This is a genomic window from Actinocrinis puniceicyclus (assembly GCF_018283645.1).
GTDB lineage: Bacteria > Actinomycetota > Actinomycetes > Streptomycetales > Catenulisporaceae > Actinocrinis > Actinocrinis puniceicyclus.
On sequence record NZ_JAGSXH010000022.1, the window covers coordinates 1 to 57671 of the forward strand.

The window sequence follows — 57671 nt, forward strand, 5'->3', positions numbered from 1 at the left end:
CCGCCGCACCCGTCCCCCAGCCCCAGCCCGTGTCGCCGCCGGGGCCGCCGCCGTAGGGGGCCACCGCGGCGCCCGAGCCGTAGAGGTCGGGAAGCTGATAGGCGGGGGGCTGATACGGATCGCCGGTGGTGGCTACGAGACTTTCGTAGATCGGCGACCCGGCGATGTTCAGATCGGACGTGCTAGTCATCGATGTGCCCTCGCCCTGTCGTGATCCTTCGCTGTTCGAAGGCTGTCCTTGAGGCGAATGCACGTACGGGTGTGCGGATCGGTTCACGGCGGCGGTGCGGGATTTGCGCGGCGGGTCCGGACGGTCAGGCGATCCCGGGGCACTCGTTGCGGCAGGGCAGCAGGGCCCAGACGGTGCGGCCCTCGCCCTGCTCCGTGTTCACGCCCCACAGCTCGGTCAGCGCGCTGACAAGGATCAGGCCGCGCCCGCTCTCGACGTCCGGTTCGCGCACCCTCGGGCCGCTGGGTCCGCACCCCTGGTCGGTTATCGCGAGGCAGACGGTGTGCGCGGTGGTCTGCAGCCGGCAGGTGATCTCGCTGCTGTCGGTGTGCACCAGCGCGTTGGTGAACAGTTCGCTGATGATCAGCACCGCGTCCTCGTATACGGACTCGTCCACGCCCCACGAGTGCAACTGCTCGGCGACCCGGCTGCGCGCGGTCGAGACGCTGGCGCCGTGCGCCGGCAGGCAGAAGACGTCGCGGTGCAGGAAGGCCGTCTTCTCGTCGAACGGATCGCCGGCGAGGGTGGCGGTGGCCATGGCGGCGGCCATGGCGGCGGCGTCGTCCTGGCTCGGCACCGCTTCGACCGCGGCCGCCGGGGCACCCGGGGCCGGGTGGGAACGGTTCACGGGGTTCTCGCCTTCCGCGCGGAGGTGATCGAGCCTTCCGCGGCGCGCCCGGGGCGAGGGCTGCGGGAGCTGAATCACATGAATCACTATGCTGTCCGTCAGCAACGGATGGCAAGAGTCAACCTGGAAATTGCAGAAGTGGATGAGCAGACTGTTCGCTGCGTTACCGACATGGCACACTGAGCCGCATGGCGGCCGGTGCGGAGGCAGAACGTGAGCGGTGACGGAAGATCGTCGGGTGGCGCCCCGACGGTGATGCGGATGGTCCTGGGTCGGCGCCTACAGGACCTGCGCGAGCAGGCCGGACTAGGGTACGAGGAGGCGGCGGCGGCATTGGACGTCACGCACTCCACGATCCGCCGCATGGAGAAGGCGGAGGTCAGCCTCAAGATTCTCTATGTGGACCGGCTGCTGCGCACCTACGGCGTGACGGAGCCCAGCGAGATCGAGGCGTTCCTGAACCTGGTACGCGAGGCCAACCAGCCCGGCTGGTGGCACCGCTATCGGGACGTGCTGCCCGACTGGTTCAGCGCGCACGTGAGCCTTGAGGTCGAGGCGGCTCTCATCCGCGCGTACGAACCGCACTACGTGCACGGTCTGCTACAGACTCCTGACTACGCACGTACGGTGCTGCGCGCCGGACTGCCGCACGCGCCCGAGGCGGAGATCGAGCGGCTCGTGCAGTTGCGCGTCGAGCGGCAGGCGCTGCTCGCGCGCAAGGACGCGCCGCGCTTCTGGGGCGTGATGGACGAGACGGTCTTCCGCCGGGCCACCGACCGCACGGTGCTGCGGGCCCAGGTGGACCGGCTCATCGAAGCCTGTTCCCTGCCCAACGTGACTCTCCAGGTGATGCCGTTCGCCGCAGGCCCGCACCCCGCGATGTACGGGCCGTTCTGTATCTTCCGGTTCCGCTTCCAGGAACTGCCGGACATCGTCTACAGCGAATCGCTGACCGGGGCCGTCTATATAGACGACCGCGACGACGTGTCCGTCTACCTGGAGGCTCTGGACCGGATGTGCGCACAAGCCGCACCCGCACCATCCACTGAGGCGTATCTCAGTGGCATTCGCAAGGAGATCTAGAAGATGACCGAAACCGCTATATACAACGGAATGCCGGCCACCCACCTGGGCGAGCACGGCTGGATGAAGCCCTGGAGCGGAGGCAACGGCGGAAACTGCGTCGAGGTCCTCAAGCTGCAGGACGGCAGGATCGCGGTCCGCCAGTCCACCGACCCCGAGGGGCCGGCGCTGGTGTACACCGTCTCCGAACTGTCCGCCTTCATCGAGGCGGCCAAGACCGGCGGCGCGGACTTCCTGCTCGCGTGACCCGCATCACCGCTGTACCGCAGTAACGCACGACCGCAGTAACGCACGACCGCAGTAACGCACGACCGCACCATCGCAGTACACAACATCGCAGTACACAGCACCAAGGTAAGTGGCATCAAAGTACGAACACCGCACCACCCACGTGACGGTGCACGGGACGTGTCCGGGCGCTGACCACGAATCCTGGTACAGTCCCGGTTCCGCCGTACGAGCAGCGCCCCGCCCCCACGGGCCTCACCCCCACAGGTCCTGCGGGTCCCTGCCACGAGGCGGAACCGGGCGTCGGGTGCCCCGCGCCCGACAGCCGATGAGTTCGCGCGGATTCGCCGCGCGCGGCGTCCGCGATCTGCGCGGCGACCGGCGGGACGGCCGGTCTGAGCCGGCATCGTCGGGCCCGGCCCCTATCTTGGGCACATGACCATTCAACGCATGGACAACGTCGGCATCGTCGTCGGCGACCTCGACGCCGCCATCGCCTTCTTCACCGCACTCGGCATGGAGCTGGAAGGCAGGATGCCGATCGAGGGAAGGTGGGCGGAAAAGGTCGTCGGGCTCGACGACATGCGAAGTGAGATCGCCATGATGCGGATCCCGAACGCCCAGGGCCGGCTCGAACTGGCGACATATCACACCCCGAAGGCGATCACCCCCGAGCCGGAGGTCACCCCGGCCAACACGCTCGGCCTGCACCGCGTCATGTTCGCCGTCGACGACATCGAGGACACCCTCGCCCGCCTGCGCCCACACGGCGCCGAACTCGTCGGCGAAGTGACGCGGTACGAGGACAGCTATCTGCTCTGCTATCTGCGCGGGCCGAGTGGAATCATCCTCGCGCTGGCCGAGCAACTGAACTGAGCTGAACCGAGCTGAACCGAATCGGGCACCGGCGCGCACGAGGCGGCCGCCCGCAAGCCCGTACCGCGCGAACCGCGCGAACCGCGCGAACCGCCGAGTCCAGAACCCGGATCTGCACCGAAGAATCCGAGGCGTTCTCACGTCTTGGTCGAGTCTTGGCAGTACACTGACTGACTTTTGACCCTACCCGCGAGTAGGTTGACGCGACGCAAGGCACTCCTCACTCAGTGTTCTCTGCCCCGGAGCGTCAGCCATGCGCCGTTCCCGAACCCACGCCCACCCGCGTACCCACATCCTCGCGGTCGCCGCAGCCGCGGGGGCACTCGTGCTCTCCGCGCTCGCCGGCCAGGCCCACGCCGCCGCGCCAGCCGGCCCCACCGACTACTGCGCCGGTCAGTGCTCCGACATCCTCCCGCCGGGGGAGAACGGAGCCGAAACCCTCGCCGACATCGTGCTGTTCAAGCTCTTCGGCATCCGTCCCGCGCACAACAACGACCAGCTGGGCAAATACGACAACCTGGTCACCGCGTACACGGGGTTGACGACCTCCCAGATCGACAACTTCTACAACGACTCCTCCTACGGCGTCCCCCCGGCGAACGTCGAACGCACCGAGACCCCGCAGGCCGGGGTCACCATCGTGCGCGACAGCGTCGGCATTCCGCACATCTACGGTCAGACGCGCGCCGAGACCGAGTTCGGGGCCGGATACGCCGGCGCCGAGGACCGGCTGTGGGTCATGGACCTGTTCCGGCACATCGGCCGGGCCGAGCTGACCTCGTTCGCCGGCGGCGCGCCGGCCAACCGCGCCCTGGAGCAGAACCTGTGGCGCTCCGCCCCCTACACCGAGGTCGACCTGCAGTCCCAGGTCGCCGCGCTGGCCGCGGAAGGCACCCGCGGCGCGCAGCTCAAGTCGGACATCGACGACTACCTCGCCGGCGTCAACGACTACATCGCGCTCGTGCGCGCCGGCAACGACTTCCCCGGCGAGTACGACCTGACCGGACAGCCGATGTCTGACTTCACCGAGACCGACGTGATCGCCATCGCCGCGGTGATCGGCGGCCTGTTCGGTAACGGCGGCGGCGGGGAGGTGCAGTCCGCGCTGGTCAAGCAGGCGGCCGAGGCCGCTTACGGGGTGAGCGAGGGCGACGCGATCTGGGCCGCGCTGCGCGAGCAGAACGACCCGGAGACCACGCTGACCCTGCACGCGGGGCAGAGCTTCCCCTACGGCGAGACCTCGGGAGCGGTCCGCGGCGTGGCGATGCCGGACAGCGGCAGCGTGTCAGGCGTCAACATCGTGCAGAACGCCACCGGTTCGGCGAGCGGCGCGGCCGCGAAGACCACGGCCTCCGCCAGGTCGGCCACCAGTGCCGCCGCCACCGCGGAGGCCGTGCGGAACGCGGACGCGAAACTCGCGGCCAGGCTGCCGGCCGCGCTGCGCGCGAAGGCGGCCGGCAAGCTCGGCTCGCTCAACGGCATTCACGACGACGGCGCGCTGCCCGGCCTGAACCTGCCGGCGCCCGGTCAGCAGCACCCCGGCATGTCCAACGCGCTGGTGATCTCCGCCGCCGACAGCGCCTCGGGCCATCCGATCGCCGTCTTCGGCCCGCAGACCGGGTACTTCGCCCCGCAACTGCTGATGCTGGAGGAGATCGAGGGACCTGGTTTGAGCGCACGAGGGGCCTCCTTCGCCGGGCTGAACCTGTATGTGGAGCTTGGCCGTGGCCCTAGCTACTCCTGGAGCGCCACCTCCAGTGAACAGGACACCACCGACACGTACGCCGTCACCCTGTGCAACCCGGACGGTTCGACGCCGAGCACGAGTTCGACCTCGTACCTGTTCCACGGCGTGTGCACCCCGATGGACAGACTGGTCCGGCACGACTCGTGGAGCCCCACCGTCGCCGACACCACCGCGGCCGGTTCCTACGACCTGACGATGTACCGGACCAAGTACGGGCTCGTCGAAGACACCGCGACGATCAGCGGTGTCCCGGTCGCGTACACGTCGCTGCGTTCGACCTACATGCACGAGGCCGATTCCGCGATCGGCTTCCAGATGTTCAACGACCCCGGCGTCATGTCCACCCCGCAGGGCTTCGAGAGCGCTGCCTCGAACATCGGCTACGACTTCAACTGGTTCTACGTCGACTCCGCTCATGCCGCGTACTTCAACTCGGGGCTGAACCCGGTGCGCGCCTCCGGGACCGACCCGAACCTGCCGATGTGGGGCACCGCCGCGGACGAATGGCAGGGCTGGAATCCGGCGGACAACACGGCCGACTACACCCCGCCCTCGGCGCACCCGAACTCGGTCGACCAGGACTACTACGTCAGCTGGAACAACAAGCAGGCCGTGGACTACAGCGCCGCCGACGGCAACTTCAGCTGGGGGCCGGTGCAGCGCTCCGACCTGCTCGACCAGGGCGTGAAGGCGTACCTGGCCACCGGGGCCAGGTTCACCCGCCCCGCGCTGGTGCAGGTGATGGAGCGGGCCGCGGTGACGGACCTGCGCGGCAGGCAGGTGCTGCCGCTGCTGCTCCAAGTGATCAACAGCCAGCCGGTCACCGACCCGGGCCAGCAGGCCCTGGTCAACGAGCTGACGGCCTGGCTCGACGCCGGCGCGACCCTCACGCCGACCGCGTCCGGGTCGAAGACCTATCAGAACGCCGCCGCGATCCAGGTCTTCGACGCCTGGTGGCCGCTGCTGGTCCAGGCCGAGTTCCAGTCCGGCATGGGCACAGGCCTCTTCAACGCCCTGCTCGGCGCCATGCAGGCCAACGAGTCCCCGTCGGGTGGCCAGCAGCTGTCCGCGGGCGCGTCGGGGTCCTCGAACCAGGCGCAGCCCCATAAGGGCTCTTCGTTCCAGTTCGGCTGGTGGGGCTACGTGAGCAAGGACCTGCGCGGCGTGCTCGGGCGGAGCGTCTCCGATCCGCTGCCGGTGAAGTACTGCGGCGGCGGCAGCCTGTCCGCGTGCCGCGGCGCGCTGCTCAGTTCCCTGACCCAGGCGGCGGCCGAGTCGGCATCGACCGTGTACTCGGGCGACTCGACGTGCTCGGCCGGCGACCAGTGGTGCGCCGACAGCATCATCCAGGACCCGCTCGGCGGCATCACCGACGGCCCGACGAACTGGCAGAACCGGCCCACCTTCCAGCAGGTCGTGGAGTACCCCTCCGGACCGTGAGCGCGGCGCAGACCAGCGCGATGACACCCGGCCCGGGCCTCGACGTAGGCCCGGGCCGGGTGTCGTTTCGCCCTTCGCCCTTCGCCCTTCGCCCTTCGCCGACGCTGGCGGCAGCGGCAGCGGCAGGCGGAGCACGATTTCACCGACAACTATTTTTGTCTTGACAGAAAGAGTCGTCGGTGTGACCCTGGGGCCATGTTCGAGGTGACGGTGATCGAGGACCCGGCCGCGGCCGAGGCGGCCCTGGACCCCACGCGGGCCCGGCTGCTGGCCGAACTGGCCGAACCCGGCTCGGCGACCACGCTGGCCGCACGGGTCGCGCTGCCCAGGCAGAAGGTGAACTACCACCTGCGCGAGCTGGAACGGCACGGCTTGGTGGAACTGGTCGAGGAGCGGCGCAAAGGCAACGTCACCGAGCGGGTGCTGCGCGCCACCGCCGCGTCCTACGTGATCTCTCCGGTCGCGCTGGCCGCGGTGCAGCCGGACCCGGGACGCGCGCCCGACCGGCTCTCCGCCCACTGGCTGCTCGCGCTCGCCGCCAAGCTGGTGCGCGACGTGGGCGAACTGCTGATCGGCGCGTCGCGCGAAAGCAGGCCGGTGGCCACCTTCGCCCTGGACGGCGAGGTGCGCTTCGCCTCGGCGGCCGACCGCGCCGCCTTCGCGACGGAACTGGCCGCCGCGGTGGCGGGCCTGGTGAGCAAGTACCACGACGAATCGGCCCCGCGCGGCCGGCCGCACCGGGTGGTCGTGGCCGTGCACCCCGCGATCAAACCGGGCGGGCGGAACCCGGACGCGGCCGGGGCGACGGGTGACGAAGAAGTCTCTCCGACTGCGCATGACACGCGAGAAGCGCAAGGCGGACAAGAAGTGCGGACGATCGAGGAGCCCCTGAGATGACACACGAATTCGAACTGAGCGAGCAGATCGGGTTGGCGGCCACCCCCGAACAGGTCTGGGACGCGATCGCCACCGGACCCGGCATCGACTCCTGGTTCATGGGCCGCAGCGAGATCGAGGCCCGCGAGGGCGGGCGCGGCCGGACGGACATGGGCGGATTCGTCGTCGAGTCCACGGTCACCGCCTGCGACCCGCGCAAGCGTTTCGCCTACCGCGGCGACCCCGCGCCGGACGGCGCCTTCCACGCCTTCGAGTATCTGATCGAGGCGCGCGAAGGCGGCAGTACCGTGCTGCGGTTCGTGCACAGCGGCTTCCTCGGCGACGACTGGGAAGCAGAGTACGACGCCCTGCGCAAGGGCGACCCGATGTACCTGCACAAACTCGCCCAGTACGTCCGGTACTTCCCCGGCCGCTACGGCGCGCCGATCTCCGGCTTCGCCGGTCAACGGTCCGACAAGGAGCGGGTGTGGGAGCTGTACCGCGCCGGTCTCGGCCTCACCGACCCGGTCGCCGTCGGCGACCGGGTGCACCTGACCCCGGGCGGTCTCACTGCGCTCGACGGCGAGGTGACCTACGTCAGCGAGGACTTCCTCGGGGTGCGCGCGGCGGACGGCTTCTACAGCTTCATCCACGGCTACCAGGGCGCGCTGGTCATCGGCCACCACGTCTACGGCGAACCCGGTCAGCCCGCACCGGACGTCAAGGCCCTCCAGGGCGCCTGGCAGACCTGGCTCGCCGCGACTTTCGCATAACGCGGACCGCGCGCCGGGCGACCACCAGGCCCGAGATCGCCGGCCGGCATCGCCGGCCACAGTGCCGCCCGGATCGCCGCGCGCGACCCGGGCGGCCGCAGATCGCGTCGCGTCCGCCGTCCCGCAAACCGCGGGAAAACGCCCTGCCGCGTGCGTAACGGCGCTGATCGCGGGCAACGAGAGAGGTGGCCGTCGCACGATGGCCTGACCGCCGGGTTGCTGAGATTCTGGCAATGAGAACGGAAAGGCTCGGGCACGGTGGTCCACGGCGGGCGGGTGACCTTGTTAGCCTGGCGAACGTGCCCAAGCTGCATGCTCCGAACGGCCGTATAGTCCTGCTAGGTCCAGGCACCGGCGACGAGGTGACGCAGATCGACCCGAGCAACGTCTCAGTGCGGGGTACGGCGCCGGAACAGGACGCGGCCTCCGGCGACGCCGGCCCGGGCGACGACGCGCCCGCGGGGCGACACCACCCGCACCGACTGCTGCACGGCGGGCACCACCAGCACAATCCGGACTTCCCGGACGAGATCGCCGGGATCGAGAAGCACGGCGCCCTGATCGACCGCGCCGGCAAGCCCACCGCCGGGCCCGGCACGCGCGCCGGGGCCGCGGATGCGCCGCCCGCGGGCGCCGGCCGGCCGCAGAGCGCAACCGAACCGCCGCCCGCGATCGTCGCAGAGTCCGTGATCGCGGCGGAGGCAGTCATGGGCGGCGGCGGGCCGGCGGCGCCGGGGACGTGGCATCCCGGCGAGCAGGCACCGCAGCAGCCCCGGGCGGGCGCGCTGCGGCGGACCTACCGCCTGGTGCGCGAACTGGTCACCGAGACCTATCGCCGCGGCGTCGAGATCGAACTGATGCACCGCGCCTTCGGCTTCGCCGCCCTCGGCTTCGTCACGCTCGTCCCGCTGCTGATCGTGGTCGCCGCCGCGGCGCCGCTCAACGGCCGCACCTTCCCGGAGTGGGCGATCGCCGGGCTCGGCCTGTCCGGCCGGGCGGCGAAGGCGGTCAACGGCCTGTTCGGTCCGACGGCGAAGGTGCTGTCCACCACCACCGCGCTGAGCGTCGCGGTGCTGGCGGTCTTCGGTCTCTCCTTCGTCTCGGTGGTGCAGACCGGGATGGCGCGGGTCTGGGAACTGCCCGCGGCGCGGCTGCTCTCGGTGTGGCGGCAGGCGATCTGGCTGGCCATGCTGGTCGGGCTGCTGCTGGTCGGCGCGGACCTGGTCGCGTTCCTGCAAGGCGGCTGGTTCGTCACGACGGTGCGGTGGTGCGCCACGGCCGGCGGTTCGCTGGTGTTCTTCTGGTGGACCCAGCACTTCCTGTTGGAGAGCCGGGTGCCGTGGCGGGCGCTGCTGCCCGGCGCGGTGCTCACCGTCGCCGGGCTGGTGGGCCTGCGGCTGTTCTCGGCGTTGATCTTCGGCCCGATGATCGTGTCCAGCGCCCTGACCTACGGGTCGATCGGCGCGGTTCTGATCGTGGTCTCCTGGCTGATCGGTATCGGGTACGTGATAATCGGCGCGGCTCTGGTGGGCCGGGTGATCTACGACACGTGGGGAGGCGGCCGGGCGTGAGCGACCTATCGCCGCACGAACGTTTCGACCGGCTCGTCGGCGAACTGCTGGAGCGGCCCGGGATCAGCTACGGCGGCGACGAGCCGGGCGCCGCCAACCGCTTCGGCGCGAACGCGCTGAAGACGGGCGGCAAGATCTTCGCGATGCTGGTACGCGGCAGCCTCGTGCTGAAGCTGCCGCGCGGGCGGGTGGACGCCCTGGTCGACGCCGGGGAGGGCACGCGCTTCGATCCGCGCGGCGGGCGGCCCATGACCGAGTGGCTGGTGCTCGATCCCGGCTCCACGCTCGACTGGTCGCCGTTGGCAGACGAGGCGATGCAGTATGTCGGCGCCGTGAACGCGAAGGCCGCCGGCGCGAAGGCCCGCATGAACGCCGCCGGCGCTCGTGCGGCCGCGGCCGCTCCGGTCAGCCGAGGCGCGCGCGCTCCGCGTCGGTGAGCGCGGTCTCCCGGCCGAGGAAGGTGAGCGGGCCCGGATCCGCGACGGTCAGCTCCCGGAAACCGATCCGGTCATAGAAGGCGCGCGCCGAGGTGTTCGCGGTGAGCATCGACAGGTGCACGCGCGGTGCGCCGGCGGCGGCCAGTGCGTCGAACAGCGTGTAGGCCAGCAGGCGGCCGTAGCCGCGGCCCTGATAATCCGGCAGCAGGTCGATGTGCAGGTGCGCCGGATAGTCCGCCAACTCGGGGACGATCATCCGCTCCGGCCAGTGCAACAGCGCCGCCATCTGCTCGTCGCGGGTCGCCGGTTCGCCCGTCGGCGCCGGATGCCGCTCGGCCACCAGCGGCAGCCACCGCTCGCGGAACTGCCTGACGAAGCGCGCCGTGTCCGATGTGCCCAGGATGTAGCCGACCGCGCGGGCGCCGTCGTCGAGCACGAACGCCAGGTGCGGCTCAAGGTGGGCATACGGTGCGGCGAAGATGTCCGGCATGAGTTCCTGGTCGTCATAGAGCTGACGCGCATCGCCTCCCGCTTCCGCCGTGCGCATACAGATATCGAACATCGCCGCGCGGTCGTCCTCGCGATACAGGCGAATGCGGGGCGCGGCAGGCGTCGGAACGTTGTCGTCTCGGTCTTGACTCATGCAGATCATCATCCCAGCACGGTGCTCCCATCCGCGCGGTTACCCGTCGCAGCTCACGCATTCCCGCGGGACGCCGTGTAGGCGAGATGTAGGCGCGGCCTATCAGACTGTGTTCGGAGCGTCGGTGTGGCGTGAGCACGGGGCATGCCACACCGACGCAGTCGGCGTAACATTCCGCCATGGCCGCTGTAGACGGGGTATCCAGCGACGACAAGACGCCAACCGACGACACCACCACCGAAGCCAAGAACGCTGAGACGCACGTGCTCGTGCTCGGACCGGTCGGGCTCGGCCGGCCGTTTCGCGCGCCTTCCTCGAACATCCTGCGCGCGGTGCTCGCCGCGCTCGCCCTGGCCGGTCCGGGCGGCCTTTCGGCGGGAGAGCTGTTCGAGACGGTCTGGGGTTCCCGCGACGCCCGCTCCATGGACTCCACCCTGACCGTGAACATCCACCGGCTGCGCCAATGGCTGCGAACCGCGGCCTACGGCAAGGTATCCGTGACGCGCACGACGACCGGTTACGCGCTCCACCTCGCCGACGGCGAGGTGGACGCCGACCGGTTCCTCAGGCAGGTCGAGGCCGCCGAGACGCTGGAGACCGCCGCGAAAGCGGGCGCGCTCGGCGAGGCGCTGAGCCTCTGGCGCGGCCCGGCGCTCGCGGACGTGCCGGACGGCAGCGCCGACCAGGCCGCGGTCATGCGCCTGGAACTGCGCAGGGTCACCGCCGTGGTCGAGTACGCCCGGGCCCTGCTCGGCATCGGGCAGGCGGAGCAGGCGGTGCACGCGCTCAGCCCGCTGGTCGAGACGTATCCGCTGGACGAGCGCGTGATCGGTGCGTGGATCGAGTCGCTGGCCGCCACCGGACGGCAGGCCGACGCGCTCGACGCCTACGAACGGCTGCGGCTGCGGCTGCGCGACGAGATAGGTGCGGACCCGGGCCGCGCGCTGAGCCAGGCGCTCACACGCGTACTGCGACAGGAGATCGCGCAGCCGGTGGCCGAGGACCTGGACGAGTCCCCGCCGGCCGGGCGCCACACCGTGCTGACTCCGGCGCAACTGCCGGCCGACACCTTCGCGTTCACCGGACGCGGCGCCGCGCTCGCGCGCTTGGAGGCGCTGACGCGAGACGAGGAGACACCCGGGCACCACTTCCGCATCGCCACGGTCACCGGTGCGGGCGGCATCGGCAAGACCGCGCTCGCCATCCACTGGGCACGCCACGCCTCCGCGTTCTTCCCCGACGGTCAGCTTTACGCGAACCTGCACGGCTTCTCCGCGACGCCGCCCGAGCGGCCGATCGACGTGCTCGGCCGGTTCCTGCGCGCGCTCGGCGTCGCCGGCGGCAGCGTGCCCGTGGACGTGGAGGAGGCCGCCGCGCTCTACCGGTCGCTGCTGGTCAATCGCAGCGTACTGATCGTTTTGGACAACGCCGCCGACGCCGCGCAGGTACGCCCGCTGCTGCCCGGTGCCGAGACCTGCCGGGTGCTGATCACCAGCCGGGACCGGCTCGACGGCCTGGTGGCCCTGGACGGCGCGCATCCGGTCGGCCTCGACGTGCTCAGCGAACGCGAGTGCGTCGAACTGCTCACCCGGATCCTGGGGGAGGCGCGCGCCGCCGCCGAACCCGAGACCCTGCTGGAGCTGGTGCGCGCCTGCGCCCGGCTGCCGCTGGCACTGCGGATCGCCGCCGCGCAGCTGGTCATCCGCCCGCAGCGCCCGATCGCGGAACTGGTCGGGCAGCTGGCTGCGGCCAGGCTCGACGCCCTGACGCTGGTCGGCGACGAGTCCAGCCAACTGCGCGCGGTCTTCGACCTCTCCTACGTGCGGCTCGATCCGCAGGCCCGGCGGTTGTTCCGGATGCTCGGCGCCATCCCCGCGGTGGACCTGAGCGCTCAGTCCGCGGCGGTGCTGCTGGAGTGCGCGGCCGAAGAAGCGGAGCGGGCCCTCGGCCGGCTCACCGCCGCGCACCTGCTCACCGTCCACCTGCCGACCAGGTACGACTGCCACGACCTGCTGCGCGACTACGCCGGAGAACTCTCGCGCGCCGAGGACCCGGCGGCCGAGCGGGAAGCCGCGGCACACCGCCTGGCCGACTGGTACGAGGCCGGCGTCACGCACGCGGTCGAGAAGGTGTACCCCGACCGCGACCGGCTGCCCGACCGCGGTCCGGCCCGCGTCGCGGCCGCCGCCGGCGAGGACACCGGTGACGCCCTCGACTGGCTCCGGGTCGAGCACCGCAACCTGCTGGCCGTCATCGCGCACGCCGCCGAGCACGGCCCGCACTCGAACGCCTGGCGGATGGCGCTGGAGCTGCGGCCGCACTTCTACGCCGCCGAACTGCACGGCGACTGGTTCGCCGTGGTCGCCTCGGCGCGCCGCGCCCTGGAACGCGAACCCGGCGTGCTCGGTGACGCGGCCGTGCACGTGATGCTCGGGGACGTGGCGCAACTGCGCGGCCAAAGCGCCGCCGCGATCGAGGAGTACACGCACGCTCGCGCCGCCGCCGAGCAGGCCGGGTGGACCATCGGCGCGGCGATGGCGTCGATGCGGCTGGGCCTTGGGCACTTCGACGTCGGGGAGCTGGAGGCCGCACGGGCCTGCTTCGAGCGCAGTCTGCGGTGGTACCGGGAGAGCGGCTCGAAGTTCGGCGTGGCGCGCGCGATCGGCAACCTCGGCCTGGTGCACTGCGACACCGGCCCGCTGCGCAAGGCGATCGAGCTGCTCAAGCAGTACGACGAATCGAGGGCGGAACTCGGCTTCGCCCGCGCCCGCGCGCAGAGCCTGTGTGCGCTCGGCTACGCGCATTGGCGGGCCGGCGAGTTCGCCGAGGCGCGGCGGCTGCTCGACACCGCGCTGGAACTGGCCGAGACCAGCGGGGAGACGCGCAGCGCCCGCCTCGCGCACTGCGACCTGGTCGCCCTGCACTGCGCGCTGGGCGACTACGCGCGCGCCCGCTATCACGCCACGCTGGCCGAGTCGCTCGGCGCGCAGGCCGGTACGCCGCGCGCCATGACGCAGACCGCCTTCGCCTGGGGTCTGATCCACGAGGGCGAGCGGGACTACGCGCGAGCACTCGAACACTACGACGAGGTGTTGCGCAGTGCCCTGGGCCACGGTGACTCGGACCACGAACTGTGCGCGCTGCTCGGCGGCGCGTCCGTGCGGCGGATGCTCGGCGCGCTGAAGGAGTCGCTGCATCAGGCGCAGCAGGCCCTCGTGCTCAGCCACGAGCGCGGCTGTCGGCTGTTCGAGGCGCAGGCGCTGGTGGAGCTGGCCGAGACGCACCTGGCGCTGGGTCACCTGGATCGGGCGCGGCAGAACGCGCAGCGGGCGGTGGAGCTGGCCGGGGAGGTGGGCTACCGGCTCGCGCTGGCCAAGGCGCTGCGCGCGCTCGGCGACATTCTGCGCCACGCCGAGGGGGAGCAGGCGGCGCTGCCGAACTGGCGCGCCGCGCACGCCGTGTTCGCCGAGCTCGGCTCGCCCGAGGCGCGGCGGCTCGCGGTGCACGGCGTGTGACCGGCGGCCCCGGCGCCGGAGCGGCAGCACGCATACCCGACCGTCTCAGGCCACGCCGAAGTCCAGCCGGTCGCCCATCGCGGCCACGTCCTCGCTGATCCGCGCCGCCGTCTCGACCAGCTCGGGCAACACCGTCGCGCGCGCGGTCTCGGCGTCGATGCGGCCCGCGTGCATGGAGACGTTGACGGCCGCGACCACGCGGCCGCGGCGATCCTTGATCGGGGCCGCCACGGACCGCAGTCCCTCCTCAAGCTCCTGATCCACCAGCGCGTAGCCGTCGGCCGCGGCCGCGGCCAGGATCGCCGTCAGCTCCCGGGGATCGGTGACCGTGAAGCGCGTCAAGGGCCTCAGATCCAGCTCTGCTATCAGGGCACTGCGAGCTGGTTCGGGCAGACCCGCCAGCAGCACGCGGCCCATTGAGGTCGCATAGGCCGGGAACCGCGTGCCCACGGTGATCGCGACCTGCATGATCCGGCTGGTGGCCACGCGCGCGACGTAGGCGATCTGCGGCCCGCGCAGCACCGCGACCGACGCGGACTCGCGCACGCGTCGGCTGAGCCGCAGCAGATGCGGATGCACCACTTCCTCGGCGCCGCGGCCGCACAGCCGGGCGTACCCGAGTTCGAGCACTGCCGGCAGCGGCTCGAACAGCCGTCCCTGCTCGTCCGGGCAGCCGGCGTATCCCTGCGCCGACAAGGTGATCAATGCCCTGCGAACGGTGGCGCGGGGCAGCCCGGTGGCCTGTGCGACCGCGCTGAGGGTCATCCCGCCGCGATGATCCCCGAGCCGCACCAGAACCTCCAGACCGCGAGCCAGGGAGCGAAGATACTGCGCGCCGAGGTCGTGTTTGGGCCCGTCCACCGGCGCCGCGCCCGCGGGCGGGCGGTCCGCCCGGCGCTCGGCCGGCTGCGGCAGGTTCGCCGCGAGTAGCGCCACCTGCATCGACGCGGCGGTGCTGCGCAACCGCCCGAGGGCGAAGTCGCGCAGCGAATGCGCTGAGTGCCTGCTGGTGTGGCTCACCACGCTCACCGCAGCCCGGGCCACGCCGCCCGCCCGATCCCCGATGGGGACCGCGACGGCGACCAGCCCCGGTTCCAGCAGTTGGTCGTCCAGCGCCCAGCCGTCCCGCGCCGCCGCGGCGATCCGCTGGTCGAACCCTGATTCGTCCGGGCCCGGCTCGGCGAACAGGGCGCCCGGGGCGCAGCGCGAGGCCGCGAGCACGTCGCCGACCCGGAACGTCGGCACCATGGTGCGCCGCCGCGGGACCTGCACGACGAAGCGCACGCCGCCCCGGTCCGGCACCGCCACCGACACCGACTCGTCCAACTCGTCCGCGAGCCGCACGGCAAGCGGTTCGAGCGCCTGCGTCACACCGCTGGCAGCGAGATACGCGTCGCCGAAGCGCATCGCGCGCGGCGCGAGCACCACCTCGCGCCCATCGGCGCGCAGGTAGTCCAGACACGTGAGAGTGCTCAGGACCCGGTCCACGGTCGAGCGCGCGAGACCGGTCTCCCGAACCAGATCCCCGGGACGCACCGTATCGCGCGGGCTCGCGCACACCGCACGCAGCACCGCGAGACCGCGCTCCAGCGGCGCGACGCGCTCGTGCGGACCCTCGGCCACCGCCTCGCTCCCTTCCGGCGCTCCCGGGCCGTGCGCCCGTCCGCCCGTTGACAAGCCGGAGGCGGGGACGGAGACTCGGGGGCAGCCGGTTTTGAACTTTAGTTCACCAGGCGAACACATTCAAGGTGGGAGCGGCGGATGGACAAGACGGCGGCCTCAGCCGCGGCGGCGGTGGCCGACATCCGGGACGGCGCCTCGATCGCGGTGGGCGGCTTCGGCCTCAGCGGCGTGCCGAACGTCCTGATCGACGCCCTGTTCGAGGCGGGCGCGAGCGGGTTGTCCGTGGTGTCGAACAACTGCGGTGTGGACGGCGGCGGCCTCGGCGTGCTGCTCGCCGCGCGCCGCATCGACCGCGTCACCGGTTCCTACGTGGGCGAGAACAAGGAATTCGCCCGCCAGTACCTCGCCGGCGAACTGGAGGTCGAGTTGATCCCGCAGGGCACGCTGGCCGAGCGGCTGCGCGCGGGCGGGTGCGGCATCCCGGCCTTCTACACCCCCGCGGGCGTCGGAACGCAGGTCGCCGAGGGCGGGCTGCCGTGGCGCTACGCCCCGGGCGGTTCGGTGGCGCTCTGCTCGCCGCCCAAGGAGGTGCGCGAGTTCGGCGGAGCGCAGTACGTGCTCGAATACGGGATCGTCACCGACTACGCGCTCGTCCACGCGGCCAAGGGCGACCGGCACGGCAACCTGCTGTTCGCCAAGTCCGCGCGCAACTTCAACCCGCTCGCCGCGATGGCCGGGCGGATCACCGTCGCCGAGGTGGAGGAACTGGTCGAGCCCGGCGTCCTCGATCCCGACGAGGTGCACCTGCCCGGGGTCTTCGTCCAGCGCGTCGTCGCGCTCACCGCGCGGCAGGCCGCGGACAAGCGGATCGAGAAGCGCACCGTCCGCACCGTCCGCACCGGCTCCGCCGAGACCCCGGCAGGCTCCTGATGCCGTGGACCCGCGACCGCATGGCCGCCCGCGCGGCCGCCGAACTCGCCGACGGCGAGTACGTGAACCTCGGCATCGGCCTGCCGACCCTCATCCCGAACCACCTGCCCGCCGGCGTGCACGTCACCCTCCAGTCGGAGAACGGGATCCTCGGCGTCGGACCGTACCCGGCCGCCGACGAGGTGGACCCGGACCTGATCAACGCGGGCAAGGAGACCGTCACGGTACTGCCGGGCGCGGCCTTCTTCGATTCGGCCCTGTCCTTCGGCATGATCCGCGGCGGCCACATCGACACCGCGGTCCTCGGCGCGATGCAGGTCAGCGAACGCGGCGACCTGGCCAACTGGATGATCCCCGGAAAGCTGGTCAAGGGCATGGGCGGGGCCATGGACCTGGTGCACGGCGCGAGGCGTGTCATCGTGCTGATGGAGCACACCGCGAGAGACGGCACGCCGAAGCTGCTCGAACGCTGCACGCTCCCGCTCACCGGCAGCGGCTGCGTGCACCGGATCATCACCGACCTCGGCGTCCTGGACGTGACCGACAAGGGCTTGCGCCTGGTCGAGACCGCGCCCGGGACCAGCGCCGAGGAGCTGGCCGCGCAGACCGCGGCCACCGTCATCGTCCCCTGATGCGCACGCAGGAGGTGCCCGTGTCGAGCGAACCGCCCGCCGAGACGCAGTCCGACATCGATGCCGAGATCGAGGCGCTGCGCAAGGCGGCAGCCGCACGCGGACTGTCACACCCGGACCGCGACTATCCGCCCTACCGCAGCAGCATTCTGCGGCACCCGAGAGCGGCGCCCGTCGAGATCACCGATCCGGAGGCGGCCGAGCTGTCCGGCCCGGTGTTCGGCGCCGGGGACGTCACCGCGCTCGACGCGGACCTGACCCGCAGGCACCGGGGCGAACCGCTCGGCGAGCGCATCACCGTCAGCGGACGGGTCCTGGACCGCGCCGGGCGCCCGATCCGCGGCCAGCTCGTGGAGATCTGGCAGGCCAACGCCTCCGGGCGTTACGCCCACCAGCGCGACCAGCACCCGGCGCCGCTCGACCCGAACTTCACCGGCGTCGGCCGCTGCCTCACCGACGACCACGGCCGCTATCAGTTCACGACGATAAAACCGGGACCGTACCCGTGGCGCAACCACCTCAACGCCTGGCGGCCCGCGCACATCCACTTCTCGCTGTTCGGCGCCGCCTTCACCCAGCGGTTGATCACGCAGATGTACTTTCCCGGCGACCCGCTGTTCGGCTATGACCCGATCCTGCAGTCGGTCACCGACGAGGCGGCACGCGCACGCCTGGTGGCCGGATACGAGCACGGCCGGTCGGTGCCGGAGTACTCGATGGCTTACACCTGGGACATCGTGCTGGACGGTCCGCGCGCGACCCTTTTCGAGCGGCCCGAAGCTGAAGAGGAGCGCCGCTGATGACGATGCTGCCGGCCACCCCGTCCCAGACCATCGGGCCCTTCTACGGTTATGCGCTGCCGTTCGCCCGTGGCGGCGACATGGCGTCGGATGCGCATCCTGAGGCCGTGACCGTGCACGGTTACGTGCTCGACGGCGAGGGTGCGCCGATCCCGGACGCGCTGCTGGAGTTCTGGCAGCCGGCCCCGGACGGCTCGCTGACCGGCGCTCCCGGTTCGCTGCGCACCGACCCGACCACCGGCGTCCTGCTCGGGCGCGACCACACCGGGTTCACGGGCTTCGGCCGCGTCCCCACGGACGCCGACGGGCACTACGCGCTGCGCACACTGACACCCCCCGCGGTCGGCAAATCAGCACCCTATCTCTCTGTGTGCCTGTTCGCCCGCGGGCTGCTGCACCATCTCTACACCCGCGTCTACTTCCCCGAGCACGAGGCCGCGCAGGCCGCCGACCCGCTGCTCGCCGCGCTGCCGCCGCGACGGCGCGCCACGCTGGTCGCCCGCGGGCAAGGACCGCGCAGTTACCGCTTCGACGTGCGTATTCAGGGAGGTGACGGCGATGGGGCCGATGCCGAGACGGTATTCCTCGCCTTCCCCCTGGGATGACGACCCGCCGGGCACGTTGCTCGCCGCTGAATCCGCGCTGGCGCGGGCGCAGGCCGAGCTGGGCCGCATCCCGCGGGCCGCCGCCGAGGCGATCGAACAGGCGACCCGGCAGGGCTACGACTACGACGAGATCCGAGCCCTCGGCCAGGAACGCGCGACCGTCGTCGTGCCCTTGGGCGAGGCCATCCGGGCGCGCCTGCCCGCGGAACACCACGAGCACCTGCACCGTCCCGCGACGAGCCAGGAAATCATCGACACGGCTCTGATGCTCCAGGCCGCGCGCACCCTCGGCCCGGTCACCGCGCTGCTGGACCGGTGCGCCGAGAGCCTCGGCGGCCTGACGCGGCGGTTCGGGGACACGCACCAGCGCGCACGCGCCTTGCTGCAGCCCGCGCTGCCCAGCACCTTCGGCAACCTGCTGGGCTCCTGGCGGTCAGCCGTCGATGACGCGCGTTCACATCTGCACGCGGTGCGGGAGCGCGGTCTGGCGGTGCAACTCGGCGGTCCAGTCGCAGACCTCGACGACCCGAGGCTGGTCCAGGCCTTCGCCGAATCGCTCGGGCTCACCGCGCCGGGCCGCGCCTGGCACACCGTGCGCACGCGCGTGGTGGACCTGGCCGCCGCGCTCGGCCTTACCGTCGGGGTGCTCGGGAAGATCGGCGCGGACGTGATCGTGTTGTCCCAGGCCGAAGTCGGCGAACTGGCGCAGGGAGCGGCGGGCCGTTCGTCGTCGATGCCCGACAAACAGAACCCGGCCCGCGCGGTCCAGCTGGTGGCGCTCGCCGCACGCGCCCCCGGGCTCGTCGCCACGGTGTTCGCGGCGCTGCCGCAGGAGCTGCAACGGGCAGCGGGCCGTTGGCAGGCCGAGGACGCGACGGTCAGGGAACTGCTCGTGCTCGCCGGTGAGGCGGCGCACCACGCGGCCATCCTCTTGGAGGGGCTGGTCGTCCACCCCGACCGGATGAAAGCGAACCTCGATGCCTGATCCCGCCCTCCTGCACCACCGCCGCGACGGCGGTCCGCTCGACGGCGGCGCCGCGGGCGGCGGGCCGCACGCCGGCCGCGTCCCGCTGATCCTCGGCCCGTCCCTCGGCACCAGCCTGCGTCTCTGGGACGAAGCGGTGCCCGCGCTCGCGGCCGACCGCGTCGTGATCCGCTACGACCTGCCCGGCCACGGCGCGAGCCCGGCCGAAGCCCTACCGGACCTGTCCGCCGGCGCGACCCGCGTCGCAGACCTCGCACAAGCCGTGCTGCGGCTGGCCGACGCGCTCGGCATCGACCGCTTCGACTACGCCGGCGTTTCGCTCGGCGGCGCGATAGGCGCCTGGCTCGCGGTGCACCATCCGCGCCGGGTCCGCTCGCTCGCGCTGATCTGTACCTCCGCCCGGTTCGGCGATACGGCGCAGTGGCGCGAGCGGGCGAAGCTGGTGCGCGACGAGGGAACAGGGCCGGTTGCCGACGCCGCGCCGGGGCGCTGGTTCCGTGCGCCCTTCGCCGCCTCCGGCGCGCCGATCGCCGCCGCGCTGCTGGAGGACCTGCGCACCGCCGACCCGGCCGGATACGCAGCCTGCTGCGACGCGCTGGCCGGCTTCGACCTGCGCGGCGATCTGGCCGCCGTGGCCGCGCCGACGCTCGTCGTGGCGGGGCGCGACGATGTCAGCACCCCGGTGCCCCACGCGCGCGAACTGGCCGACGGGATCCCGGCCGCGAGCCTGCTCGAACTGGCCGCCGCCGCGCATCTCGCCGTCGCGGAGCGGCCGCACGCGGTCGCACGGGCCCTGCGCGACCACTTCGCAGACGTCGAATGCACGGATGCCGAATACGACGCCGAATACACGTGTGCCGAACCCGCGGGCACGGCGGCCCGCGCCCCGGCGATTTCGCGTTCCGATGCAGCGCACGCCGCGGGCATGTCCGTCCGCCGCGCCGTCCTCGGAGACGAGCACGTGGACGCCGTCGTCGCGCGGACCACCGCGTTCACCGCCGACTTCCAGGACTTCATCACCCGATACGCGTGGGGCGGGATCTGGACCCGGCCCGGTCTCGAGCGGCGAACCCGCAGCGCGGTCACGCTGACCGCGCTCGTCGCGCTCGGGCACCACGACGAGTTGGCCATGCACGTGCGCGGCGCGTTGCGCAACGGGCTGAGCCGCGACGAGCTCGCCGAGATCCTGCTGCAGACCGCGGTCTACTGCGGGGTGCCAGCTGCCAACGCGGCCTTCGCCGTCGCGCAGCGCGCGCTCGCGCAACTGGACGGCGCCGAAGACCAGAAACCAGAGCACTGATGGATCACCGAAGGACCATGGGGAGGGCGATGTGCGCACCAGCGTCGGCATCATAGGCGCCGGGCCGGCGGGCCTGCTGCTCGCGCACCTGCTGCGGCAGGCCGGGATCGACAACGTCGTGCTGGAGAACCGCACCCGCGCGTACGTCGAGCACCGGCAGCGCGCCGGGGTGCTGGAACAGAACACCGTCGACGTGCTGCGCGCCTCGGGCGCCGGCGAGCGGATGGACCGGGTCGGCCTGCGGCACGACGGCATCGAGCTGCGCTTCGCCCGCGAGGCCCACCGCGTCGACTTCCCCACGCGCACCGGCGGCCGCAGCGTGATGGTGTACGCGCAGACCGAGGTCGTCAAGGACCTGATCCAGCTCGCGCAGCAGCGCGACGGCAGGGTGCTGTTCGAGGCTGAGGCTTTCGCGATCGAGCACACCGAGACCCTGCGACCGGTCATCCGCTACCGGCATGAGGGCGCCGAGCACGCACTGGAGTGCGACGTCGTCGCGGCCTGCGACGGTTTCCACGGAATCGGGCGCCGCTCGGTCCCGCCCGGCCGGTTGAACACATACGAGCGCGAATACCCGTTCGCCTGGCTCGGCATCCTCGCCGACGTCCCGCCCTCCTGCGACGAGCTGATCTATGCCAACCACGAACGCGGATTCGCCTTGCACAGCATGCGCTCCCCGCACGTCAGCCGCCTGTATCTCCAGGTCGCGCCGGATGAGGACCTGAACGCCTGGCCGGACGAGCGGATCTGGGCCGAACTGGACACCCGGTTCGAGCTGCCCGGCTGGCGCCTGGAGCGCGGCCGCATCACGGAGAAGGGCATCACCCCGATGCGCAGCTTCGTGGCCGAGCCGCTGCGCCACGGCCGCCTCTTCCTCGTCGGTGACGCGGCGCACATAGTGCCCCCGACCGGCGCCAAGGGCCTCAATCTCGCCGCCGCCGACGCGACGCTGCTGGCCGCCGCGATCATCCGGGCGCACGACAAGGGCGACGAGAGCCTGCTGGACGCCTACTCGGACACGGCGCTGCGGCGCGTATGGCGGGCCGAGCACTTCTCCTACTTCATGACGACGATGCTGCACCGCGACCCGCGGCAGGACGAGTTCGCCCACCGGCTCCAACTGTCGAACCTGCACTACATCGCCGCTTCGGACGCCGCGGCCGCCTCTCTCGCCGAGAACTATGTCGGCCTGCCCGTGGTGTGATGTCCGGCGAGGGTGCGCGGGCCCGCTCGGCTCCCGCTCTCCCGGCGGGTGACGGTCAGCGCGGCGTGGCCGCCGTCGCCGCGCCGACGAAGTCGAGGGCGGTGCGGATCACCCCCGGGTCGCGCAGGATCCTGTTGTGGCCCAGGCCGTTCGTGGCGACCAGTCGCGCGCCCCGCCACGCCGCCGCCACCGACCTGCCCAGACTGTAGGGGACCTGCCGGTCGTGTTCGTCGTGGATGACCAGCAGCGGCGGCAGCGCGGCGTCGTGCGCGGCGCGCGCCCGGGCGGCCGCGTCGAACATCGACAGCGGCCGGCCGGCGCGCCGTTCCAGACGACGCTCCAGCCCCGCGCGGATCCGGTCGCCCGCGCCGAGCGCCGCCGCGAAACCGTGCAGGTACGCTCCGGCGTCCGGCATCGGCGAGATCAGCACCAGGCGCCCCGCGGGCAGCCCGTCCAGCGCCGCCGTAGCCGCGGCGCCGCCGCCCAGCGAATGCCCGACGATCGCGTGTGCGGGTCCGAACACGCGCGGCGCGGCGTGCAGCGCGGCGATGAACTCCGTGATCAGCGCGCGTTTCGGGCCGAACGAACCCGGGCCGGAGTCGCCGTGGCTGGGCGCGTCGATCGCCACCACGCGGAACCCGGCCGCGGCCAGCGGCGCGACGAAGCCGGCGAACTGGCCGCGATGGCCGCCCCAGCCGTGGATCAGGTACACGACCGGACCCGAGTCGCCCCAGACCTCCGCGACGAACGCCGGGCCGTCGCCCGTCGCGCGCAGCGGGATGGTCACGACGCCCCCGGGCGCGGCCGGCGCGCTGCGTGAGCGATCCGCGTGCCGCACCGTCAGCCACAGCCGCTCCGCCCAAAGTGAGCCCAGACCCGGCGCGGCGCGCTCCAAGGCCCGGAACGAGGCGCGAACCGCCCGCTCCCGCACCGACCGTCGCCATGTCGCCGAAGAAGAACGAACGATCGTGCTTTTATTGATTCCGGTTTCGCGCACCGGGGCTTCGCTCATCGGAAGTCTCCAAGACATCGGGGCGGGTAGCCGGCCGGCCGACTGCCCGCTATCGGTTACCGCGCCGTCGGCCGCGCGCCATCGGTGTGTGCCGCCGGTCCGGACTGCGCCGGCGGTGGGACGCGGACCGCGGCCAGCAGCGCCTCGAAGGCGCGCCGGGCCCACTCCTGCGCCCGCGGATCGTCCAGCAGCCTGCGGGCGTGGAAGAACCCGAGCATGACGCCGTGCAGGTCGTGCGCGAACTGCTCGGGGTCGGCGTCCGCCCGGAACTCGCCCTGCGCGATCCCGGTGCGAAACATCTGCGCGACCGAGTCGGCGAAGTCGCGGTGGTCGCGAACCAGCTGGTCACGCACCGGCCCGGGCTGGTCGTCGAACTCCGCGGAAGCCGACACGAAAAGGCACTCCGAGCCGCCTTCCGTGATCGCCGCGAGCCAGCGCTCGAACAGCGCGCGCACCCTTGGTTCGCCGCGCGGCGCCCGCAACGCGGGCCGCAGCACCTCCTCGGCGAACAGATCGCGCGCCCGCTCCAGCACCTGCATCTGAAGCGACTCCTTCGACTTGAAGTGCGCGAACAGCCCGCTCTTCGACAGCTCCAGCCGGGCCGCGAGCGAGCCGATCGTCAATCCGGACAGGCCGAGCCGCGCGGCCGTCCTGGTCGCCTCGTCCAGAACCGCCAGCCGGGTCGCCTCGCCTTTACTCACCCGAACAGTCATAGCACGATCGTTCGTTCTTCGGTAGCTCCGTGCCCGTCCGGGGTCACGGTCACCGCGGTCAGCAGCAGCCCGTCGCGCACCAGCCAGCGCCCCGCGAACCCGGTGCGCGCCACTCCGGCCACCACCGGACCCGGCACCAGCAGTCGCGCGTGGAATGCACCCGTCCCGTCGGGCTCCCCGTCCGCGGGCTCGGCGAACTCGACGCTGGCGTCCTCGAATCCGAGCCAGCGGCCGGTGAGCGGGAACCATGCCTTGTACACCGACTCCTTGGCGCTGAACAGCAGCCGGTCCCAGTGCACTCCCGGCCGCGTCGCCACCAGCCGCGAGAGCCGCGGACGCTCCTGTGGCACCGTGATCGCGCCCAGGACCTCCGGCGGCAACGGCTCGTGCGGCTCCGCGTCCACGCCCACCGCGGTCAGGTCCGCGGCCCGCGCGACCACGGCGGCGCGGTACCCCACGCAGTGCGTCATGCTGCCCACGATGCCGTCCGGCCAGCGCGGCGCGCCGCGTTCCCCGGGCAGGATCGGCACCGCCGCGACGCCGAGCCGCGCCAGCGCCTGGCGCGCGCAGTGGCGCACCGTGGTGAACTCCAGCCGCCGTTTCTCGACCGCCTTGGCGAGCAGCGCGCGCTCCTGCGGGAAAAGGGTGGCCTGCGGCGGGTCCTCCAGCGCCTCGACCGCCACGGCCTTCGGCGGCAACAACTGCTCGATCACGCCCCGGTCACGCCCGTCCGTGCGCGATGTCAGCACTCTCGATCACGCACGCAGTGTGGCAGGCCGCGCGCGGGCCCGCCAAGCGCCGTCTCGGCGGACGGGACGAGAGCGCGTGCGCCCGGGTTGAGTGCCCTTGTCGAGTGCCCTTGTCGAGCGCGCGTGCCATGCGCCGAACCCCGCATTGAGCGGCGGTCCGGCCGCGGCCTACGATCGGTCGGGCGCAAGGTGACGAAGAGACGAGGTGCGGTCGTCGTGGACGCGGATGTCATCGTCGTCGGGGGTGGACTGGCCGGGCTGGTCGCGACCGCCCAGCTGGCCGACGCCGGGCGGCGGGTGATCGTCGTCGAACAGGAGCCCGAGGCCTCGCTCGGCGGACAGGCCCACTGGTCCTTCGGCGGGCTGTTCCTGGTCGACTCGCCGGAGCAGCGCCGCATGGGCATCCGCGACTCTCGCGAGCTGGCCTGGCAGGACTGGCTCGGCACGGCCGGCTTCGACCGCCCCGAGGACTACTGGCCGCGCCGCTGGGCCGAGGCATACGTCGAGTTCGCCACCACCGAGAAGCGCCCCTGGCTGCACGCCCAGGGCGTGCGCTTCTTCCCCGTCGTCGGCTGGGCCGAACGCGGCGGCCAGCTCGCCGACGGCCAAGGCAACTCGGTGCCGCGCTTCCACATCACCTGGGGTACCGGTCCCGGTATCGTCGAGCCCTTCGAACGCCGGGTGCGCGCCGCGGCGGCTCAGGGACTGGTCAGGTTCGCGTTCCGGCACCGGGTCGACGAACTGACCATGACCGGCGGGGTCGTGGACGGAGTGCGCGGCACGATACTCGAGCCCAGCGACGCCCGCCGCGGCTCGCCCAGCTCCCGCGCCGCGGCGGGCGAGTTCTCCTTCCGCGCGCAGGCCGTGCTCGTCACCTCGGGCGGCCTGGGCGGCAACCACGACCTGGTGCGCCGCAACTGGCCCGCCCGGCTCGGCACGCCGCCGCGCACGATGCTCTCCGGGGTGCCCGCGCACGTGGACGGCCGCATGCTGGAGATCGCCGCGTCCGCGGGCGGCCGGCTGATCAACAGCGACCGGATGTGGCACTACACCGAGGGCGTGGCCAACTGGAACCCGATCTGGCCGCTGCACGGCATCAGGATCCTTCCGGGCCCCTCGTCCCTGTGGCTCGACGCGCTCGGCCGGCGCCTGCCGGTCCCGCTCTTCCCCGGCTTCGACACGCTCGGCACCCTCGAACACATCATGCGCACCGGATACGAGCACACCTGGTTCGTGCTCACCCAGAAGATCATCGAGAAGGAGTTCGCGCTCTCCGGCTCCGAGCAGAACCCGGACCTGACCGGCAAGAGCATCAGGCAACTGCTGAACCGGGTCGGGCGCGGCGCCCCCGGCCCGGTCGAGGCGTTCAAGCGGCACGGCGCAGACTTCGTGGTCGCCGGCTCGCTGCCGCGGCTGATCGACGGCATGAACGCGCTCACCGACGCCCCGTTGCTCGACCCGGCCGAGGTCACCCGGCAGGTGCGGGCCCGCGATCGGGAGATAGGCAACCGGTTCACCAAGGACCTGCAAGTTACCGCGATCCGCGGCGCGCGCGCCTACCTCGGCGACCGGTTGATCCGGGTCGCCGCGCCGCACCGGCTGCTCGATCCCAAGGCCGGACCGCTGATCGCCGTAAAACTCAGTATCCTGACGCGAAAGACGCTCGGCGGCCTGGAGACCGACCTGTCCGGACGGGTGCTGCGCGCCGACGGCCAGCCGCTGTCCGGCCTGTACGCGGCCGGGGAGGTGGCCGGATTCGGCGGCGGCGGAATGCACGGCTACCGCTCGCTGGAGGGGACCTTCCTCGGCGGCTGTCTGTTCTCCGGCCGCACCGCCGGACGCGCGGCCGCCGAGGCGGTAGCCTGACCGCCGGAGCCGAGTGGAGCAGGGTTCTGATGGCTAAACGGGCCGGTGCGTCAGTGGTCTGAAGAACCGGCGTGTATGAAAGTTACACGCCCGGCCGTCCCTTGAGGCCTGCGCCGCGCGGTCAGAACGTGCCCTGCACGGTCGCCGGGGCCGATCCGTGCGCCTGGTCCGTCGTCACGCTCACCGAAAAGGTGTCCCCGCCCGGGTCGTGCGCCCCGGTGTGCCTGAACTGCACCGCGATGACGAATGGCTTGGCCGGCAGCGTCGTGCCCTGCTTCAGCGTGAACGTGTAGACCAGGCCGCCGTCCGAGCCCGCGACGGTCTTCACGTCGAAGGCCGTTATGTCATGGTTCGACCAGTAGCTGTCCGGGGTCAGGCCCGGGGTCGGCGTCACGCGCACGATCAGCTGGAGCGCCGAGAGCGGCTCGGCCGGGTCCAGGCTCACGTCCTGCTCGCTCCAACTCGCGTTGGTCGCGGGGGCCACCGAGCCGGTCGCGGTCAGCGGCGCGGAGCCGGTGGCCGTCGCCGCCGACGAGGACGGCGCGGCGGAGGGAGCGCCCTGGCCGAGACCCGCCGTCTGCGTGGCCGTCTGCGTGGCGCTCTGCGCGGCCTGCCCGCTCTGCGATGCGCGCCCCGGCGCGCTGGGGGATTCGCCGTGCGAGGTCCCGGAGGCGGCCGGGCCGCCACCGCCGACGGCGGGCGGCGAACTGTGGCGCGCGGCGGCGTTCGGCGCGGTGTCGGGGCTGCTGACCTCGACCGTCGCCGTCACGCCGACGGCCACCGTCGCGCACAGCGCCGCCGCCACGATCCCGGTCGGCACGCCCGCCAAGCGCAGCTTCAGCACCGTGCCGCGGCCTCGTGCGCCCACGCCGCCGTCCAGCCGCTCACGCACCATGGTGCGGATGCGCTGCGTGTCGGGCTCGTATCCGCCGGTCTCCAGCTCCAGCACCTCGGTCAGCCACTCGACCGGTTCGTAGCGCGGCCTGGACACCAGTTCGGACGAGCCGGTCACCTGAGCGTCCGGCTCGTCCGCGTCCTTCCCCGCGCCCGAATCCCTCATCGTGTCGCCTCGTCCCGGTCCGTTGTGCCGACCGGCCGCGCACCGAGCAGCGCGGCGAGTTCGGCCACGCCCCGGGAGGTCTGGCTCTTGACCGTGCCGACCGCTATCCCGAGCGTGGCGGCTGTTTCCTGCTCGCTCAGCCCGTAATAGTGTCGCAGCACGACGCAGGCCCGCTTGCGCACGGGCAGCCGTTGCAGCGCGGCCCGCACGTCGGCGTTCGCAGCGACGTCCGGACCGTCGATCTGGTCGGTCCACGCCGCGCCGAGCAGCCGCCAGCCGCGCCGCTCGCGCACCAGCCGGCGCACCCGGCTGGCCGCCAGGTTCACCACGATCCGCCGCACATAGGCCAGCGGCATGTCGGCGCGGATGACCTGGTCCCAGCGCTTCCATGCCTGGGTGAACGCCTCCGCGGTCAGATCCTCGGCCGCGTCGGGGTCGCCGGACAACAGGTACGCCAGCCGGGCCAGGTCGCGGTGGTGGGCATCGAAGAACGCGTCGAACCGGGCGCGAGCCTCCGCGTCGAAGGTCCGCGCCGTGCGTATGTGAGTCACTGTGGTGGCCGCCACGGTAGTGGACCGTAGCAGCCGTGTTCGGATCGCGACAGGGCCGGTGACCTTATCTCGCTATGCAAGGAAGCTGAATAAGTGCGTTATGCGGATGCTGATTCGGCGTCGGCGAAGGTCTTGCTCCCGGCCCGATCGCCCGGCCGGCGCTCGATCCGCCGGCCGCGGTCAACCGCGCTTCGGCACCGTGACGGCCACCAGTTCGGTGCCGTCCTCGCTCAGCGACACGCTGGTGGTCAGCGACCCGAGCTCGCCGAGCCGGGAGACGTGCGTGCCGCCGCAGTCGACCGAGGCGGCGCCCTGCGGCAGTGCGCACACCCAGCGGCGGCGCGCGGTCAGTTCCGGTCCCGGCGTCTCGACCCGCACCGGCGCGTCGGTCGCGATCCAGTCGGCCAGGCGCGCGTTGACCCGCGCCGTGATCGCGTCGAGCGATTCGGCCAGGCCGTCCGGGTCGAAGCCCTTCTTGCGCAGCGACTTGCCGATCCGGTACCGGTCCGTGCTCGCGTGCGGGTCCATCCGGGAGCGGTCCATCGCCAGGGCGTCGAAGTCCGGGGAGCCGAGGGCGTCGAGCCGCACCGGCTTGTGCCAGCGCTCGGCCAGGGTCTCGTTGAGCGCGAAGGCCAGCAGGTGGCAGCCGGTGTGCACGGCCGAGAGGGCGGCCCGCCTGGGGGCGTCCACCCGCAGCACCACGGCGCGGCCGAGCAGAGACTTCGGTTCGACCCGGGTGCCGGCGACGTCGACGAGATGCACCGCGAGCCACGTCCACTGCGGGTCCGCGCGCCGCACCGGGATCTGGTCGCCGAGCGCGAATTCGCCCTCGGGCCCGATCGCCCCGGTCGCGCAGTCCACCACCGGGCAGCGGGCCCCGCCGAACTCCACCGTGTCGAACTCGATGATGCCGCTGTCGCCGGGCTGGTCCGGCCAGGTGTGGTCGAGCGGGTGGAACGGAGTCGTGTCGGTCACGACGCCGATGACGCCACCGGGTAAGGGCACTGCGGCGACAATGGTCGAACTGCCCTCTGTCGTTCCGCTCGGAAAAGTCACCAGCGTGGTGGTGTTCGCAAGTGCCATGCCCCAAGTGTCGCACCTGGGCAGCGCCGCGATGGGTCGTTCGCGAGGACCCGCGGCGCGTTTGGTGTCGGCTTGCGACCCAGCGCGCACAGGCGTGCGCCGCCCGTGCCGTGCCGTGCCGTGCTGTGCCGTGCCGCCCGGCCGCGGCGCGTTTCCGCCCGGATATGATTCGGCGCGTGGCCGAGGCGACGCGAGGGGAAGAGCGGGCCGGCGCTGGACCGCCGCCGGATCTGCCCGTGCGGCGCACGGCCCGGATCGTGCTCGCCGACGAGCGGGACCGGATCCTGCTGTTCCGCTTCGTCGACAACGATTCGACCATCCCGGGCGGTACCTGGTGGGGGACCGTCGGCGGCGGCGTGCACGAGGGCGAGTCGCTATCGCAGGCCGCCGCGCGGGAGCTGTTCGAGGAGACCGGCCTGCGCGTCCCGCCGCAGCGCTTCGACGTCGTGGTCGCGCGCAACCGGGGCGTGGCGCGGTTCTTCGGTCAGGAGCGGTGGTACGAGAACCACTACTACTTCCTGCGCGCCGCGGGCTTCGAGCTCGACGCGAGCGGCTGGGAGCAGATCGAGCGGGCCGCGATCGCCGAGCACCGCTGGTGGTCCGCCGCCGAACTGGCCGCGACCGCCGAGAGCGTCCACCCGCCCGGCCTCGCCCGGCTCCTGCCCGACCTGCTGGCCGGCCGGCTGCCGCGCGAGCCGGTCGAGGTCGGACCGGACTGATCGAGCGCCCGGGACCGACGCGGCCGCACGGGCCGGCGAAGCGCCGCGGCCTCCTCGTTTCCCGCCGATCCGCCGGATACAGTGCATTCATGGCGTACGGCACGCTGTCCAACGGCTCCCGGCCCGGCACCAGCCAGGGCGTCGACCTGAACGCCGACCTCGGCGAGGGCCTCGGCGGTCGGCAGCTCACCGACGACGAGGCGCTGCTCACCATGGTGACCAGCGCGAACATCGCCTGCGGCTTCCACGCCGGGGACCCGTCGACGATGCGCCGAGTCTGCGCCCTGGCCGCCGCGCGCGGGGTACGCATCGGCGCGCAGGTCTCCTACCACGACCTGGTCGGTTTCGGCCGCAGGCCGATGGAGGTCCCGCCGCGCGAGCTGGCCGACGAGGTCGCCTACCAGATCGGCGCGCTGCGGGTCTTCGCGCAGGCCGCGGGCACCGAGCTGGCGTACGTCAAACCGCACGGCGCGCTGTACAACCGGATCGTGTGGGACGAGAGCCAGGCCGACGCGGTCGTCGACGGAATCCTGCTGACCGGAGCCGATCTGCCGGTGCTCGGGCTGCCCGGCTCGGCGGTGCACCGCGCGGCGGCCGCGGCGCGGCTTCCCATCGTCACCGAGGCATTCGCCGACCGCGCCTACCGCCCGGACGGCACGCTCGTGCCGCGTACCGAGCCGGGCGCGGTGATCAGCGACCCGGAGCAGGTGATCAAGCGCTCGGTGATGATGGTCACCGAGGGCTCCGTGTTCGCCGCGACGGGCCAGCGCGTGCCGGTCGCGGCCGAATCCCTGTGCCTGCACGGCGACACGCCCGGCGCCGTGGAACTCGCCGCGCGGGTGCGCGAGGCGCTGATCGGCGCCGGGGTCGACATCCGGCCGTTCGTGTAGATCCGCCCCCGCGATGATCCCGCTGCGGTACGGAAGACACGCTCTGCTCGTCGAGTGCGAGGACCTCGACGAGGTCGCCGCCCTGCACGCCGAACTGGCGCGCAGGCGCCGCGCGGGGACCCTGCCGCCGGTGCACGACCTCGTCCCGGCCGAACGCACGGTCCTGATCGACGGCCTCGACGACCCGGCGGCGCTCGCCGCGCAACTGGTGACCTGGACGCCGACGCCGGTGGAGGCGGCGCGCGGCCCGGCGATCCACCTCGCGGTCCACTACGACGGCCCCGACCTCGACGAGGTCGCCGAGGCCTGGGGCGTGCCGCGCGACCAGGTCGCGGCCATCCACTCAGCGCACGAATACCGCGTCGCCTTCTGCGGGTTCGCTCCCGGATTCGCGTACCTGACCGGCCTGCCCGAGCGGTATCACCTGCCGCGCCGGCGCACACCGCGACCGAGCGTGCCGCCCGGTTTCGTCGCGGTCGCCGGGCCCTACACCGGGGTCTATCCGAGCGCGTCCCCCGGGGGCTGGAACCTGATCGGCGCCACGGACGCAGAGCTCTGGGATCTGAGACGGGACGAGCCGGCGCTGCTCGTCCCGGGCGGCACCGTGCGCTTCGTTCCCGCCTCCGGCCGACCGGCCGCCTCGCCATCCGGCGGACCGGTGTGCCGCGAACCGGCCCGCGTCCGCGATGCCGCACGCGAGCGCGACCCCGCACGCGAGCCGTATCCCGAAAGCGAGGCCGGACCCGCCGCCGGACCCGCCGCCGGACCCGCGGTCGAGATCCTGCGCGCCGGCGCCTTGACGACCGTCCAGGATCTCGGCCGTCCCGGCTACGCCCACCTCGGCGTCCCGCGCAGCGGCGCGCTGGACCTGGCCGCGCACCGGCTGGCGAACCGTCTCGTCGGCAACGAGCCCGAGGCGGCCACGCTGGAGACCACGGTCAGTGGCCTGACGCTGCGCGCGCTCGCGCCGACGCTCGTCGCGGTGTGCGGCGCGGTCGCGCCGATCCGGCTCGACGGCCGCCCTGCGCCGTGGTGCGCGCCGATCGCGCTGCGGCCCGGCCAGACGCTGGACGTCGGCGCCGCGGCCCGGGGCGTGCGCAGCTACGTGGCCTTCGCCGGGGGAGTGGCCGTCGAGTCCGTGCTCGGCAGCCGCTCGACCGACCTGCTCGCCGGACTCGGCGCCCGGCCGTCGCAGACCGGCCGCAACGGGCTGCGCGACGGTGACCTCCTCCCGCTCGGCGCGCCCACGGGCCCGCCGCGTCCGGCCGACACGCACCCCGTCACCGCCCCGGCCGCGCCCGGCTCAGTGCTCGAACTCCCGGTGCTGCCCGGGCCGCGCCCCGCCTCGTTCCCGGCGGCGGCCTGGCGGGTGCTCACCGGCGGCGAGTACGTCGTCTCCGCGGCGTCGAACCGGATCGCGCTGCGGCTCGACGGCCCCGCCCTCGAGCGCGGCGGACCGGACACGATCCCGAGCGAGGGCGCGGTCCTCGGCGCGATCCAGGTGCCGGCGGACGGCAGACCCATCGTCTTCCTCGCCGACCACCCGCCGACCGGCGGCTACCCCGTGATCGGGGTGGTGCCGGCCGCCGCGCTCGGTCCGGCGGCCCAGGCCCCGCCCGGCGCGCGCCTGCGTTTCCGCGCCACAGGACATCGCGGCGTGCCCGGCTGAGCCGAGCGCCGCGCAGACTCACCCCACGCGGTGCGCGCCGCGCGCGGGAATCGCCCGGAAGATCTCCGCCTGCGGGAGCGCCGCGAGAACCCGCTCGCCGACCCGCCGCGCGTCGCCGACCGAGACGAGCGCGATCGCGCTGCCGCCGAAGCCGCCGCCGGTCATGCGCGCGCCATGCGCCCCCGCCTCCAGCGCGGCGTCGACCACCAGGTCGAGTTCCGCGCAGGAGACCTCGAAGTCGTCGCGCAGGGACCGGTGCGACGCGGTCAGCAGTTCGCCCGCCGCGCGCAGCCGGTCGCCCGCCGGCGCACCCTGTGTCAGCAGGCTGACGAACTGCTCGACCCGCGCGTCCTCGGTCACCACGTGCCGCACCCGGCGCGCCGTGACCTCGTCGAGCTGCGCCGCCGCCCGGTCCAGGTCCGCCGGCGCCAGATCGCGAAGCGCCCGCACGCCGAGCGCCGCCGCGGCCTTCTCGCAGCTCGCGCGCCGCGCCGGATAGCCGGACTCGCCCAGGTCGTGGCTCACCCGCGTGTCCGCCACCAGCAGCGTGAGACCCGCCCCGGCCAGGTCGAACGGGTGCGCGGTGATCTGGAACGAACGGGTGTCGATGAACAACACCCTGCCTTCCTGCCCGAACGCCGAGGCGAGCTGGTCGAGCGGACCGCAGGGCACGTGCGCGTACTCGTTCTCAGCGTACTGCGACAAGCGGGCCAGGTCCGCGGTGCTCAGCCGCGCCCCGGCGAGCCCGGCCAGCGCCAGGCCGGTCGCGCATTCGAGCGCCGCCGAGGAGGACAGGCCCGCGCCGACCGGAACCGTCGAGGCGAACGCGAGGTCCGCTCCCGCGAAGTCGTCCGGCAGCACGCCGCCGCCGCGCAGCGCCCAGGCCACCCCCGCCGGATACTGCGGCCAGCCCTGCGGCACGCCGGGGGACAGGTCCGCCAGCGCGACCTCGGCCACCTGGTGGTCGCCCGCCGCGGAAACCACCCGCAGCCGCCCGTCCGTGCGCCGTGCGGCGGCGGCGACCGTGTAACGGTCGATGGCCATCGGCAGCACGAAACCCTCGTTGTAGTCGGTGTGCTCGCCGATCACGTTGACCCGGCCCGGGGCCGCCCACACGCCCTCCGGGGAGCCGCCGTACACGGACGCGAACAGGTTGGCCGCCTCGGCGGCGATCGGGTCGACGGCGTTCACGGGCTCTGCTTCCCTCCGGTGTGTACGTACACTGGTTCCGCGTCCGGGGCGCGCATGTCAGGACGCGTGCGGTGCCTGCTCGCGCAACGACTTGGCGAAGCCCCAGGCGTCGCGGACCATCGTGTCCAGGTCCGGCCGCGCGGGCCGCCAGCCGAGTTCCGTGCGTGCCCGTTCCGCGCCGGCCACCAGCGCCGCCGGGTCGCCCGCGCGCCGCCCGGCCTGCGTCCGCGGGATCTCCAGGCCGGTCACCCGGGCCGCCGCGTCGATCACCTCGCGCACCGTGAAGCCCCGGCCGTTGCCGAGGTTGCAGATCAGGTGCTCGCCCGCGCGCGCCCGGCCCAGCGCCAACAGGTGCGCCTCGGCCAGGTCGGCCACGTGGATGTAGTCGCGCACGCAGGTCCCGTCGGACGTCGGATAGTCGGTGCCGAAGACGGTGATCGCGGGCCGTTCGCCCAGCGCCGCCTTGAGCACCAGCGGGATCAGGTGGGACTCGGGCTCGTGCCGCTCGCCGAAACCGTGGTAGGCCCCTGCGACGTTGAAGTAGCGCAGCGAGACCGCCGCGAGGCCGTGCGCCGCGGCCTCGGCCGAGATCATGTGGTCCACGGCCAGCTTCGTCGCGCCGTACGGATTCGTCGGCGCGGTGCGCGCGCTCTCCGGGATCGGCAGCGCCTCCGGCTCGCCGTACACGGCGGCGGTGGAGGAGAACACCAGCCGGCGCACCGCGGCCTCGCGCATCGCCTCCAGCAGCAGGTGCGTGCCGATCACGTTGTTCGCCCAGTATTTCTCCGGATGCGTCACCGACTCGCCGACCTGGGAGAAGGCGGCGAAGTGCAGCACCGCCGCGTAGGAAGGGTCGAGCACCTTCGCCGCGGTGTCGTGGACGCGCCCCTCGACGAACTCGGCGCCCTGCGGCACCCCGGCGCGGTGGCCGGTCGACAGATCATCGAGCACTGTCACCCGGTGGCCGGATTCGAGCAGCAGCGCGGCCACCACCGAGCCGATGTAGCCGGCGCCGCCGGTCACCAGCACCCGGGGGCGCTCGGCCGGCTCAGAGACCGTCATCCCGCAACCTCTCGCAGCCTCGCGGCCGCCCGCTCGGGCGACACGTCGTTCATGAAGGCACCCATCCCGGACTCCGTGCCGGCCAGGTACTTCAGCTTGTCCGCGGTGCGCAGCACGGTGAACAGCTCAAGGTGCAGCGCCAGTTCGGACCGCGCCTCGCCCGGGGTGACCGGGGCCTGGTGCCACGCCGCAATGTACGGGGTCGGCGCCGAACGCCCGGTGAACAGCCGGTCGAAACGGCCCAACAGCTCCAGGTAGGCGCCCGGAAAGGCGGCCCGCTGGGCCTCGTCCAGCCGGGTGAAGTCGCCGACCCGCCGGTTCGGGTACAGGTGCACCTCGTACGGCCAGCGCGCGGCGAACGGCACGAACGCGGTCCACTCGCTGTTCTCCAGCACCACCCGCTCGCCGGCCCGCTCCGCCACGAGCACGTCGTCGAAGAGGTTGCGCCCGGTGCGGGCCCGGTGCGCGGCGGCGCTCTCCTGCGCGCGCGCGGTCTTCGGGGGCAGATACGGGAACGCGTAGATCTGGCCGTGCGGATGCGTGAGCGTGACGCCGATCTCGTTGCCGCGGTTCTCGAAGCAGTACACCTGCCTGATGCCCGGCAGTGCGCACAGCTCGGCCGTGCGGTCGGTCCACGCCTCCAGCACGAGCATCACGCGGGCCTCATCGAGCCCTGCGAAGGTGGCGTCGTGGTCGGAGGTGAAGCAGACCACTTCGCACCGCCCGCCGCCGAGGTGCGCGCGGTGCGGCAGCGGGCCGGCGAGCGTGTCCGCGGGTGCCGGGATACCGCTCAGTGACGGGAAGCGGTTCTCGAAGACGGCGACCTCGTAGTCCGGCGCCGGGATCTCGCTGTGCCATTGGTCCGTGGACGGGCACAGCGGGCAGCTGTTCGTGGGGGGAAGATAGGGCCGGCCCTGCCGGTGCGCGGCCACCGCCACCCACTCGCCCTGCACCGGGTCGAAGCGGGTTTCGCTGGTCGTGTAGACGGCCTCCAGCGGTCGCTGATCCGCGAAAGCGGCCCTGGCCTCGGCGTCTCCGGCGTCGTAATAGATCAGCTCACGGCCGTCGGCCAGCTGTGTGACGGTCTTCTTCACCGGTAGCTCCTTCATCGAACATATTCAAACACGGTTGAACGTTAAGTCACAAGGGCTAGCATGGTTTCGAACGTTCGACACAGCCCGTTCCGGCGGACCACAATGAGCCGAGCCGCACCGGGACCGGTTCGGGCCCGGGGGGACGGGACGGCGATAAGGAGCAGCGATGGCGCAGGCCGAGACCGACGAAGGCCGCGGGCTGCTGGCCGAGCAACGCCGCGCCGCGATCGCCGCGGAGGTGCGCGCCCGCGGCGGGGTGCGGGTGACCGACCTGGTGCTGCGTTTCGGTGTCTCCGACATGACCGTGCGACGCGACTTGGACGCGCTGGCGCGCGACGGGCTGCTGGAGAAGGTGCACGGCGGCGCGGTCGCGCTCGGCGAGTCCAGCGCGCACGAACCCGGATTCGAGGCCAAGCGCACCCTGGAGACCGCGGCCAAGGAGGCCATAGCCGAGGCCGCCGCCGCGCTGGTCCCGCGCGGCGGAGCCGTCGCCCTGTCCGCCGGCACCACCACCTACGCGCTCGCCCGGCGGCTCACCGACGTCTCCGAGTTGACCGTGGTCACCAACTCGATGCGCATCGCCGAACTGTTCGCGCAGCGGCTGCGCCCGCCGGGCGCCCGCCACGGGGCCACGGTCGTGCTCACCGGCGGCATGCGCACGCCCTCGGACGCGCTGGTCGGCCCGGTCGCCGACCAGGCGATCCGCTCGCTGAACTTCGATCTGGCCTTCGTCGGCTGCCACGGCATCTCCATCGCCGCCGGCCTGTCCACCCCGAACCTGGCCGAGGCGGAGACCAACCGGGCCCTGATCGCGGCCGCGCGCCGGGTCGTCGCGGTCGCGGACCACAGCAAGTGGGGGCTGGCCGGGCTGGCGACCTTCGCCCCGCTCACCGCCGTCGACACGTGGGTGACCGACGGCGGCCTGGCCGAGACGGCATGCGCCGAGGCCGCCGAACACGTCCGCCACCTCCTGATCGCTTGACCGCCTCGGGCCTCTCGCCGAACGGGCGTCGCGCTACTGCGCGTGGTCCAGGGTGAACGGGTACACCGCGCCGTCCGCGCCGACCCGCCGCACCGTTTCGAGTGTGTCAGGCGTCTGAGTGTCGAACTCGACGCCGGCGTCGAGCGCCGCGCGCCGCAGGATCTCCCGCAGCGTGCCCGGATCCGGCCGCGTCGAGACGTACCAGGCGTGTCCCCGGCCGAAGCGATGCCGCGTCACCGCCGGATGCCCGGCAGCCGGGCCGTCGCCATAAGCCAGGACCGACTCGGCGCCGCGCAGCTCGACCGGCTCCGCCCACAGCGTGCCGGTCCCCGCCGCGTCGCCGCCGTCGACCGGCTTGAGCGCGACCGCCTGCCCCTGGGCCAGCGGCAGGAACTCGTCCACCCGCACGCCGAGCAGGTCCCGCAGCGCGCCGGGGTAACCACCCAGGTGCACCGCGTCGTTCTCGTCGACGATCCCGGAGAAGAAGGAGACCACCAGCGTGCCGCCGCCCTCGACATAGCGGCGCAGGTTGTCGGCCCACCGCGACGTCAGGATGTACGACTGCGGAACCACGACCAGGCGGTAGCGCGACAAGCCGGCGCTCGGGTGCGCGAAGTCCGCGGTCACGTGCGCGCGCCACAGCTGCTCGTAGTAGGCGAACTGCGCGTCCACGAACCGCACGTCCACCGAGGGCCGGGAGTCCAGCTCCAGCGCCCACCAGGACTCCCAGTCCCACACGATCGCGGTGTCCGCCCGCACGCGCGAGCCGCGCACCTCGCGCAGCTGCTCCAGCCGCCGGCCCAGCGCCACCACCTCGCGCCAGATCCGCGAGTCGGTGCCCGCATGCGGCAGCATCGCCGAGTGGTACTTCTCGGAGCCGGCCCGCGACGCGCGCCACTGGAAGAACAGCACGCCGTCCGCGCCGCGGGCCACATGGGCCAGGGAGTTGCGCATCATCTCGCCGGGCAGCTTCGCCACGTTGCGCTCCTGCCAGTTCACCGCGCTGGTCGAGTGCTCCATCAGCAGCCAGGGCGCCCCGCCGGCCAGCGACCGGCACAGGTCCGCCGCCATCGCCAGTTCGATGTGCCGCACCGGGGAGCCGGCGGTCGTGTAGTGGTCGTCGGAGACCAGGTCCACCTCCCGCGCCCACGACCACAGGTCCATGGACTTGTTCAACAGCGCCATGAAGTTCGTCGTCACCGGGATGGCCGGGTTGTGCGCCTTGACGATGTCCCGCTCGGCCTTGAACAGCTCCAGGATCGACGCGGAGCTGAAGCGCGCGAAATCCAGCCGCTGCGCCGGGTTCACCCCGGTCGGCGCCTCGCGCGGCGCGTCGATCTCGTCCCAGGCGGTGTAGGTCTGGCCCCAGAACGACGTGCCCCAGGCCGCGTTCAGCGCGTCGAGCGAGCCGTACTTGCCTTGCAGCCATTCCCGGAAGGCGGCCACCGAGTACGGGCAGTAGCACTCCGAGACGTGGCAGCCGTACTCGTTGTGGATGTGCCAGAGCACCACCGCCGGATGGCCGGCGTACCGGGCGGCCAGCTGCTCGGCGATCCGGCGGCAGGCCGCGCGGTACTCGGGCGCGTGCGGGCAGTAGGTCTGCCGCGCGCCGCCGCCGAGCACGTGGCCCTCACGGGTCACCGGCCGGATGTCCGGATGCGCCTTGCGGAACCAGGCCGGGGGAGCCGCGGTGGGCGTGGCCAGGTCGACGTGGATGCCGGCCTCGTGCAGCAGGCCGATGATCCGGTCCAGCCAGCCGAACTCGAACCTGCCCGGCTCCGGTTCCAGCTTGACCCAGGAGAAGATGCCCAGGCTCACCAGGTTCACCCCGGCCTCGCGCATCAGCGCGACGTCCTCGGCCCACACCTCTTCGGGCCACTGCTCCGGGTTGTAGTCCCCGCCGTAAGCCAGAGCGTCCAGCCGCGGCCACGCCGCCCGCTCGATGCCGTAGTGGCTCACCGTGCGCGAACCGTCTGCGTCAGCCATCCGATGATCTCCTCTCGCCCGATCTTCCGCCCGTTCGTATCACGCCCGCCGAACGACGCGCACACCCCCCGCCGGAATCCCGACGACCCCGGTGAACCGCTCGCCGGTCAGCACATCCACCCCGGACGCCGCGATCTCGGCCTCCAGCTCGCCGTGGTTGATGGCGAAGAGATACGACGCGCCGTCGGATGTCTTGCGCGCGACCAGTTCCAGCGTGTCAGGGGTCTGCGTGTCGAACGGGACGCCGGCGTCGGCGGCCGCCCGGCGCAGGATCTCGCGCAGCGTTTCGGCATCCGGGCGTGTCGAGACGTACCAGGCGTGCCCGTCGCCGAACGCGTGCCTGGTGACCGCGGCCTTCCCCGCGGCCGGGCCGTCCGCGTAGCGCAGTACAGCCTCGGCGCCGCGCAGATCCACGTCCTCGGCCCAGACCGTCGCGCTCGCCGCGCCGGGCGCCGCCGCGCCGTCGTGCGCGCGGTCCGCGGTGAGCCGCACCGTCCAGTCCGCCCGCAGCGGCAGGAACTCCTCCACCCACACCCCGAGCAGTTCCCGCAGCGCGCCCGGGTAGCCGCCGAGCCACACCGAGTCGTCCTGGTCCACGATCCCGGAGAAGTACGACACCACGAGCGTCCCGCCGCCGCGCACGTACCGGCGCAGGTTCTCGGCCCACTCCGGCCGGCACAGGTAGAGCTGCGGCGCGACGACCAACCGGTACTTCGACAGGTCGGCACCCGGATGGGCGATGTCGCTCGTCACGTGCGCGCGCCACAACGCCTCGTGGTAAGCGAGCTGACGCTCCTTGAAGTCCAGGTCCACCGAGGGCCGGAAGGTGTGCTCCAGGGCCCACCAGGACTCCCAGTCCCACAGCACCGCCGCGTCGGCCAGCACCGTCGAACCCTGGATCTCCCGCAGCGCGGCCAGGTCGGCGCCGAGGCTGACCACCTCCCGCCAGACGCGGGAGCCGGTGCCCCCGTGCGGCACCATCGCGGAGTGGAACTTCTCTCCGCCGCCGCGCGACGCGCGCCACTGGAAGAACAGCGCGCCGTCCGCGCCGCGCGCCACGTGCGCGAGCGTGTTGCGCCGCATCTGCCCGGGCCGTTTGGCCAGGTTGCGCGGCTGCCAGCTGACCGCGCTGGTCGAGTGCTCCATCAGCAGCCACGGACCGCCGCCGCCGACCGAGCGGGTGAAGTCCGCACACAGCGCCAGTTCGATGTGATTGTCCTGGCGCTCGGCCGAAAGGTAGTGGTCGTTGGCCGCCAGGTCCGTGTGCCGCGCCCACTCCCACACGTCCAGCGCCTTGCAGTTGACCAGCTGGAAGTTGGTGGTGATCGGCACCTCGGCGCGTCCCGCCGCCTGCGTGCGGGCCCTGACGGCATCGCGCTCGGCGGCGTAGAGCTCCAGCAGCGAGTCCGAGGTGAAGCGGCGGAAGTCCAGCCGGTGGGCCGGATTCACGTCCGCCATCGGCGCGCGGCGCGGCGCGTCGATCTGCGACCAGTCCGAGTACTGCTGCCCCCAGAACGCGGTGGTCCAGGCGGCGTTGAGAGCGTCGAGCGAGCCGTACCTGCCCCGCAGCCACTCCCGGAATGCGGCCGCTGATACCGGGCAGTAGCACTCCGCGGTGGGCGCGCCGTACTCGTTGTGCACATGCCACATGACGACGGCCGGGTGCGCGGCGTATCGCGCGGCGAGCCGGTCCGCGATCCGGCGGCAGGCCGCGCGGTACTCGGGCGCGTGCGGGCAGTAGGTCTGGCGCGCCGAGCCGCCGAGTACCACGCCCTCGGCCGTGACCGGACGCACGTGCGGATACGCGGACAGGAACCAGGCCGGGGCGGCCGCGGTGGGCGTGGCCAGGTCGACGTGGATGCCGGCCTCGTGCAGCAGGCCGATGATCCGGTCCAGCCAGGCGAACTCGAACACGCCGGGCGCCGGCTCCAGCAGCGCCCAGGAGAAGATGCCGAGGCTGACCAGGTTGACCCCGGCCTCGCGCATCAGGGCGACGTCCTCGATCCACACCTCTTCGGGCCACTGCTCCGGGTTGTAGTCCGCTCCGTAGGCGAGCGCGTCGAGCCGCGGCCACAGGGTCGCCGCGCGCACGGTCCGCTCGACCTGGAGAGTCATCCGAGTACCCCTTCGCTGAGAACCATGATTGGGAGCGTTCACGGAACGGTAACGGAGAAGTCTCGCTCTGTTCCAGCCCCTAGTCACCTCTTGACAGTCGAAGATCCTGTCATGAATCTGGGAGCGTTCACAACGCCGTAACGAGAAAGTTACCGCGCCCGGCCCGTTCGCCCAACCCTCTCTTCTTGGAGTGGCAATGAAGCTCTCCCGCGCCGTCACCACGGCAGCGTGCGGTCTCGCCGCGCTCGCCCTCGCGGCCGGCTGCTCGTCGTCAGGCGGCTCCGCCCCGGCCTCGTCGGGCGCGAATCAGAAGGTGGATCTGACCTTCTGGTCCTGGGTGCCCAACATGGACAGGATCGTCGCCGCGTGGAACCAGGCGCACCCCGACATCCAGGTCACCTTCACCAAGGCCGCCGGCGGCGACGCGGAACTGACGAAGCTGCTCACCTCCGGCAAGGCGAAGACGATGCCGGACATCGCGCAGGTGGAGTACCAGTCGCTGCCGACCATGGTGTCCAACAACTACCTTGCCGACATCTCGAAGTACGTGGACGGCGTCAGGAGCGACTACCCGGACGGGCTGTGGAACCAGGTCACGCTCGGCACCGGCGCGGTCTACGGCGTGCCGCAGGACGCGGCGCCGCTGGCGTTCTTCTACCGCACGGACCTGTTCAAGAAGTACAACCTGACCCCGCCGGCCACCTGGGCGCAGTACCAGAGCGAGGCCGGGCAACTGCACCGGGCGAACCCCTCGGTGTACCTCGGCGACACCGCCACCACCGACGGGGGCCTTTTCTCGGGGCTGACCCAGCAGGCCGGGGCCAAGTGGTGGTCCGCCAAGGGCGACTCCTGGACGGTGGGCATCGACTCGCCCGCTTCGCGGAAGGTCGCGTCCTACTGGGGCGCTCTGGTCAAGCAGGGCGCGGTCGACAACAAGACCGCCTGGACCGCCGACTGGAGCAAGGCGCTGGACAACGGCACATACCTGTCCTGGATCGCCGCAGTCTGGGCGCCCGGCACGCTCGCCTCGGAAGCGGCCGACACCTCGGGCAAGTGGGCGATGGCCGCGCTGCCGCAGTGGAACGCCGGCGACCAGGTGACCGGCAGCTGGGGCGGCTCGGCCACCTCGGTGACGGCGGACTCCAAGCACCCGCAGCAGGCCGCGCAGTTCATCACGTGGCTCAACCACGAAAGCCAGGGCACCGATCTGCTCGTCACCGACGGCAGCGTGTACCCCGCCTCGCTGGCGGCCGAGTCCGGCTCCGCGCTCGCGGTGCCGTCCTTCGTCTCCGGCCAGAGCGACTTCTACACGCAGGCGAAGCAGTACTCGAAGGAAGCCGCCACGGCGACCTGGGGCCCGGACGTGAACGTCGCCTACAGCGCCTTCTCGGACGCGTTCGGCGCCGCGGCGACCAACAAGGGCGACTTCCTGGCCGCCCTGGCCACCGTGCAGCAGAAGGTGGTCGCGGACATGAGGACCAACGGGTTCACGGTCAGCGGCGGCTGACCAGGGCACGCACGGCCGGCGTGCGTTCCGCCGGCGCGCACACCACCGGATCCCGCGGTTCGCCGCATCGGCCGCGGGACCCGGTAACCGCCCCGTATACCCGGACTTGAGGAGAAGAGAACATGGCGGCGACCGAAGTCGTCGAGGCGGCCCGCGCCGGCGGGACCGCGCCGCGCCGCAGGCGCTGGAGCCCGGCGCCCCGGCGCACCCCGTACGCCTTCATGGTCCCGGCGACCGTGCTGTTCACCGCGGTCTTCCTCGTGCCGCTGGGCTACACGGTCTATCTCAGCACGCAGAAGACGCAGATCCAGGGGCTGGGCCTGGGCCGGGGCGCGCGCCGGCAGGTCTTCACCGGATTCGGCGACTACACCGGCGTCCTGCACGACTCCGAGTTCTGGCACAGCGTCCTGCGGGCGCTGCTCTACGGCTGCGTCCTGATCCCGGTGATGCTCGGCCTGGCCGCGCTGTTCGCGCTCATCCTGGACGCCCAGCGGGTCCGGTTCCAGCGCTTCGGCCGGATCGCGATCTTCCTGCCCTACGCGGTGCCCACCCTGATCGGCTCGATCCTGTGGGGGATGATGTATCTGCCCTCTGTCTCGCCGTTCGTCTCGGTGATGCACACGCTGTTCGGCACCACGAGCGTGAACTTCTTCGGCGCGCACGCGGTGTATCTGTCCATTGCCAACATCGGCGTCTGGGGCGGCACCGGCTTCAACATGATGGTGCTGTACACCGCGCTGCGCTCGCTGCCGCAGGAGGTGTACGAGGCGGCGCGGATCGACGGCTCCGGCGAGTTCCAGATCGCGTGGCGCATCAAGCTGCCGATGATCCGGCCCTCGGTCATCATGACCGCGATCTTCTCCACGATCGCCACGCTGCAGGTGTTCAACGAGCCGTACACCATCCACACCATGTCCGCGGGCGCGGTCTCCTCCACCTGGACCCCGCTGATGACGATCTATCACGACACTTACACCGGCGACGACGTGTTCGCGGGGTCGGCGGAGTCGATCGTCATCGCGGTACTGATGTTCCTGGTCTCCATCGCCGTGCTGCGCCTGACCAACCGCCAGACCTTCGGAGGCGAGTCCCAGTGAGCGGCCAGACCCGCGGCGGGTCCCGGTACGCCCGCCGCGCGCACCGCGGCCGCCGCACCCGGCGCACCGCGCTCGTGCCCACCGCGATCCTCCTGCTCGGCTCCCTCTACGCGCTGCTGCCGGTCGCCTGGGTCGTGGCGGCGTCGACGAAGAACAACACCCAACTGTTCAACCTGTTCGCCTTCCGGCCCGGCAACGCCCTGCTCGGTAATCTCAGCACGCTGACCTCCTATCGCGGCGGGATCTTCTGGACCTGGATGTGGAACACCGCGCTGTACGCCGGCGGCGGCGCGATCCTGTCCGCGGCGCTGTCCGCCCTGACCGGCTACACCTTCGCCAAGTACCGGTTCCGCGGCAAGACGATGCTGTTCAACCTGATCCTGGTCGGCGTCCTGGTCCCCGCGGTCGTCCTCGCCGTCCCGCAGTACCTGCTGGTGGCGAAGCTCGGGCTGGCCGACACGTACTGGTCCGTGCTCATCCCCTCGATCGTCTCGCCCTACGGCATCTACCTGGCCCGCATCTACGCCGGGGCGTGCGTGCCCGACGAGGTGATCGAGGCGGCGCGGATGGACGGCTCCGGCGAGTGGCGCACCTTCCTGCGGATCGCGGTGCCGATGATGGGACCGGGCCTGGTGACCATCTTCCTGTTCCAGTTCGTGGCGATCTGGAACAACTTCCTGCTGCCGTGGCTGATGCTCGGCAGCGACACGAAGTTCCCGCTGACGGTCGGGCTCTACACGCTGCTGACGCAGGGCACCAGCCAGCCAGCGCTGTACACCGTCGTGATCACCGGGGCGCTGCTGTCGATCGTCCCGCTGGTCGTGCTGTTCCTCCTGTTGCAGCGGTTCTGGCGGGTCGACCTGTCCGCGGGGTCGGTCAAGTGACAGACTGCTCTCACCAGGCGAACTCGGTCGGGCGAACAGAAGCGGGTGAACGGTGAACGGCAGCGGGGGCGGGGGCGGTCACGGCCTGGCGCCGCGGCGCGCCCGCCCGACGATCGAGGACGTGGCGGCGGAGGCCGGGGTCTCGCGCGGCACGGTCTCGCGCGTGCTCAACGGCGGCGTGAACGTCTCCCCGGCCGCGCTGGCCGCGGTGAACAAGGCGATCAAGCAGACCGGCTACGTCGTCAACCACCACGCCCGCTCGCTGGTCACCCAGCGTTCCCGGTCGGTGGCGTTCATCCTCTCCGAGCCGCAGGAGAAGTTCTTCGAGGACCCCAACTTCCCGATCCTGCTGCGCGGCTGCACGCAGGCGCTGGCGGAACACGACATGCCGCTGCTGCTGTCGATCGCGGGCACCCAGGAGGACCGCGAGCGGATCGTGCGCTTCATCGCGGCCGGCCACATCGACGGCGCGCTGCTGGTCTCGACCCACGCGGGCAACCCGGTGGTGGACCGCCTCACCGGCCTCGGCGTCCCCGCGGTGGCGTGCGGGCTGCCGATCGGCCACGAGCACGACCTGGCGTACGTCGCGGTCAACGAGGCCGAGGGCGCGCGGCAGGCGACGGCGCACCTGGCCGGGCTCGGCCGCAGGCGGATCGCGACCGTGACCGGCCCGATGGACACTCCCGGCGGCCGCGACCGGCTGGCCGGATACCGCGACGCGCTGCGCACCGCCGGGCTCGACCGGGACGAGTCCCTGGTCGCGCACGGCGACTACACGCAGATCTCCGGGGAAGCGGCGATGACGAAGCTGCTCAAGGACAACCCGGACATCGACGCCGTGTTCGTGGCCTCGGACCTGATGGCCGTCGGCGCGATCGACGCGATCACGCGCTCGGGCCGGCGCGTACCCGACGACGTCGCGGTGGTCGGCTTCGACGACTCCCCGGCGGCGCTGACCGCGCGCCCGCAGCTGACGACGGTGCGCCAGCCGTTCCGCCGCATCTCCCAGGAGATGGTCCGCCTGCTGCTGGCGAGGCTGGACGGGCAGGAGCCCGCCGCGGTGATACTGCCGACGGAACTGGTCGTGCGCGCCTCGGCGTGACGGCGGCCGGCCATCGGTGTCCGGCGTCCGGCAAACCAGAACACGAATTCACGTTCGCCGAATCAGCGCGGTCCGCGGTTGCTATGAGACGTTTTATTCAGTACGTTGGCGGCAACGTATCAGCATACTGCGAGGCACGGGGCGTCCGTGGCGCTATCCCGCGCGGACGCCTGACCCACCGCGCCGATCCCACCCCGCGGCGCGGCCGGAAGAGCCTGATCCGGGCTCCTCACCTCAAGGATGGCACCTGTGGCCAAAGGTCACCGGGCCGGCGCTGCCGCCGCGTCGGCCGTACGAAGGCGTGCCGGGAGAACGAAGCCGGAAAGCGCCGAGCCGCGAAACCAGTCCGATCCGACCGAACCCACGACCGCCGCGAGCGCGCGGCCGAGCCGCCGCGCCGTGCTGACCGGCGGCGTGGGAGCCGGCGTGCTCGTCGCACTGCCGGACGTACTCGTCGCGGCTCCCGCCCGCGCGGCCGCCTCCACCCCGGGGTCCGCAGCCGCCACCACCGCGCCACCCGCGCACTTCTTCCTCTACGGCTCGACCGGGCCGAGTTCGCCGCCGGCCGTGCAAGGCTGGCGCCCACCCGCCGCGCGTAACGCCCCCGCGCCCGCGCCGCGCACGGTCGGCACCGGGCTGGCCGCGCGGCCGGCCCGCTCCGCGGACGGCGCGAGCGTCGCCTTCCCGACCGTGCTGACCGGGCCCGGCGGCGCGGACGTGACGCTGTCCGTCGTCGACGCGGCCTCCGGCGCGGTCCAGACCGAGGCCACCGTGCACCTGCCCGGCGTCCCGGCCGACGCGTCCGTCCTGGTCCGCCCAGTCTTCGCGGGCGCCGTCACGGTCGCCCTGGTGATCGCCGTGAGCGTGCCGAGCGGCTGGCACACCTTCCGGAAGTCCGCCGCCGCTGGCACCGCCGTCGTCACCCCGTCCGCGAACTGGACGACACATCACGTTCTGGCCTACCTCGACCGCCGCACCGGCACCTTCACCGGACCGTTCGACCTCGCAGACGCGCCCTCGCTCGCCTGGACCGACTCGGTCGCCGACGCCGAGAACCTCTACCTGTGGACGATCCGCGAACCCGCGGTGTCCGTCGGCACCAAGGCCGAGCCGCTGCCCGCGCCCCCGGTCAGGCTGCTGACCTTCCCGCTCGGCTCCGCCCGCCCCGGCCGCTCGGTACGCTCGGCCGGCACCTGGCCGGGCGGTGCCACCGGGCTGGTGCTGTCCACCGGGGACGTCGTACGTGTAGTGGATGGCCGCGACCTCGAGGTGTACACGCCAGGCAGCGATGCGAGGTCCCGTCGCGTCCGCTTCGCCGAACTGCAGATGGACACCGCCAAGGCTGGCGCGACCAACCTGCACGCCCGTCCGGACGGCACGCTCGTCATCACCAACGCCGCCTTCGGCCGGGCGCTCGTCGTCGACCCGGCCGCCGGATTCCGCACCGTCGCGGCGCTCGAATTCCCGCGCCCGAGGATCTCCCTGGGCGGCCCCGACGCGAAGAGCGCGCTGTCCCCGGACGGATCAGTGCTCTACACCCTCGGCTCCGCGGACGCGGGCGGCCTCAGCGCCTACGACCTGTCCACCGGAGCACTCGTCGCGGCCTACGGCGACGGGTCCCACTACTCGGGGGTCTACCGGCTGCCGAGCGGCACCGTGCTCGGCGTCGCCGGCGCCGAGACCGGCTCCCGGCTCGGATTCCTCACCGCGGACCTGAGCCTGCTCGGCACGGTCGGCACCGACATGTACGTGGCGGAGGTGTTCTGAACATGGCCGGTTTCGACACCGCGAGCACCGTGCAGAACCAGGTCCCGGCGGCAATCAACTACTGGGGCAAGCCGGCGTTCTGGGTGCGGTACTTCTCGCCCTGCTACTACACTGCGCTCAACTCCGACCCGGTCACCGAGTGCACGGCCGTCTGGAACGGCAACAGCAGCTCGCCGAGGCTCGGCGTGATCAGTGCGCCGACCCAGTCGCGGCTCAACGGCACCAGCTCCGAAGGCCACGCCGACGCCCAGACGTTCATCAGTTCGCTGATCTCGACGTACACCTCGGTGGGCCCGCTCCAGCTGCCCGCGAACGGAGTCCTGTACTGCTGGCTGGACCAGGAGGCCTCGACCTCGCTGAGCCTGTCCTACTGGAACGGCTGGGCCGGGTACGTCAACGGATACGCATACGCCGGCGGGCACCCGTTCCACGCCGCGCTGTACTGCAACCCGTACGCCGCCCCGCCGAACTGCTCGGTGATCGACAGCTCCTCCGCGGTGCACTGCTACGCGGTGTGGTCCAGCGAACCGCTCAGGTGCTCCAACACCCTCGCCAACCCGCCGGCCTGGGCCGCCGAGTCGTGCTCCGGGGTGACCACCATGCTGTGGCAGTACTGGGACGAAGGCATCTGCTACAGCACCTCGGCCAATGTCGACCTCGACGTCGGGCGCCCCAACACCAGCTACGGCAACTACTGCTTCTACCTCAGTTCGAAGCCGTAGCGGGGGCGTCGCGGTGCTCGCAGGGCCTCTCAACCCGCCGCAAGCGGCGCTCTCCGGCGTCGTGCTCGGCAGCGGCGCGCTGTTGCTCCTGGCCGCAGCGGCGAAGCTGGGACGCACGGCGCGCCGCGCCGCGGCGCGCGGGCAGGACGCCGGAGAGGACGCCGGCGAGGGCGGGGCGATCCGCGCGGCGCTGCGGATCGGGCCGTCGCGCTGGCGCCGGGTCGAACTGATCGCGGGCCTGGTGGAAACCGCGACCGGCGCGGCGGTGTGCCTCGGTTACCGTCCCGCCGTCGCGGGCACCGCCATGGCGATTCAGGGTACGATATTCCTGTCCTTACTGACATATGCCCGCCTGGTGAAGGCGCCGGGCGGGTGCGCTTGTGTCCGCCGGCCCGAACACCCCGGCGCGACGGTCGGCCGGCCGGCCCAGGCGCGTGCGGGCTTCCTGCTCGCGGCCGGAGTCACGCAGGCAGTCGGCGCGCCTCTTACGCAGCGGTGGTGGGGGAGCGGGTCGGCAGTCGCGGAGCGGATCGCCGCCGCCGCGATCGCCCTGGGCGTCCTGGCGGCTCTGCTGGAAGCCGAGCAGCCCTGGCGCACGCCGCGCTGTGGCCGCCGGATCTTGTCGCCCCGGCGCGACGCGTTCGCGGCGCTGGCGAGGCACGGCACGTTCGCGGCCGTGTCCGCCGCGGCGGGTCCGTTCGCCGGCGGCCACACGCATCGGCGAGACGGCTGCGCCGACGAGTTCGCGTTCCGGGCGACCGGACGCGTGGTCGTCTTCCGCGTCAGCCGCACCGGGCCCGGCGGCGCGCCCGCTGTCCAGGCCCGGGTCGAGGCCGTCCTCGACCCGGGCCCGGCGGCGTGAAGAACGCTGCACCGATCGACGCGTCACGGCGGCGGGCCGGGCACCGGACCGGTCACTCGACCGGAGCCGGTACCCGGCCCGCCGTGCTGCGTGGTTCCTTCGGTTCGCGCCGGGGTCGCTCAGCCCTTCACCGAGCCGGCCAGCAGGCCGCGCACGAAGTAGCGCTGGAGCGAGAAGAACACCGCGAGCGGGACGATGATGGCGATGAACGCGCCCGCGGTCAGCAGCTCCCATCGTCCGCCGAACGAGCCGACCATCTGGGACAGCCGCACGGTCAGCGGCTCGACCGCCTGCGAGCCGCCCGCGAAGGTCAGGCCCACCAGCAGGTCGTTCCACACCCACAGGAACTGGAAGATGGCGAACGCGGCCAGCGCCGGGGTCGCCAGCGGCAGGATGATCGTGCGGAACACCCGGAAGTGTGACGCCCCGTCGACCAGCCCCGCCTCGATCAGGTCTCGCGGGATCTGCGCGATGAAGTTGTGCAGCAGGTAGATCGCCAGCGGCAGCGCGAACATCGTGTGCGCCGTCCACAGCGACACGTACGTGCCGCTGACGTTCAGCGCCGGGATGAGCGCGATGGTGCCGATGTGCGCGCCGCCGGAGAACAACTGGAGCAGCGGGACCAGCGCCAGCTGCAACGGGACCACCTGGAGCGCGAAGATGAAGAAGAACAGCGCGTCGCTGCCCCTGAACTTCACCCACGCCAGCACGTAGGCCGCCATCGCCGCGATGCTCAGCGGGAACAGCGTGGCCGGGATGGTGATGGCCAGCGAGTTGACCAGGAACGGCATGATGCCGCCGGAGGTACCGAAGTTGGCGCTGTGGAAAAGCACGGTGTTGTAGTTCGACAACGTCAACTGCGGATGCGCGAACGCCGTCCACCAGCCGGAGGTCGCGGACGCGCCGGACGGCCGGAACGAGGCGATGAACAGGCCGAAGGTGGGGACCGTCCACAGCACGGTGAGCAGGATCACGAGGACCGAGGCGAGCGGGGAGGCGAAGGAGCGGCGTACCGCCTTCACGGCCGACCCGGTCGGGCCCGTGTTGATCGGGGAAACGACTTCGGCAGGAGTGCTCACCGGATCTGCCTCTCCCGTCGTAGCAGGACGATGTTGTACCCCACCAGCGGCAGGACGCCGGCGAACAGAATGACCGCGAGCGCGCTGCCCTTGCCGGTGTCGAAGTTGGTGAAGGTCTGCGAGTACATGTCGTTGGCCAGCACCTCGGTGCCGAAGTTGCCGCCGGTCATGGTGCGGATGATGTCGAACAGCTTCAGGGTGATGATCATCACCGTGGTCAGCACCACGATCAGCGTATTGCGGATCATCGGCAGGGTGATGCGGAACGCCATCGCCAGCCCCCGCGCGCCGTCCACCTTCGCCGCGTCGATGATGTCGTCCGGGATGGCCTTGATCGCCGCGGACAGCACCACCATGGCGAACCCGGTCTGCGACCAGACCATGATCACCATGAGCAGGAAGTTGTTGAGCGGGTGGGTCAGGATCCAGTCCGGCGGATTGTGCCAGCCCAGCTTCATCACGATCTCGCTCAGCAGTCCGGTCTGCGGCCTGCCGGGCGCGCGGTAGTCGTAGACGAACTTCCAGATGATCGACGCGCCGACGAACGAGATCGCCATCGGCATGAAGATCAGCGACTTGTACACCGACTGCCATCTGAGCCGGTCCACCAGCACGGCCATCAGCAGCCCGAGCACGGTCGCCACGATCGGTGCGATCAGGATCCACAGCAGCGTGTTGATCAGCGCCTGTTGGGCCGAGTGGTTGGTGAACGCCCAGGTGTAGTTCTTCCCGCTGATGAAGGCGGTGGAGTCGTCGTTGTAGAAGCTCAGATAGATCGTGCGGATCGCCGGGATGACCAGCCCCACCGCCAGCAGGATCAGCGCGGGGCCGAGCAGCACCGTGATGGTCATCGGCCGGTGCAGCCGGCCGGTGGCCCGGCCGGCTGCCACGAAGATGATCAGGCCGACCCCGAAGAAGATCAGGATGGCCTCGCCGCTCTGACCGAGCTTCGAGGCCGCGTCACTCGCGGTGCCGGCCAGGAACGGGTGTACGGGCGCGGACATCATCCGGCCTCCGGGGTGCGGAGGCCGGACGATGCGATCGAGCTCTGCGTCACGACGACGGCCAAGCGCTGTCGATGTCCTGCGCGACCTGGGTGGTGTTCCAGCCCTGGGCGAACCACGCGGTCATCGCCTTCCACTCCTCCCCGGAGCCGATGGCGGCCGGCATCAGGTCCGAGGCGTCGAACCGGAAAGTGGAGTTCGGGTCGGTCAGGTACTTCGCGGACAGCTGGTCGATCGGGTCGGTGTAGAGGGTCTTGTCGACCTTCTCGTTCGCGGACACCCAGCCGCGGGCGACCTTGATCCGGGCCTCGGCCCACTGCGGAGTGGACAGGTAGTTCTGCACCGCCTGCACCTCGGGCCGCGAGGAGAACGCGGTCACGAACTCGCCGCCGCCCTCGACCGGGGTCTGCGTGGAGCCGGCCGCCGGCAGGTAGAACGCGAACACGTCGCCGTCAGGCCCGACCTGGGTGCCGGTCGGCCACTGCGCCTCGTAGAACGAGGCCTGCTGGAGCATCCAGCAGTCACCCTTGAGGATCGGCTTGCCCGCGTCCTGGAAGGTGGTGGTCGCGATGGTCTTCACGCCACCGAAGCCGCCGTTCACCCACGCCGGGTTGAGCATCCAGTTCTGGACGGTCTTCATCGCGTCCTGGATCTGCGGGTCGGAGAACTTCGCCTTGTGGCTGACCCAGTCGTCGTAGACCTGGCCGCCGTACTTGCCGAGCACGACCTCCTCGAGCCAGTCCGTGGCCGGCCAGCCGGTCGCCGTGCCGGAACTGATGCCGCCGCACCACGGCTTGCCCTTGCCGGAGGTCGCGATCTTCGCCGACAGCGACATCAGGTCGCTCCAGGTGGTGGGCACCTGGTAGCCCGCCGTCCTGAACGCCTTGGGCGAGTACCAGACCAGGGACTTCATGTTCGCGCTCATCGGCGCGGCGTAGAACGTCCCGTTGACGGTGGCGTACTGCTTCCAGATCGGTGCCCAGTTGTTCTCGTTGGACACCGTGTCGGCCGGCGGCTTGACCACCTTGTGCGTCTTGACCATCTGGGCCAGCAGGCCCGGCTGCGGGATGACGGCCAGGTCCGGGGCGTTGCCGCCGGAGACCCGAACGCCCAGCTGCGACTCGAAGTCGTTCGAGCCCTCGTACGAGATCTTGATCCCGGTGCAGTGCGTGAACTGCGCCCACGACTTCTGCAGGGAGTCCGACTCGGGACTGATGATCGAGGCGAACATCGTCACGGTCGTCCCCGAGTGGCCCGCATACGCCTGGTACTGCGCGCAGTCGCCGGTGAGGGAGGGTGTGGCCTGCGTGCCCTTCGAACCGCTGCTGCACGCGGCCGCGAGCAGCGAGGCGGATGCGGCGGCGGTGAGCAGTGCTCGTCGTCTGGCGTGTGGCCGTGTGTGCTCGTCGTGGCTCCGGGTACGTGGCCCCCGTGTGCCAGAGGTGCTGAACATCATCGTCCTCGATCCCTGACTCGCTGATTTCCGGTGCGTTCTCAGGAAAGTCGTTGACTCGGCCCGAGAAACGACACATGAGATGCAACCTTGGTTTTGTTGCCGCGTCCAGCGTTATAGCTGGATCAACCCGGTAACGATTCGGCCAACCTATTCGGCCGCGTCGTGATGACGGGTGATGGCGCACGTCGCGCCCCTTCACGCCTGGAAACTACTCGCCCGGCGAGCGCGGCGAAGGATTCACCCGCCGCAATGGGCCGAATGGGTGGGAATCGCCGGGGTCAGGCAGTATGGGTTAGCCCGAAAGCAGTAGACCGCGGTGTCCGGCCGTCCGGGCGCCGAGAACTGGCGCTGCCGACCGCATTCGGCTGCCCGCCCGTCCGGCGCGACCTGGCGCGGGGCGCGGGGCGAACGATCCGCGCGTTCCCGGCCGGGCTGTCCCATCCGGCCGATAAGGTGCGGTCATGGCTGCGGCGACGGGTGTCCACACGCAGGAAGAGGGCCCGAGCCCGAACCTCCACCTCGCGGTGCTCGAAGGCGTGCTCGAACGCATCACCTACGCCAACGAGGAGACCGGTTACACGGTCGCGCGCGTCGCCGCGTCGCGTTCCTCCGGCGCCCGCGGCTCGGACGAACTGCTCACGGTGGTCGGCGCGCTGCTCGGCGCGCAGCCCGGCGAGTCGCTGCGGATGCGCGGCCGGTGGGGCTCACACGCGCAGTACGGCCGGCAGTTCCACGTCGAGAACTACACGACGGTCCTGCCCGCGACCATACAGGGCATCCAGCGTTACCTCGGGTCCGGGCTGATCAAGGGCATCGGGCCGAAGCTGGCGGAGCGCATCGTCGAGCACTTCGGCACCGACACGCTCAACATCATCGAGACCGATGCGCAGCGCCTGGTCGAGGTGCCCACGCTCGGGCCGAAGCGCACGAAGCTGATCGCGGACGCCTGGGTCGAGCAGAAGGCCATCAAGGAGGTGATGGTCTTCCTCCAGTCGGTCGGCGTCACCACCTCGATCGCGGTACGGATCTACAAGAAGTACGGCGACGAAGCGATCGACGTGGTCAAGTCGCAGCCCTACAAACTGGCCGCGGACGTGTGGGGGATCGGTTTCAAGACCGCGGACGCCATCGCGCGGGCTGTCGGCATCCCGCACGACTCGCCGGAACGCGTGAAGGCCGGGCTCCAGTACACGTTGTCGCAGGCTTCCGACGCGGGCGACTGCTTCCTGCCCCGGGAGAAGCTGATCGAGGCGGCCGTCAAGATCCTGACCGTGGACGCGACCCTGTGCGGCACGTGCCTGGAGGAGCTGGTCGCGGCGCAGGGCGCGGTGCGCGAGACGCTGCCTGGGGAGTGGGCGGACACCGAGGCGGTGTACCTGGTCCCGTTCCACCGCGCCGAGGTCTCGCTGGCCGCGCAGCTGCTGCGGCTAAAGAACGCGCGCGAGGATCGGCTCGCGCAGTTCCAGCAGGTCGAATGGGACAAGGCGCTGGCATGGCTGCGCTCTGGCACCGGCAGCGAGCTGGCGCCGGAGCAGGAGCAGGCCGTGCGGCTGGCGCTGACCAGCCGGCTTGCGGTGCTCACCGGCGGCCCCGGCTGCGGCAAGTCCTTCACCGTCCGCTCGATCGTGCGGCTGGCCCGGGCGAAGCGGGCGAAGGTCGTGCTGGCCGCGCCGACCGGGCGCGCGGCCAAGCGGCTGGCCGAGCTGACCGGAGCCGAGGCCGCGACCGTGCACCGCCTGCTCGAACTGAGGCCCGGCGGCGACGCGGCCTACGACAGGGACCGCCCGCTGGACGCGGATCTCGTCGTCGTCGACGAGGCCTCCATGCTCGACGTGCTGCTGGCCAACAAGCTGGCCAAGGCGGTGGCCCCCGGCGCGCACCTGCTGCTGGTCGGCGACGTGGACCAGTTGCCGAGCGTCGGCGCCGGCGAGGTGCTGCGGGACCTGCTGGACGCCGAACCGGTGCCGCGGGTGCGGTTGACCCAGGTCTTCCGGCAGGCGCAGCAGTCGGGCGTCGTGGTCAACGCGCACCGGATCAACGCCGGAAAGCCGCTGCGGCTGCGCGAGTTCCCGGACTTCCACCTGTTCACCGAGGACGACTCGGACAAGGCCGCCGAACTCGTCGTCGAGCTCGCGGCCAGCCGTGTGCCGCGCCGGTTCGGTTTCGACCCGCGCCGCGATGTCCAGGTGCTCGCGCCGATGCACCGCGGCCCGGCCGGGGCCGGCAATCTCAATATCCTGCTTCAGCAGGTGCTCACACCGCATCGGGACGGCGCACCGGAGCGGCGCTTCGGCGGCCGGGTCTTCCGCGTCGGCGACAAGGTCACCCAGATCCGCAACAACTACGACAAGGGCGCCAACGGGGTGTTCAACGGCACCGGCGGCATCGTCACGGCCATCGACCCGGACGAGCAGAAGCTGGCCGTGCGCACCGACGAGGACGAGCTGATCCCGTACGACTTCGCCGAGCTCGACGAACTCCAGCACGCCTACGCGGTCACCGTGCACCGTTCACAGGGCTCTGAGTATCCCGCGGTGGTCATCCCGGTGACCACCAGCGCCTGGACCATGTTGCAGCGCAATCTGCTCTACACGGCGGTCACCCGGGCCAAGAAGCTGGTGGTGCTGGTCGGCTCCGAGCGGGCCCTGGCCCAGGCGGTGCGCACGGCCGGCTCCGGCCGCCGCCACACGGCGCTGGACCTGCGCCTGGACGGCAGACTCACCACGCATTATTCAGAGCTCTGATTTCACCGCGGCCGGCGCGAACCCGCTGGCGTGGCCCTCCCACCAGCGCAGCGCGAAGTCGTACGCCGCCCGCACGCCGAACAGCCGTGCCCGCGCGGCGCCCACCGGACCCGTCCGCACCGCGCCGGTCTCCGCTTCGAAGCCGCGGCCGAGTCGCCCGAACCGGGAGTCGTCCAGGTCGACGCCCTCGAACGCCGTCCAGCCATCGCCCGGCCAGTCCGCGATCCGGCACTGGTACGCGCGCCGCGGCCGCGCCAGCTGCGGGGCGTACTCGGCGAGGTGGAAAGCCGTGCACGCGTCGTAGCCGACGCCGAGCAGCAGCACCTTGGCGTCGGCTTCGTGCAGGGCGCCGAGCGGCGAGTCCCAGCCCAGGTGACACTCCAGCTTGTGCACGGCCATCAGCTGGCGCGCCCGCGGACCCACCGCCGCGAGCGAGGTCTGCGGATGTGTGCTGCGGCATGCGCCCGGCATGGTCCTTACGCACTCCGCGAGTGCCCCCATACCGGACGACGGAGTGGTGCGCGGGTCGAAGGCGGGCAGTCCCGCGCGATAAGCCTTGACCTGCTCGGCGTCCAGCCCCGCGACGGCTTGACGGTGGACGCGGGAGGTGGTGGAGTTCCACGCGGTCTGCGTGGGCACGACCACGGTGCCGGTGGAGCCCACCTGATCGAGTAGAGCCCTGGCGACGGTGTATGCGCAACGGGTGCGCGGGGCGACCCGGCGCAGCGAGCAGTGTACGAGCACGATATCGCCCGGTGCGAGGCCCAGGCCCGCCAATTGCCTGGTCAGCCGCCTGCATTCGCGCTGCTGCGTCATCGGGGGCATCCGTCTGGGCACCAGGACAAGGTAGCGCCGCCCGGCCGCCCGGTCTGCCGGAACGTGAAACTTACCGCCGTACGAGTGAAGAATTGAAGAAACACGGGTGAAGAAAGGCGCGGCCGACGCGTTGGCTCGGTGGGTCGATGCGGACCTGGTTTGGTCGCGCCGGCCCTCCGGTCCGCTGTTCATCGGGGCATGAGGCGGGAATGAGAAGCGGGTGAGTTACCGGATCGCTGTCCTCATCCGGCTGTCGCCGCCCACTGGTAGGCGGTGCCGCGATGTACGGCCGCGTAGATGCGGTCCCGCAGCAGGTTCGCTTCGTGATCGGTCAGCGTGCGTTCCAGGTCTCTGAGAACGACGCGCACCAGCAGGTTGTCCTGGTCAGCGCGCGCGCCCAACCGGTCGCGGGCCGCGGCGGGCAGGGTCGCGAGCGGCGTACGCGAAAGGATCTGCACGGATTCGACCTGCGCCGCGCCCGGGCCGAGCGCGTCGCGCACCCGGTCGCCCAGGTCCTCGGCCGAGTCGCCCTCGTTCACCGCGACGGACAGGTCCCGGCGCACCGGCGGCATCGCGGAGACCGCACGGTACGGCTCCAGGTCCAGCATCTGCCCGGCGATCCGGGGATCTGACGCACGCAGCAGCCGGATGTCCGGCACCGACTTGACCAGCATCAGCAGCCTGTCGAGCCCGGGGCCCAGCGCGAGACCGCGGTACGCGTCGTCGAGGCCCGCGCGGGCCAGGACGCCGGGGTGCGCGAGACCGCCCTCGCCGATCTCGATCCACTCCCCGTTTACCAGCACGTCAGCCTGCTGGCCGTTCAGCGTGTAGGGGTGTACGCGCGATTCGAGGCGGTGAGCGGCGCCGGGCAGCAGCGCGTTGAGGATGAGCGCGATCATCTCTCGCAGATCCGCGTCGCCGAGTCGCGGCGTACGGCGGCTGATACGCCACAGGTCCACTTGATGCGGCGTGCCGGTGTGCAACCGGTCGATCGCATCGCGCCGATAGACCATCCCAGGGCACACGAGCAGTACATCGTCGGCTGGGTCGGCGGCCAACGCGCGCAAGGCGGCCGGGACGAGCGCGCTCGAGTGGCTACGCAGCATCCGCTGCTCATCCACATAGCGGGTGTATCGCGCGTCACGCGTTACATCGCTCGGGTCATAACCGAGGGCGTCGTAGTTGTCCGCGATCGGCACGATGCGTTCACCACGGCACCAGCGCACCTCGCACCCCCATGCGTCGGCGAGGGCACGTACCGCGCGGTCGAGCACGAGCTGCACCGCGTGCGCGCCCTCGCGCGGGTCGGACAGGTCACGGATCGCCAGGTCGCGCTCGAGGTGCTCGGCGGACAGCGCGACGGCCGAGGCAGGCAACGGGTTCATCAGAGGACTTCCTGTCTGGTTGGAGCGGACGGTTCGGGAGAACCCCTGGTCCGTCGGCTCGAACCCTGCGGAAGTCGCTAGCGGCCTGAAGCGGCCGAGGCGTGGGGAAGCGCGACCCCTGCGGTTCCCGGACGGGACCAGGGGCCGGTAAATCGGTATGTCACGACTACCGAGGCCACGTGTCCAGCATACGGGATCGAACCGGCGCGCAGCCCGCCGGAGAAATCTTCCGGGCGATGTCGAGATGCGGCCTTCCCCGTTCGACGCGTAGACAGGAAAGGCGAAAGGCGCCCACGGCCCGGCTCATCCCCAGGCCGGAATCGGAAGGTACTGCACATGCGATACATGTCACTGATCAAGATCGATCCCGCCGGCGTGC

The 57671-nt window shown here is 71.8% G+C and carries 49 protein-coding genes and 1 pseudogene (1 of these 50 running past the window's edge); 30 read left to right on the top strand and 20 right to left on the bottom strand.

Translation table 11 applies throughout. The features are described 5' to 3' along the window. A pseudogene (locus KGA66_RS08980) lies at positions 1-190 on the bottom strand (hypothetical protein); the annotation flags it as partial. Between the two features lie 124 nt (positions 191-314). After that, positions 315-857, bottom strand: coding sequence for an ATP-binding protein (locus tag KGA66_RS08985; protein WP_211466628.1), 543 nt, complete (start codon positions 855-857; stop codon positions 315-317). Positions 858-1112: 255 nt separating this feature from the next. Here KGA66_RS08985 and KGA66_RS08990 point away from each other — a divergent pair, with 255 nt between their 5' ends. From KGA66_RS08990 to KGA66_RS09025, 8 genes are all read left to right on the top strand, one after another. Then, positions 1113-1940 carry a Sco1979 family transcriptional regulator gene (locus KGA66_RS08990; RefSeq protein ID WP_498066733.1) on the top strand — a complete coding sequence of 276 codons (828 nt, stop codon included), beginning with the start codon at positions 1113-1115 and terminating at the stop codon, positions 1938-1940. 3 nt (positions 1941-1943) lie between these two features. Further along, entirely contained in the window at positions 1944-2186 is a 243-nt protein-coding gene (locus tag KGA66_RS08995) for a DUF397 domain-containing protein (protein WP_211466632.1), read from the top strand. 417 nt (positions 2187-2603) lie between these two features. Beyond that, positions 2604-3044, top strand: coding sequence for a VOC family protein (locus KGA66_RS09000; RefSeq protein ID WP_211466634.1), 441 nt, complete (start codon positions 2604-2606; stop codon positions 3042-3044). Between the two features lie 253 nt (positions 3045-3297). Next, a complete protein-coding gene (locus tag KGA66_RS09005; protein ID WP_211466636.1) occupies positions 3298-6231 on the top strand; it encodes a penicillin acylase family protein in 2934 nt (977 codons plus the stop codon). A 195-nt stretch (positions 6232-6426) separates the two neighbouring features. Continuing rightward, positions 6427-7128 (top strand): ArsR/SmtB family transcription factor, encoded by a 702-nt coding sequence (locus KGA66_RS09010; RefSeq protein WP_211466638.1) that lies wholly within the window; start codon positions 6427-6429, stop codon positions 7126-7128. Further along, positions 7125-7880 (top strand): SRPBCC family protein, encoded by a 756-nt coding sequence (locus KGA66_RS09015; RefSeq protein WP_211466640.1) that lies wholly within the window; start codon positions 7125-7127, stop codon positions 7878-7880. Before KGA66_RS09010 ends, KGA66_RS09015 begins: the two co-directional genes overlap by 4 nt. A 299-nt stretch (positions 7881-8179) precedes the next feature. Continuing rightward, entirely contained in the window at positions 8180-9451 is a 1272-nt protein-coding gene (locus KGA66_RS09020) for a YihY/virulence factor BrkB family protein (protein ID WP_211466642.1), read from the top strand. Then, on the top strand, positions 9448-9888 hold the full coding sequence (locus tag KGA66_RS09025; protein ID WP_211466644.1) for a hypothetical protein: 441 nt from the start codon (positions 9448-9450) through the stop codon (positions 9886-9888). Before KGA66_RS09020 ends, KGA66_RS09025 begins: the two co-directional genes overlap by 4 nt. Here KGA66_RS09025 and KGA66_RS09030 read toward each other — a convergent pair. After that, a complete protein-coding gene (locus tag KGA66_RS09030; protein WP_211466646.1) occupies positions 9857-10531 on the bottom strand; it encodes a GNAT family N-acetyltransferase in 675 nt (224 codons plus the stop codon). The genes KGA66_RS09025 and KGA66_RS09030 overlap by 32 nt on opposite strands. Before the next feature lie 179 nt (positions 10532-10710). On the opposite strand from KGA66_RS09030, the gene KGA66_RS09035 reads away from it, so the two are divergent. Beyond that, on the top strand, positions 10711-14046 hold the full coding sequence (locus tag KGA66_RS09035; RefSeq protein WP_211466648.1) for an ATP-binding protein: 3336 nt from the start codon (positions 10711-10713) through the stop codon (positions 14044-14046). Positions 14047-14091: 45 nt separating this feature from the next. On the opposite strand, the gene KGA66_RS09040 is transcribed toward KGA66_RS09035, so the two are convergent. After that, positions 14092-15669 carry an IclR family transcriptional regulator domain-containing protein gene (locus KGA66_RS09040; protein ID WP_312886828.1) on the bottom strand — a complete coding sequence of 526 codons (1578 nt, stop codon included), beginning with the start codon at positions 15667-15669 and terminating at the stop codon, positions 14092-14094. A gap of 138 nt (positions 15670-15807) precedes the next feature. Here KGA66_RS09040 and KGA66_RS09045 point away from each other — a divergent pair, with 138 nt between their 5' ends. From KGA66_RS09045 to KGA66_RS09075, 7 genes are read left to right on the top strand one after another with little or no spacing between them, the layout of a single operon-like run. Then, positions 15808-16599 (top strand): CoA transferase subunit A, encoded by a 792-nt coding sequence (locus KGA66_RS09045; RefSeq protein WP_211466652.1) that lies wholly within the window; start codon positions 15808-15810, stop codon positions 16597-16599. After that, positions 16599-17231, top strand: a complete 633-nt coding sequence (locus KGA66_RS09050) for a 3-oxoacid CoA-transferase subunit B (RefSeq protein WP_211466654.1) — start codon at positions 16599-16601, stop codon at positions 17229-17231. Before KGA66_RS09045 ends, KGA66_RS09050 begins: the two co-directional genes overlap by 1 nt. Next, positions 17231-18031 carry a protocatechuate 3,4-dioxygenase subunit beta gene (pcaH, locus tag KGA66_RS09055; RefSeq protein ID WP_211466655.1) on the top strand — a complete coding sequence of 267 codons (801 nt, stop codon included), beginning with the start codon at positions 17231-17233 and terminating at the stop codon, positions 18029-18031. The genes KGA66_RS09050 and pcaH overlap by 1 nt, the downstream gene beginning before the upstream one ends. Beyond that, complete coding sequence (pcaG, locus tag KGA66_RS09060; protein ID WP_246507274.1) at positions 18031-18636, top strand: protocatechuate 3,4-dioxygenase subunit alpha; 606 nt, start codon at positions 18031-18033, stop codon at positions 18634-18636. The genes pcaH and pcaG overlap by 1 nt, the downstream gene beginning before the upstream one ends. Continuing rightward, positions 18599-19621 (top strand): lyase family protein, encoded by a 1023-nt coding sequence (locus KGA66_RS09065; RefSeq protein ID WP_211466657.1) that lies wholly within the window; start codon positions 18599-18601, stop codon positions 19619-19621. Before pcaG ends, KGA66_RS09065 begins: the two co-directional genes overlap by 38 nt. After that, positions 19614-20921, top strand: coding sequence for a bifunctional 3-oxoadipate enol-lactonase/4-carboxymuconolactone decarboxylase PcaDC (gene pcaDC / locus KGA66_RS09070; RefSeq protein WP_211466659.1), 1308 nt, complete (start codon positions 19614-19616; stop codon positions 20919-20921). Before KGA66_RS09065 ends, pcaDC begins: the two co-directional genes overlap by 8 nt. Before the next feature lie 31 nt (positions 20922-20952). Further along, positions 20953-22125, top strand: a complete 1173-nt coding sequence (locus KGA66_RS09075; protein ID WP_211466661.1) for a 4-hydroxybenzoate 3-monooxygenase — start codon at positions 20953-20955, stop codon at positions 22123-22125. A gap of 55 nt (positions 22126-22180) precedes the next feature. On the opposite strand, the gene KGA66_RS09080 is transcribed toward KGA66_RS09075, so the two are convergent. From KGA66_RS09080 to KGA66_RS09090, 3 genes are read right to left on the bottom strand one after another with little or no spacing between them, the layout of a single operon-like run. Further along, positions 22181-23137, bottom strand: a complete 957-nt coding sequence (locus KGA66_RS09080; protein WP_211466663.1) for an alpha/beta fold hydrolase — start codon at positions 23135-23137, stop codon at positions 22181-22183. A gap of 56 nt (positions 23138-23193) precedes the next feature. Continuing rightward, positions 23194-23850, bottom strand: a complete 657-nt coding sequence (locus KGA66_RS09085) for a TetR/AcrR family transcriptional regulator (protein ID WP_211466665.1) — start codon at positions 23848-23850, stop codon at positions 23194-23196. Next, on the bottom strand, positions 23847-24563 hold the full coding sequence (locus KGA66_RS09090; RefSeq protein WP_211466730.1) for a 4'-phosphopantetheinyl transferase family protein: 717 nt from the start codon (positions 24561-24563) through the stop codon (positions 23847-23849). Before KGA66_RS09090 ends, KGA66_RS09085 begins: the two co-directional genes overlap by 4 nt. Positions 24564-24788: 225 nt before the next feature. On the opposite strand from KGA66_RS09090, the gene KGA66_RS09095 reads away from it, so the two are divergent. After that, positions 24789-26465: an FAD-binding dehydrogenase gene (locus KGA66_RS09095; RefSeq protein ID WP_312886830.1), complete on the top strand. Its 1677-nt coding sequence runs from the start codon at positions 24789-24791 to the stop codon at positions 26463-26465. 121 nt (positions 26466-26586) lie between these two features. On the opposite strand, the gene KGA66_RS09100 is transcribed toward KGA66_RS09095, so the two are convergent. From KGA66_RS09100 to KGA66_RS09110, 3 genes are all read right to left on the bottom strand, one after another. Continuing rightward, entirely contained in the window at positions 26587-27525 is a 939-nt protein-coding gene (locus KGA66_RS09100; protein ID WP_211466667.1) for a hypothetical protein, read from the bottom strand. Further along, a complete protein-coding gene (locus KGA66_RS09105) occupies positions 27522-28091 on the bottom strand; it encodes a SigE family RNA polymerase sigma factor (RefSeq protein ID WP_312886831.1) in 570 nt (189 codons plus the stop codon). Before KGA66_RS09105 ends, KGA66_RS09100 begins: the two co-directional genes overlap by 4 nt. Before the next feature lie 165 nt (positions 28092-28256). After that, on the bottom strand, positions 28257-29159 hold the full coding sequence (locus KGA66_RS09110; RefSeq protein ID WP_211466669.1) for an alanyl-tRNA editing protein: 903 nt from the start codon (positions 29157-29159) through the stop codon (positions 28257-28259). Between the two features lie 176 nt (positions 29160-29335). Between KGA66_RS09110 and KGA66_RS09115 the strand changes: the two genes are divergently transcribed. From KGA66_RS09115 to KGA66_RS09125, 3 genes are all read left to right on the top strand, one after another. Next, positions 29336-29878 carry an NUDIX hydrolase gene (locus tag KGA66_RS09115; protein ID WP_211466671.1) on the top strand — a complete coding sequence of 181 codons (543 nt, stop codon included), beginning with the start codon at positions 29336-29338 and terminating at the stop codon, positions 29876-29878. 89 nt (positions 29879-29967) lie between these two features. Beyond that, entirely contained in the window at positions 29968-30768 is an 801-nt protein-coding gene (locus tag KGA66_RS09120) for a LamB/YcsF family protein (RefSeq protein ID WP_211466673.1), read from the top strand. 13 nt (positions 30769-30781) lie between these two features. Then, the gene (locus tag KGA66_RS09125; protein ID WP_211466675.1) at positions 30782-32437 is read left to right on the top strand and encodes a 5-oxoprolinase subunit B/C family protein; all 1656 of its coding nucleotides are present in this window, start codon (positions 30782-30784) and stop codon (positions 32435-32437) included. A gap of 18 nt (positions 32438-32455) precedes the next feature. Here KGA66_RS09125 and galK read toward each other — a convergent pair whose 3' ends face one another. The 3 genes from galK to galT are packed head-to-tail and all read right to left on the bottom strand — an operon-like array spanning position 32456 to position 35784. Next, complete coding sequence (gene galK, locus KGA66_RS09130) at positions 32456-33628, bottom strand: galactokinase (protein ID WP_211466678.1); 1173 nt, start codon at positions 33626-33628, stop codon at positions 32456-32458. A 57-nt stretch (positions 33629-33685) separates the two neighbouring features. Next, positions 33686-34690: a UDP-glucose 4-epimerase GalE gene (gene galE / locus KGA66_RS09135; RefSeq protein ID WP_211466680.1), complete on the bottom strand. Its 1005-nt coding sequence runs from the start codon at positions 34688-34690 to the stop codon at positions 33686-33688. Then, a complete protein-coding gene (galT, locus tag KGA66_RS09140) occupies positions 34687-35784 on the bottom strand; it encodes a galactose-1-phosphate uridylyltransferase (protein WP_312886832.1) in 1098 nt (365 codons plus the stop codon). The genes galE and galT overlap by 4 nt, the downstream gene beginning before the upstream one ends. A 166-nt stretch (positions 35785-35950) precedes the next feature. On the opposite strand from galT, the gene KGA66_RS09145 reads away from it, so the two are divergent. Then, a complete protein-coding gene (locus KGA66_RS09145; RefSeq protein ID WP_211466684.1) occupies positions 35951-36766 on the top strand; it encodes a DeoR/GlpR family DNA-binding transcription regulator in 816 nt (271 codons plus the stop codon). Between the two features lie 33 nt (positions 36767-36799). Here KGA66_RS09145 and KGA66_RS09150 read toward each other — a convergent pair whose 3' ends face one another. Next, complete coding sequence (locus KGA66_RS09150) at positions 36800-38752, bottom strand: beta-galactosidase (protein WP_211466686.1); 1953 nt, start codon at positions 38750-38752, stop codon at positions 36800-36802. A gap of 39 nt (positions 38753-38791) precedes the next feature. Further along, complete coding sequence (locus KGA66_RS09155; RefSeq protein WP_211466688.1) at positions 38792-40867, bottom strand: beta-galactosidase; 2076 nt, start codon at positions 40865-40867, stop codon at positions 38792-38794. A 196-nt stretch (positions 40868-41063) separates the two neighbouring features. On the opposite strand from KGA66_RS09155, the gene KGA66_RS09160 reads away from it, so the two are divergent. From KGA66_RS09160 to KGA66_RS09190, 7 genes are all read left to right on the top strand, one after another. Then, positions 41064-42374 (top strand): extracellular solute-binding protein, encoded by a 1311-nt coding sequence (locus KGA66_RS09160; protein WP_211466690.1) that lies wholly within the window; start codon positions 41064-41066, stop codon positions 42372-42374. Positions 42375-42496: 122 nt separating this feature from the next. Beyond that, the gene (locus tag KGA66_RS09165) at positions 42497-43471 is read left to right on the top strand and encodes a carbohydrate ABC transporter permease (RefSeq protein ID WP_211466692.1); all 975 of its coding nucleotides are present in this window, start codon (positions 42497-42499) and stop codon (positions 43469-43471) included. Continuing rightward, on the top strand, positions 43468-44355 hold the full coding sequence (locus KGA66_RS29925) for a carbohydrate ABC transporter permease (RefSeq protein ID WP_211466694.1): 888 nt from the start codon (positions 43468-43470) through the stop codon (positions 44353-44355). The genes KGA66_RS09165 and KGA66_RS29925 overlap by 4 nt, the downstream gene beginning before the upstream one ends. Before the next feature lie 52 nt (positions 44356-44407). Beyond that, positions 44408-45457 (top strand): LacI family DNA-binding transcriptional regulator, encoded by a 1050-nt coding sequence (locus KGA66_RS09175; RefSeq protein ID WP_312886833.1) that lies wholly within the window; start codon positions 44408-44410, stop codon positions 45455-45457. A 249-nt stretch (positions 45458-45706) separates the two neighbouring features. Then, the gene (locus tag KGA66_RS09180) at positions 45707-47224 is read left to right on the top strand and encodes a hypothetical protein (protein WP_211466696.1); all 1518 of its coding nucleotides are present in this window, start codon (positions 45707-45709) and stop codon (positions 47222-47224) included. Positions 47225-47226: 2 nt separating this feature from the next. Next, positions 47227-47946, top strand: coding sequence for a hypothetical protein (locus KGA66_RS09185; RefSeq protein WP_211466698.1), 720 nt, complete (start codon positions 47227-47229; stop codon positions 47944-47946). Between the two features lie 13 nt (positions 47947-47959). Then, positions 47960-48808 (top strand): hypothetical protein, encoded by an 849-nt coding sequence (locus KGA66_RS09190; RefSeq protein ID WP_211466700.1) that lies wholly within the window; start codon positions 47960-47962, stop codon positions 48806-48808. A 119-nt stretch (positions 48809-48927) separates the two neighbouring features. On the opposite strand, the gene KGA66_RS09195 is transcribed toward KGA66_RS09190, so the two are convergent. From KGA66_RS09195 to KGA66_RS09205, 3 genes are read right to left on the bottom strand one after another with little or no spacing between them, the layout of a single operon-like run. Beyond that, positions 48928-49857 (bottom strand): carbohydrate ABC transporter permease, encoded by a 930-nt coding sequence (locus tag KGA66_RS09195; protein WP_438822025.1) that lies wholly within the window; start codon positions 49855-49857, stop codon positions 48928-48930. Between the two features lie 26 nt (positions 49858-49883). Next, positions 49884-50891 (bottom strand): carbohydrate ABC transporter permease, encoded by a 1008-nt coding sequence (locus KGA66_RS09200; protein ID WP_211466702.1) that lies wholly within the window; start codon positions 50889-50891, stop codon positions 49884-49886. Between the two features lie 49 nt (positions 50892-50940). After that, entirely contained in the window at positions 50941-52344 is a 1404-nt protein-coding gene (locus tag KGA66_RS09205; protein WP_246507276.1) for an ABC transporter substrate-binding protein, read from the bottom strand. Positions 52345-52808: 464 nt separating this feature from the next. Between KGA66_RS09205 and recD2 the strand changes: the two genes are divergently transcribed. Continuing rightward, entirely contained in the window at positions 52809-55091 is a 2283-nt protein-coding gene (gene recD2, locus KGA66_RS09210; protein ID WP_211466706.1) for an SF1B family DNA helicase RecD2, read from the top strand. Here recD2 and KGA66_RS09215 read toward each other — a convergent pair. After that, positions 55080-55907, bottom strand: coding sequence for an AAC(3) family N-acetyltransferase (locus tag KGA66_RS09215; protein ID WP_211466708.1), 828 nt, complete (start codon positions 55905-55907; stop codon positions 55080-55082). The two genes, recD2 and KGA66_RS09215, sit on opposite strands and share 12 nt — an antisense overlap. Before the next feature lie 242 nt (positions 55908-56149). Then, the gene (gene srmL / locus KGA66_RS09220; RefSeq protein ID WP_211466710.1) at positions 56150-57292 is read right to left on the bottom strand and encodes a PheS-related mystery ligase SrmL; all 1143 of its coding nucleotides are present in this window, start codon (positions 57290-57292) and stop codon (positions 56150-56152) included. Positions 57293-57628: 336 nt separating this feature from the next. Here srmL and KGA66_RS09225 point away from each other — a divergent pair, with 336 nt between their 5' ends. Further along, positions 57629-57671 carry the 5' end (the start) of a YciI family protein gene (locus tag KGA66_RS09225; protein ID WP_211466712.1) on the top strand. 317 nt of this gene lie beyond the right edge of the window, so 43 of the gene's 360 nt are visible here — the first part of the coding sequence; it begins with the start codon at positions 57629-57631; its stop codon lies beyond the right edge, outside the window.

Coding starts and splice junctions, on each gene's coding strand:
- KGA66_RS08990 (WP_498066733.1), top strand. CDS start 1,113: ATGCGGATGGTCCTGGGTCGGCGCCTACAGGACCTGCGCGAGCAGGCC.
- KGA66_RS08995 (WP_211466632.1), top strand. CDS start 1,944: ATGACCGAAACCGCTATATACAACGGAATGCCGGCCACCCACCTGGGC.
- KGA66_RS09000 (WP_211466634.1), top strand. CDS start 2,604: ATGACCATTCAACGCATGGACAACGTCGGCATCGTCGTCGGCGACCTC.
- KGA66_RS09005 (WP_211466636.1), top strand. CDS start 3,298: ATGCGCCGTTCCCGAACCCACGCCCACCCGCGTACCCACATCCTCGCG.
- KGA66_RS09010 (WP_211466638.1), top strand. CDS start 6,427: ATGTTCGAGGTGACGGTGATCGAGGACCCGGCCGCGGCCGAGGCGGCC.
- KGA66_RS09015 (WP_211466640.1), top strand. CDS start 7,125: ATGACACACGAATTCGAACTGAGCGAGCAGATCGGGTTGGCGGCCACC.
- KGA66_RS09030 (WP_211466646.1), bottom strand. CDS start 10,531: ATGAGTCAAGACCGAGACGACAACGTTCCGACGCCTGCCGCGCCCCGC.
- KGA66_RS09035 (WP_211466648.1), top strand. CDS start 10,711: ATGGCCGCTGTAGACGGGGTATCCAGCGACGACAAGACGCCAACCGAC.
- KGA66_RS09045 (WP_211466652.1), top strand. CDS start 15,808: ATGGACAAGACGGCGGCCTCAGCCGCGGCGGCGGTGGCCGACATCCGG.
- KGA66_RS09050 (WP_211466654.1), top strand. CDS start 16,599: ATGCCGTGGACCCGCGACCGCATGGCCGCCCGCGCGGCCGCCGAACTC.
- pcaH (WP_211466655.1), top strand. CDS start 17,231: ATGCGCACGCAGGAGGTGCCCGTGTCGAGCGAACCGCCCGCCGAGACG.
- pcaG (WP_246507274.1), top strand. CDS start 18,031: ATGACGATGCTGCCGGCCACCCCGTCCCAGACCATCGGGCCCTTCTAC.
- KGA66_RS09065 (WP_211466657.1), top strand. CDS start 18,599: ATGCCGAGACGGTATTCCTCGCCTTCCCCCTGGGATGACGACCCGCCG.
- pcaDC (WP_211466659.1), top strand. CDS start 19,614: ATGCCTGATCCCGCCCTCCTGCACCACCGCCGCGACGGCGGTCCGCTC.
- KGA66_RS09080 (WP_211466663.1), bottom strand. CDS start 23,137: ATGAGCGAAGCCCCGGTGCGCGAAACCGGAATCAATAAAAGCACGATC.
- KGA66_RS09085 (WP_211466665.1), bottom strand. CDS start 23,850: ATGACTGTTCGGGTGAGTAAAGGCGAGGCGACCCGGCTGGCGGTTCTG.
- KGA66_RS09100 (WP_211466667.1), bottom strand. CDS start 27,525: ATGAGGGATTCGGGCGCGGGGAAGGACGCGGACGAGCCGGACGCTCAG.
- KGA66_RS09110 (WP_211466669.1), bottom strand. CDS start 29,159: ATGGCACTTGCGAACACCACCACGCTGGTGACTTTTCCGAGCGGAACG.
- KGA66_RS09120 (WP_211466673.1), top strand. CDS start 29,968: ATGGCGTACGGCACGCTGTCCAACGGCTCCCGGCCCGGCACCAGCCAG.
- KGA66_RS09125 (WP_211466675.1), top strand. CDS start 30,782: ATGATCCCGCTGCGGTACGGAAGACACGCTCTGCTCGTCGAGTGCGAG.
- galE (WP_211466680.1), bottom strand. CDS start 34,690: ATGACGGTCTCTGAGCCGGCCGAGCGCCCCCGGGTGCTGGTGACCGGC.
- KGA66_RS09145 (WP_211466684.1), top strand. CDS start 35,951: ATGGCGCAGGCCGAGACCGACGAAGGCCGCGGGCTGCTGGCCGAGCAA.
- KGA66_RS09150 (WP_211466686.1), bottom strand. CDS start 38,752: ATGGCTGACGCAGACGGTTCGCGCACGGTGAGCCACTACGGCATCGAG.
- KGA66_RS09155 (WP_211466688.1), bottom strand. CDS start 40,867: ATGACTCTCCAGGTCGAGCGGACCGTGCGCGCGGCGACCCTGTGGCCG.
- KGA66_RS09160 (WP_211466690.1), top strand. CDS start 41,064: ATGAAGCTCTCCCGCGCCGTCACCACGGCAGCGTGCGGTCTCGCCGCG.
- KGA66_RS09165 (WP_211466692.1), top strand. CDS start 42,497: ATGGCGGCGACCGAAGTCGTCGAGGCGGCCCGCGCCGGCGGGACCGCG.
- KGA66_RS09185 (WP_211466698.1), top strand. CDS start 47,227: ATGGCCGGTTTCGACACCGCGAGCACCGTGCAGAACCAGGTCCCGGCG.
- KGA66_RS09200 (WP_211466702.1), bottom strand. CDS start 50,891: ATGTCCGCGCCCGTACACCCGTTCCTGGCCGGCACCGCGAGTGACGCG.
- KGA66_RS09205 (WP_246507276.1), bottom strand. CDS start 52,344: ATGTTCAGCACCTCTGGCACACGGGGGCCACGTACCCGGAGCCACGAC.
- recD2 (WP_211466706.1), top strand. CDS start 52,809: ATGGCTGCGGCGACGGGTGTCCACACGCAGGAAGAGGGCCCGAGCCCG.
- KGA66_RS09215 (WP_211466708.1), bottom strand. CDS start 55,907: ATGACGCAGCAGCGCGAATGCAGGCGGCTGACCAGGCAATTGGCGGGC.
- srmL (WP_211466710.1), bottom strand. CDS start 57,292: ATGAACCCGTTGCCTGCCTCGGCCGTCGCGCTGTCCGCCGAGCACCTC.